We start from the raw sequence: 55354 nt of genomic DNA on the forward strand, positions 1-55354 counted from the left end.
CAGCAAAGGTGACACCCTGTCCACGCTGTTCGAAAAGGTCGACCTTCCGGCCGCCACAGTTCATGAAGTACTGGCCAGTGATAAGCAGGCAAAGCAATTCAGCAAGCTGCAGAATGGTCAGACCTTCCAGTTCGAGATGACACCGGACGGCCAGCTCAAGCAACTGCACACCAAACTCAGCGAAGTCGAAACCATCAGCCTGTCCAAGACGGCAAACGGCTATGTATTCAATCGCGAAATCAGCAAGCCCAACGTGCGTAACGCTTATGTACACGGGGTGATCAACAGCTCTCTGTCGCAGTCAGCCCAGCGCGCAGGGCTGAGCCATAGCATGACGATGGACATGGCCAATATCTTCGGCTACGACGTCGATTTCGCTCAGGACATCCGTAAGGGTGACGAGTTTGACGTGGTGTACGAGCAGAAAGTGGTCAACGGCAAGAACGTCGGCACTGGCAATATTCTGGCCGCGCGCTTCACGAACCGCGGCAAGACTTACACGGCCGTCCGCTATACCAGTAAACAAGGCACGACCAATTATTACACCGCCGATGGCAACAGCATGCGCAAGGCCTTCATCCGCACACCGGTTGACTTCGCGCGCATCAGCTCGATGTTCTCGATGGGTCGCAAACACCCGATCCTGAACAAGATCCGCGCGCACAAAGGTGTCGACTACGCGGCGCCACGCGGCACACCCATCAAGGCAACCGGCGACGGCAAGGTCCTGCTGGCAGGACGTCGTGGCGGTTACGGCAACACGGTGATCATCCAGCACGGCGACACCTACCGCACGTTGTATGGTCACATGCAAGGCTTCGCCAAAGGCGTGCAAACCGGCAGTTCTGTGAAGCAAGGCCAGGTGATCGGCTATATTGGAACCACCGGCTTGTCGACTGGCCCGCATTTGCACTATGAATTTCAGGTCAATGGCGTGCACGTAGACCCGCTGGGTCAGAAGCTTCCGATGGCGGATCCTATCGCCAAATCCGAAAAACAGCGCTTCATGCAGCAAAGCCAACCGTTGATGGCGCGCATGGATCAGGAAAAGGCCACCACGCTGGCCTCCAATAAAAGGTAATCCATGGCCTACTTCTATATAGGTGTGATGTCCGGCAGCAGCCTCGATGGGATCGATATCGCCCTATTGGAGCAGGATAACCGACCGATACTCCTCGCAACCCACTACATTCCCATGCCGGAGGACCTGCATGCGGAATTGTTGGCGCTTTGCTCCAGCGGCACGGATGAGCTGGCTCGTGCGGCCGTTACCGAGCAGAAGTGGTGTCGGCTGGTCGCTGAAGGTGTTCTGACCTTGCTGAAAGAGCAGAACATGGTAGCCGGCCAGATACGCGCCATTGGCAGCCACGGCCAGACCATTCGCCACGAGCCTGCTCGTGGTTACAGCATTCAGATCGGCAACCCGGCCTTGCTTGCCGAGCTGACTGAAATCACCGTGGTGAGTGACTTCCGTCGTCGCGATATCGCTGCTGGTGGCCAGGGCGCGCCCTTAGTACCTGCTTTCCATGAAGCGCTGTTCGATGACAACAAGAATCATCGCGCCGTTCTGAACATTGGCGGGTTCAGCAACCTGAGCCTGATCGAGTCGGATCGACCGGTTGAAGGCTTCGATTGCGGGCCTGGCAACGTACTGCTCGACGCCTGGATTCAATCCAAGCTGACACAAAGCTACGACAAAGACGGCAACTGGGCGGCGAGCGGTCAGGTCAACCAGGAGCTGCTGAACACGCTGCTCAGCGATCCGTTCTTCCAGACCAAAGGCCCGAAAAGTACCGGCCGGGAGGTCTTCAACCTTGGTTGGCTTCGCCATCACCTCTTCCAGTTTCAGACTCTGGCGCCGGAAGACGTGCAGGCCACGCTGCTGGAACTGACCGCACTGACCATTACCGAGTCACTGCAATCCGCGCAGTCGAGCACCACCGACCTGCTGGTTTGCGGCGGTGGCGCGCATAACACCGCGCTGATGAATCGTCTTGCCGATCTGCTGCCGGACACCAAAGTCAGCAGCACCGCAAAGTTCGGCGTAGACCCGGACTGGGTAGAGGCAATGGCCTTTGCATGGCTGGCGCATTGCAGCCTTGAAAGTGTCCCGGCGAACCGTCCGACGGTGACGGGCGCCAGAGGCCTAAGGATTCTGGGTGCAATCTACCCTGCCTGACCTGATGGCTGAACGCAAAACGCCGCTCAATGAGCGGCGTTTTTTGTTTTCAGAAGCGTATTAGCAGCGATTTATTCAGATCGAAAACGAGGAACCGCAACCACAGGTCGTGGAGGCATTCGGGTTCTTGATCACGAATCGCGAACCCTCCAGCCCTTCCTGATAGTCCACTTCAGCGCCCGCCAGATACTGGAAGCTCATCGGATCGACCACCAGGCTCACGCCCTCGCGCTCGACGATCGTATCGTCGTCTGCCACATCCTCATCGAACGTGAAGCCGTACTGAAAACCCGAGCAACCACCGCCTGTAACGAACACACGCAGTTTAAGGCGATCATTGCCCTCTTCATCGACCAGGGTTTTCACCTTGTGCGCTGCATTTGGGGTGAATTCCAAAGCCGTAGGCGTGAAGGATTCAACACTCATGTCAGATATCTCCCGGCGTTAGCCGTCGTAATGCGTAATGCGTAATGACGGCATTATCCGCTTCTCCCAGAAAAACGGTCAACTATTTGGTGGGGAGCAGCTACAAGCTACAAGAGCATGGGCCAGCTCGCGTTTATCTTGAAGCTTGCAGCTTGCCCCTTGAAGCAGCCCCTCTAAGGCATCATTCCCGCATGAGACAACCCGGCGCGCTCGTCCAGGCCGAACAGGATGTTCATGTTCTGCACAGCCTGTCCCGACGCACCCTTGACCAGGTTGTCGATGACCGAAAGCACCACCACCAGATCGCCATCCTGCGGACGATGCACGGCGATTCGGCAAACGTTGGCACCGCGTACACTGCGAGTCTCTGGATGGCTGCCAGCAGGCATCACGTCTACAAACAGCTCGTCGGCATAGCGCTTCTCGAACAGGGCTTGCAGGTCTACCGAGCGATCAGCGACCGTTGCGTAAAGCGTGGAGTGGATGCCGCGGATCATCGGCACCAGATGCGGAACGAAGGTCAGGCCAACATCACCACCCGCCGCGCGACGCAGCCCTTGGGTGATTTCAGGCAAGTGACGGTGACCTTTTACGGCATAGGCCTTGAAGCTTTCGTTGGCCTCCGAGTACAGCGAGCCAATGCTCAGCCCGCGCCCTGCACCGCTCACGCCAGACTTGCAGTCAGCGATCAGGCGAGTTGTGTCGGCAATACCCGCCTCAAGCAACGGCAGAAAGCCCAGCTGGGTAGCCGTTGGATAGCAACCCGGCACCGCAATCAAACGCGCGTTCCGAATCTGCTCGCGATTCACTTCCGGCAGCCCGTAGACCGCGTCTTGCAGCAGCTCCGGTGCGCCATGAGGCTGGCCGTACCATTTGGACCACTCGACCGGGTCCTGCAAACGGAAATCGGCAGACAGGTCGATGACCTTGGTGCCTGCCGCAAGCAGCTCACCCGCCAGGGCATGAGCAACACCATGGGGCGTGGCGAAGAACACTACATCACAGGCCCCCAGGGTTTTGACATCCGGCACGCTGAACGCCAGGCCGTCGTAATGGCCTCGCAGGTTCGGGTACATGTCGGCGACTGGCAGACCGGCCTCCGAGCGAGAGGTAATCACCACCACTTCTGCCTGCGGATGCTGTGCCAACAGACGCAGCAGCTCGACTCCGGTGTAACCCGTGCCGCCGACGATACCGACCTTGACCATAACCTGCCCTCAACGAAACAACTGGAAAGCGGTCGATAATAGGAGCCTATGACCTCTGCGACAACCGACAACGTGACGTAAGGGCGCACAAGACACTACTATTCGGCCACCGTGAACCTGGGAATAATCAAAAATGCTCTATTTATGGATCAAAGCACTGCACGTGATCTCGATGGTCTGCTGGTTTGCAGCCCTGTTCTATCTACCAAGACTGTTTGTCTACCACTCGATGAGCGAGGACACCGTCAGCCGTGACCGTTTCATCATCATGGAGCGCAAACTGTACCGCGGCATCATGACACCGGCGATGATCGCCACGCTGGTCTTCGGCGGCTGGCTGATCAGCTTCGACCCCAGCGGTTATTTTAGCCAGGGCTGGATGCACGTGAAGCTGACGCTGGTCTTCCTGTTGATAGGCTATCACCATGTTTGCGGTGCGCAGATGAAACGCTTTGCCCGTGGCGAAAATGGCCGCAGCCACGTGTTTTATCGCTGGTTCAACGAAATTCCGGTGCTGATTCTGATAGCGGTGGTCATTCTGGTTATCGTCAAACCGTTCTGACCGAACTGCACTCTGCCTTTATCAGACACGAAAGGACGCCTGCGCGAAGGCGTCCCGCCGTTCCCCACTCAAGACAAGGAAGCCCTGTATGACCGATACCCTCTTCAAGATCATGTTTGAAGGGCAGGTGCGTGACGGCGTAGAGCCTGATACCGCAAAAGCCAATGTGGCCGGATTGTTCAAAAGCGATGCGGCGGCGGTTGAGAAGCTGTTCAGCGGCACACCGGTGACCCTCAAGCGCGGGCTGGTGCATACGGAAGCCGAACGCTATATCGCCGCGTTGAAAAACGCAGGCGTCGAAGCGCGTATAGAACCCGACCTGGCCATCAGCCTCACGCTGGATGAGGTCACCACACCCGCCAACGCCTGGGCGGCCGACACGCCTGCGCCGCAAACTGCATCGCCCTACGCGCCGCCCAAGGCACAGGTCGGCAGCGAGGAATACGGGCATTCCACACTTAAAGTCTTCACCACCCACGGTCGCATCGACCGTCTGCGTTTTCTGGCGTGGAGCATGGTTCAGTGCGTCACGCTGATCGTCCTGCTCTCGGTGGCCCTGACGGTCATGAACGCGTCGCTGGTCGGCGGCGGCTTGTTGATCGCGGTATTAGTGATCGCGTTTATCACCATCGGCGTGATGATCGGCGTGCAGAGGCTGCACGACCTGGGTTGGTCAGGCTGGCTCCTGCTGCTGAACCTCGTGCCGTTCGTAGGCACCTTGTTTCCGTTCCTGATCATGGTGCTGCCCGGCACACAAGGCCCGAACCAGTACGGCCCACCGCCGCCGCCCAACACGCGTGGCGTGAAGTTTCTCGCGGTGGTGTGGATTGCCATGATTCCAGTGATCACGGTCGCCAGCATCTATTTCGGCATCGCAAACCTGGCCAAAGAAGAGCTCGCGCTCAAGACCGACGAGTACGAACAAACCCTGGCTTACGATGATCAGGAAGACACTGATAGTGCCTTGACCGCTCCTGATGATGTCAATGAAGAGTCCAACGACCAGAACGACAAGTAATACACTGCTGCCGCCCGGCGAACTGCCGGGCGCACAGGCTCAATGGAGAAATGCATGACCCGTTACGCCCTGATCACCGGCGCTTCCAGTGGCATAGGCCTGGCCATGGCCGAGGCGCTGGCACGTCGTGGTCGCAACCTGATTCTGGTTGCCCGCCAGCGTGACTTGCTGGAAACGATTGCACTGGAATTCACTCAGCGCTTTGGCGTCGAGGTGCTGATTCGCGCGTGCGATCTGGGCGAGCCGCTGCGACTCTCGGGTTTTCTGCTGGAGCTGGAAGACGGTGCCCACCAGATCGACCTGCTGGTCAACGCGGCCGGCATCGGTACCTGCGGGCCGTTTCTGGCTCAGGACTGGGGCGTCGAGCAGGATCTGATCGACCTCAATATCCTCGCGCTCACACGCTTGTGCCACACCGTCGGTAATCTGATGGCCATTCAGGGCGGCGGACAGATACTCAATGTCGCGTCGGTCGCCGCTTTCCAGCCGGGGCCATGGATGAGCACTTACTACGCGAGCAAAGCGTACGTGCTGCACTTTTCCGAGGGTCTGCGCGAGGAAGTGAAAAAGGCCGGCGTCAAGGTCTCGGTATTGTGCCCGGGGCCGACCAGAACGGCGTTCTTCCGTACCGCGCAATTGCAGGTGAACGGCGATAACCTGATGAGCCCTGAAGAGGTGGCGCTGTACACCGTCCGAGCGCTGGCAAAAAACCGGGCGATCATCATTCCAGGCCTCAGCAACAGGTTCTGGACCCTCAGCCCGCGCCTGGTTTCGCGCTGGCTGGCACGCCAGATCAGCGGTTACATCAACAAGAAATTCTGCCCGCGCTGACCAGGGTCGCTGGGCGGGCCATGTCTCGCGCAGTACACTCGGGATCACGGCAGTAAGCTGCGTCACCCATCAACCGACAAGGAGCAAACGGCTGTGGATACTTTGTTCACCAAAATCATCAATCGGGAAATTCCGGCGAAGATCATCTACGAAGATGATCAGGTACTGGCTTTTCACGATATTGCGCCACAGGCACCCGTGCATTTTCTGGTGATCCCGAAAAAGCCGATTCGCACCCTCAATGACCTGACCGAAGAGGACAAAGGCCTGGCGGGCCACATTCTGTTCACGGCGCAACGGCTGGCGCTCGAGCTGGGGTGTGAAGAAGGCTTCCGCGTGGTCATGAACTGCAATGAGCTGGGCGGCCAGACCGTTTATCACATTCACATGCACGTGCTGGGTCAGCGTCAGATGAACTGGCCACCGGGCTGATCGCGAAATCGCCCCGAGATTCACCCGGCTGGCTGATCCTGAAGATTGCTGGCCGACTGACACAGGCCCAGCCGCCCCACGCCAATTCGGGTAAACTGCCCGCATGGTTCTTCCGGAGGTGCCCATGGCTACCGAACGTCAATATTCCCCTATCGACCGTCTGTTACTGCAAGCCGACAGCGCAATGCGCACGCTGCTGCCGTCGAGTGCCCACGCACGGCGTCCGTCCCCGGCAGTCGTCCAGCCCGATCAAAAGATGAGCGAGGCAGACGCCCGGCATGTCGCGGGCCTGATGCGTATCAACCATACTGGCGAGGTCTGCGCCCAGGCGCTGTATCAAGGCCAGGCGCTGACCGCGAAGCTGCCCAAGGTCCGCAAGGCCATGGAGCATGCGGCCGAAGAAGAAATCGATCATCTGGTCTGGTGCGAACAGCGCATTCATCAGCTTGGCAGCCACACCAGCGTGCTGAACCCGCTGTTTTACGGTCTGTCCTTCGGGATGGGCGCAGTCGCCGGAATCATCAGCGACCGGGTCAGCCTCGGGTTCGTTGCTGCAACAGAAGATCAGGTCTGCAAACACCTGAGCGAACATCTGGAACAACTGCCGACCGAAGATGGCAAGTCCCGGGCCATTCTGGAGCAGATGCTCAGCGATGAAGAACACCACGCCGAATCCGCGCTCGAAGCAGGAGGCTTTCGCTTTCCGGCCCCGGTCAAATTCGGCATGAGTATCCTGGCCAAGGTCATGACCAAGTCCACCTATCGCATCTGAAGCAGCAAGAACGAAAAAGGCGCCTGCAAGAGGCGCCTTTTTTATATCCGAAATCCGGATTTAAACCGCTACGTTACGGCCGTAGAAGATTTCCAGCATTTCGTGTTTGACCTTCGCGGTCACTTGTTCACGCTGTTCGGCAGACAAGTTGCTGGTGGCATCGCCAAACAGGTAGTTATCCAGTTCGAATTGCTTGAGCAGCATTTTGGTGTGGAACAGGTTTTCCTGATACACGTTCACGTCGGTCATCTGGTAACCGTTGCGTGTGTCTTCGGAAAGGTAATTCTGGATCGAGTTGATTTCGTGATCGATGAAGTGCTTCTTGCCTTCCACGTCACGGGTAAAACCGCGCACGCGATAATCGACGGTGACGATGTCCGACTCGAACTTGTGAATCAGGTAGTTCAGCGCCTTGAGCGGTGAAATGACGCCACAGGTCGACACGTCGATGTCTACACGGAACGTGGCAATACCGTCGACCGGGTGAATTTCCGGATAGGTGTGGACCGTGATGTGGCTCTTGTCCAGATGGGCCAGGATGGTTTCCGGCAGTGGACCTGGCGACTCTTCGATCTGGCTTTCGGTAGGCGTCACCGGCTGCTCGGAGATCAGAATGGTCACACTGGCACCTTGTGGATCGTAATCCTGACGCGCAATGTTCAGGATGTTGGCACCAATGATATCGACAACATCAGTCAGAATCCGCGTCAGGCGTTCTGCGTCGTACACACTGTTGATGTACTCGACGTACGCCTGCTGGTCCTGCGGGGTTTCCGCATAGCAGATGTCGTAAATGTTGAAGCTCAAGGTCTTTGTCAGGTTATTGAACCCGTGGAGCTTGAGTTTGCTTTTCACCGTTAAAAACTCTCTATATGGGTGCGGCGCCAGCCGCGTGATCAAGCATGCCCGTCAGGTGAGCCCGGCTCATCTGCGTAGGACGGTTAACACCTCTTCGCGTTGGCGATTTTGGTTGTCTGTTCGGGCTGCCAGCAGAAAACCAATGCACGCTGCGCCCTGAAAAAGTGGCGCATTATGCAGACGTCCGAAGCCGTCTGCCAGAGTGTGCGCCGTTTTTATGATCGTTGGATGTCTGGCGCTCAGCCCAGTTCGACAATTTCATAATCGTGGGTGATCTTCACGCCGGCGTTTCCGAGCATGATCGACGCCGAGCAATACTTCTCCGCAGACAGTTCGATGGCCCGTTTGACCTGCGCTTCCTTGAGGCCCCGGCCTTTGACGACGAAGTGCAAATGTATCCTGGTGAACACTTTCGGATCTTCGTCCGCGCGCTCGGCCTCAAGAAAAGCTTCGCAACTTTCGATCGGCTGGCGCGACTTCTTGAGAATGCTGACCACGTCATAGTTGCTGCAGCCACCCAGGCCGATCAGCACCATTTCCATCGGACGCACGCCCAGATTGCGACCGCCACTTTCCGGTGGGCCGTCCATGACCACCACGTGACCGCTGCCGGATTCGCCGAGGAACATGGCTTCGCCAGCCCATTGGATGCGTGCCTTCATCGCCAAGACTCCAGTGTAAAAAAGGGGGCGCCAGCTTAGCACAGCGTCAGGGCATGGCCTGAGGCGTCCGCGAAAATGCTATTCGGGGAAAACGTGTAGGAATATTCGCAAATCATGCCTTCCCGGCGTTGAAAAGCTGCGGAGAACCCACGGGCAGCCGATACCTACAGGTATGCCATTTGGCCATAGTCTTATTTCGGAAGTCACGCATGGTCGCGATAACGTTTACACCCAAAACGAGCATTCTGGAGAAGCTGCTGCCGCATGCCGAACGTCGCCGTTGCGCCGCGAAAAGCAACATCATCAACGCGGGCGAACGCTCGGGCTCGTTGTTCATCATTCTCAAAGGGTCGGTCACGGTACTGATCGAAGATGACGAACGACGCGAGATGATCGTTGCCTACCTCAACAGCGGGGATTTCTTCGGCGAGCTGGGTCTGTTCGAATTGCCGGGGCATGAGTCCATGCGCAGCGCGTGGGTGCGCGCCAAGACCGAGTGCGAAGTGGCCGAGATCCCTTACGACACGTTTCGCGAGCTGGCCCGCCAGGAACCGGACATTCTCTACGCGCTGGGCAGCCAGATGGCTGAGCGTTTGCGCAACACCACGCGCAAGGTAGGCGATCTGGCGTTTCTGGATGTGACCGGGCGTGTGGCCCGCACGTTGCTGGACCTGTGCAAGCAGCCGGACGCAATGACGCACCCGGACGGCATGCAGATCAAGATTACCCGCCAGGAAATCGGCCGCATCGTGGGCTGTTCGAGGGAGATGGTCGGGCGTGTGCTCAAGGCTCTGGAAGAACAAAGCCTGGTCAACGTCAAAGGCAAGACCATGGTGGTCTTCGGCACGCGCTGAGCGCGGGTATTCAGAGGCCGGAAAGCAGTTGCCGATAGGCCTGTGCCAGATGCTGTACAACCTCTACACCGGGAAACGCTTCATGCAGGGCAATGTGGCTGTCGGCTCGCACACGTTGTTCAAGTTCGCAGAGTTCATTGAAGCGATTGACCGCCGCCGCCATCTGTACGCGCTCGTCTTCCAGCAACAACGCACCGTGAGCCAACACCACCGGGCGCGTTCCGCCCTGACTCTGACGCCAGCGCTGGGCAGTTCCGACCATCTTGCGGCCATCGAGATTGACGTTGAAGCGGCCGTCGCAGAATGCACCAGCCACCTCGCCCAATGACGCCCGGCCACCCAGTTCGGCCAGTAAATCCAGAAGCGGCTGACACAGGCGCAAATACGCGGTTTCGATCCGGTCCCGATCAGCATCCATCCGGGGCTGCGCGTAAACCAAGGCGATATTCACGGTAGCGCGAGATTGCGGCACCGGCTCGCCACCGGTTTCCCGTAACAGCACCGGCCAGCCGTTGTCAGTCAGGGTTTCGCTGGCTTCGACAAAGCCTGGCAGACGGCTCATGCGACGCGGCATGACCAGCGCCTGATCATTGGGTCGCCAAAGCAGTAACCCATGATCCGCCACACCGGCGCACACCGACGCCAATAAATCCTGCTCGGCCTGCAAGCCTTGTTCGACACAGGTATAGATGATCGGGTCTTGCATGCCGGACCTCAGCGTAATGCTCTTCAAGACCATCAGTCGATGGATGGACCGCTCGCCGCTGGCTTGCGCTCTGGGAAGAACAACCGCTGCAATTCTGCACCCGGCTTTTCTGCGCGCATGAATGCCTCGCCCACCAGAAACGCATACACATCACTGATTTCCATCAGCTCGACGTCGGCCCGGTTGAGAATCCCGCTTTCAGTGATCACGATGCGGTCACGCGGAATACGCGGCAGCAGATCCAGCGTGGTTTCCAGACTCACGTCGAAGGTGTGAAGGTTGCGGTTGTTGACGCCCACCAGTGGCGTATCGAGCGTTTTCAGCGCACGATCCAGCTCGTCGCCGTCATGCACCTCAACCAGCACATCCAGGCCGACGCTCTTGGCAACTGCGGCCAATTCAGCCATCCGCCCGTCATCCAGTGCCGAAACAATCAGCAAAATACAGTCGGCGCCCAAAGCACGTGCTTCAACCACTTGGTACGGGTCGATCATGAAATCCTTGCGGATCACCGGCAAATTGCACGCCGCACGCGCCTCTTGCAGATAGGCATCGGAACCCTGGAAGAAATCGACATCGGTCAGCACCGAGAGGCAGGTCGCGCCCCCCGCCTGATAACTTCTGGCGATATCAGCAGGGAGGAAGTTTTCCCGGATAACGCCTTTGCTCGGCGACGCTTTCTTGATTTCGGCAATGACCGCGGGCTGCTTCAGCTTGACCTGGTTGATCATCGCTTTGGCAAAACCACGAGGTGCATCAGCTTTGGCTGCCTGCTGTTCGAGCTCGGCAAGGCTCACAATCGCGCGACGGGCCGCGACTTCTTCGGCTTTTCGGGCCAGAATCTTTTCCAGTACGGTTGGCACGCTCATGCTTCGTTCTCCTGCTTGAATACCGCCGTGAAGGCACCCAACTCTTCCAGTTTTTCCCGCGCAAGGCCGGTATGCAATGCATCGTGTGCCAGCGCTACGCCCTCTTTCAAGCATGTAGCGTGATCGGCCGCATAAAGAGCGGCACCCGCATTGAGCACGATCATTTCCGCCGCCTTCTGGCCGTTTTCGGTCTTGCGACGACCCAGCGCGTCGCGGATCAGTTCCAGCGACTGCGCCGGGCTTTCCACCGCAAGGCCATACAGGCTCTGGCTCTTTATACCGAGTTCTTCCGGATGCACCCAGTATTCAGTCACTTCGCCATTCTTCAGCTCGGCAACGAAGGTCGGCGCAGCCAGGCTGAATTCGTCCAGCCCGTCCTGCGAATGCACCACCAGAACATGCTTGCTGCCCAGACGCAGCAACACTTCAGCCAGCGGACGGCACAGCGCCTGATTGAACACACCGACGACCTGGTGACGAACGCCAGCCGGGTTGGTCAGCGGACCAAGCATGTTGAACAATGTGCGCAGCCCCAGCTCGCGGCGAGGGCCGGCCGTGTGTTTCATGGCTGTGTGATGAGACTGGGCAAACATGAAGCCAATGCCGACGCTGTCAATGCAGCGTGCCACTTGAACAGGCGTCAGGTTCAGGTACACACCTGCCGCCTCCAGCAGGTCAGCACTGCCGCTTTTGCCAGACACCGCGCGGTTGCCATGCTTGGCCACCGTGCAGCCTGCGGCCGCAATGACAAACGCCGAAGCCGTGGACACATTGAAAATATTCGCGCCGTCCCCACCCGTGCCGACGATATCGACCACACCGTCGAGGGTTTTCAGTTCGACCTTGTCGGCCAGCTCGCGCATGACCAGAACAGCACCGACGATTTCGTCGATGGTTTCGCTCTTCATGCGCATGCCCATCAGAAACGAGCCAATCTGTGCTTCAGTGCATTGGCCGGTCATGATCTCGCGCATGACATCGCTCATCTCGGCAGTGCTCAGGTCCAACTGGTTGACCACGCGGTTCAGCGCGCTTTTGATATTCATCGGAGTATTCATAAAAAGTCCTTAGCCCTGACGCTGGCCGCCGCTCTGTTTGAGGAAGTTGGCGAACAGTTCGTGACCTTGCTCGGTCAGGATCGACTCGGGGTGAAACTGCACGCCCTCGACGTTCAATGTCTTGTGACGCAGGCCCATGATCTCGTCGACCGAACCGTCTTCCAGCGCCGTCCATGCTGTGACTTCCAGGCACTCAGGCAGGGTATCGCGCTTGACCACCAGCGAGTGGTAGCGGGTGACCACCAACGGATGATTAAGGCCTTCGAACACGCCGCCGTCCGTGTGAAGCACCGGGCTGGTCTTGCCATGCATCACCTGCCGCGCGCGCACCACTTCACCGCCGAACGCCTGACCGATGGACTGATGCCCCAGGCAAACACCCAGAATCGGCAGCTTGCCCGCGAAGTGATTGATCACTTCCAGCGAGACGCCCGCCTCATTGGGCGTGCACGGGCCGGGCGAGACCACGATGCGCTCCGGGTTCAGCGCCTCGATCTGGGCGATGGTCAGTTCGTCATTGCGGATAACTTTGACGTCTGCCCCCAGCTCACCGAGGTACTGCACGACGTTGTAGGTAAAGGAATCGTAGTTATCGATCATCAGCAGCATTTTGCTATCAACCTTTTGATTTACTGACTTGATTCAGGCCTTCCGGATACTCATGCCGTCCCTCTTCAGCCGCAAGGCATGAGGTGAACGGGGCGAAAAGCATCACAAATCGAAGGCATACAGGTACGGGTCCGGCCGGGCCGGCAAGGAAATAGTCAGGCGCGCCAACGCCAACGGGCGTGAGCCTTGATAACGCGCATCAAAAGCTTGCTGACTGTTGTCACGGGAGGGGGTCTCGTTGGTACGTTTCGGGACATTAGCGTACCGAATGGGCCGGTGCAATATGAATGTACCGGGCAAGACCGTTTGGCAAGCCTGCAAAGGCTCGAAAGAGGGCCGCGCCTCCTTGCGGAGGCGGGATTGAGGCGGGGGCACAATGGCCGAGGAGAGGCTCATCAGTGCGCAATCTCGCGTACATAGGCCTGGCAGGCCTTCAAGGCGATCAATCCCTGATCGCCGTCATCGGTGATGGCGACAATTCGCCCAGCAGCCGCCGGGTCAAGTTCGCCTCGCGCGCTTCCATGAACCAGGCCACCGGCGTCGGCGGTGGCTGGCATTCCATCATTCGCGAGGGGGCTGGCGAGAAGGACTGACAGCCGCAGATCAGCAGTGGCCAGACGGTCGCGCAAACGAGTTTGAGAGGTCTGTGCATCGCTCAATTCCTTGTGAAGGGTTGTGTCGCTGTCACGCAGGCGGATTTCCAGCGCGCGCCTTTTGGCCTGTTCGGCGTTCTGCCAGTCGACGACCGCCAGCGCCGCCTGCTCACGCTCGCGCTGGTAACCCTGCGCTTGCGCGGACAGTTGCAGGCCGTAACACGCCGCCTGCCACTTCCAGGCCGTCCATGTGCCCAGCCCAGAACCCAGCACGAATGCCAGGATCAGGAATCGCGCATCCAGCGCTTTCATGGCAGCACCTCCAGTGCCCGCTGATACAGCACTTGCCTGTCAGCGAGACCATTGGTGCCGCCGTTGATACGGCGGGTGATCATCAGAAAGTCGCCCTTGTCTGCCAGTACGTTGAGGTTGGCCCGATCCCAGAACCACGCCGCCGACATGGCCGCGTGGTCTGGCTGTTCGAGCAGTTGCGGCTGGCGCAACAGGTCCAGCCCCAGCGCCTCCCCGCACGCTTCATAGTTGGCCCGCCCCGTCACCTGAATCAGCCCGCGCCCCCGGTAAAGCTGACCGTCGCCATCTGCGTCTGGCGTATTGCCCAGACGCAGCGCCAACTGCCCCGTGTCGTATTTCGCCAGATAGCTGTTGCCACCCAGTTCACGCACATAGCGAAGCTGCCCGGATTCATGCCCGACCTGGGCAATGAATCCGGCGATGCGCAGCCGGGTGTTGATGGCGTAGCAGGTCATGGCAGCGTTGAGCGCAGGAACAAAAACGCCGGCTTGCGGGCCGGCGTTGGGGAGGATTTGTAGCAGTTGTTGCTGGTTGATAGGCATTGGTCCTCCTGTAGGGCTTGCTTACATACCCAGTCGACGAGGCTTTCCTGTTTTAAGCGCAATGCGCATTACGGATAAAACAACGCCCCGTCAGTGCGGGGCGTTATTACTTGGGCAGTTCGTCTGCACTCACACCTGTGAACGGTGTCAGCTGCTCAATCGGCTTTACGTATACGAATGGCGACGCAGGCGGCACAGGCCAGACGAACGACTCCGGAAAGCCTGGCTGCGCATCGAGTTGGGCGAGTTGTACCCGGTAGAGCCAATACGCGTTGAGCTCGGCTTGTAGTGCAGGCAAGGTTTTCAGCTGGGCTTCAATTGCACTTTGCACGGCACTCAGCCGGCTGATCAATGAATCGACTTTCGCAGTGGCCGTGGCCGAGTATTCACTGCGTTGATTGATTACGTCGCCTGCGCCTGCTTGCGCGACCGGTTCGAGAATCACGCCAAACTCGCCGTTGAAGGCACGATTGAAAAGCTCTCTGGCTTGCGGCTTCAGGGAGTTGGCAGCAACCGTCACGGCCTCCTCGCCCTTGGTATCTTTGGTCTTTTCAAAAACGACCAAAAGCACAATAGCGGTATGCGCTTGATCGACCCAGCGAGGGTTGCGAATGCTATTCATGACCCACGGCAGCTCGTCTTCACTCACGCCTGTAGGAGGTGTTGGCACAACCGCTGGCTCCACGTAAACAAATGGCGTCGCTGGCGGAACGGGCCATGCGAAGGACATCGGGTATCCCGGGAGCGTCGAGAGGTTGGAAAGCTGTGCCCGGTAGAGTGCATAGGCATCAAGCTCGGCTTGCAGAGCAGGCCGGGATTTGATTTGAGCGTCCGTGGCCGATCCCGACGCGACAGCGTTTTGCACAATAACCAGTTGAAAATCCAGCTCGTTGATTTTCTTGGTGGCGTTGTTGAGGTAGACGCTGCGCTCCGCGTTAACACTCATCAGAATCATCTGCTCGCTCGGCTCAAGAATCTCACCAAACTCACCGGCGATGGCCCGGTTGAAAAATGTTACGTATTGCGGATCCGGATGATTGGCAGAGACCGATATAGCGTCCTGACGATCCATATAGCCGGGTTCGCTAAGGAGGCGCTGATTTATTCGATTTTTCGTCCCTGCAACGCTCTGGAGGCCTTGATTTATCTGGGGGCAACAGCTGGGTTTTAGAATAAATCAGCGTCTCCCTAACGATCACCCAGAGTGTCATGGAGGTGTGGGCCTGATCGGCCCATTGGGGGTTACGAGAAGTAGGGACTATGTTCATGTGAATTCCTTTTATGCACTGTATTAAGGAGACGCTGATTTATTCTAAAACCCAGCTGTTGCCCCCAGATAAATCAAGGCCTCCAGAGCGTTGCAGGGACGAAAAATCGAATAAATCAGCGCCTCCTTAAGAGAGTATTTCTTACAACCGGATAGCGCTTCACGTACTCGCCAGATCACTTCAAGTGCAACTCTGAAGTTACCGGCATTACCTTAGGGAGACGCTGATTTATTCTAAAACCCAGCTGTTGCCCCCAGATAAATCAAGGCCTCCAGAGCGTTGCAGGGACGAAAAATCGAATAAATCAGCGCCTCCTTAGCCTTTCAGTAGAGCCATTCATCAGCTTTTATTGCATAATCACCACCTCCTTTAAACATCTAGGGAGACGCTGATTTATTCTAAAACCCAGCTGTTGCCCCCAGATAAATCAAGGCCTCCAGAGCGTTGCAGGGACGAAAAATCGAATAAATCAGCGCCTCCCTAGTGCTTATTTAATGACGCCTTCAATATAGTGGACATGACTTTATTACCGCGACAATCATTAGCTGACGGCGGTTATTGACCATGTCGGAAATACAGGCGGATATCGGAAATAAGGCAGCAAGACGCGCTTTCACGACGATGTCTACAGAGCAGTTGCATCCGAGGGAAGTGACGGCCACTCGATCTGGAGAGGATAGTCAGGGCTTTGCTCGATCCGGTTCAGCTTCACGCTGTAGCGTTTCCATTCAAGCAAACTTGTCTTTTCTGCTTCAGTGGCCTCCCCCAGATCCACGGCATACTGCAATGGGGCGATACGTGTTGCGGCCTCCTGCAAACGCTTATCGCGGACAAGCAGTGCGGCGCCCGCCAACGCAAACTTTTGCGTCTCATCATCAAAAGCCCAGTTACCATCACGCCATACGTGGTATTTGCCAGGCCATTTTTTTGTGGTGAGACCTTCAGGCGGCGTACCCAAGCTGGTCCACTCTTCTTCAGAGCCGTCGCTTGTTCGGTACATCAAGCCACGACGATCCACAACCTGCTGCGGCTCATTATCGACCATCGTCCATGCATAACCTGTGTTCGGCGCGTTCAGCAACTTAGGAACATTCACCGCATTACTGGGAGTTTGCTCGCCCAGCCCAGGAACAACCGGTAACTCAACGGGCCCTATAAGGGCTCCGGATTTATCTATCAAGTAAGTAGGCATAACGTCCTCAGATCAGTTTGATACGGCCGGGATAGGCAATGTTGCGACTACGGAAACGAATCCAGTTGTTCATCGGTTGCTGGTCTCTTACAACAGTCGCCATGACGCCATTGTCTGTCGTCTCCGGAAGGTATGCCGAACCCCCAGCCGGGACTAGCGCTCCAGGGGGCAAGGAACCGCCCGGACCTGTAGAATTCAGCCGCCCATCTGCTTGGGCATGACCGGTACCCAACAGGTAGCTGCCAGTCTCTACATCGGCCCCGCTCCACTCTTGAGCTGTTGTCCTCAGCCAAGTGCCATCCTGCCAGGAACCAGCAACACGCGACGTATCAACCCCACGCGACTCATCCAGCACTCGCAAAAACTCCCCTCGCCCCTCAGGTCCGCGAAAGGTCAAAGCACCATCACCACTGGTCCATCCGCCTTCTTTCCCGGAACGAGCTGCTTCGGTGTAAACCATCCCGGATTTCTGCGCATGGTCCCAGAGCCACGGCCACTCGGCACGGTTAAGCAGCCCACCGTTCAACGCTCCATATCCTCCAGGACTGAACAACGTTGTTGTTTCGAAGACAGGTCGTCCGAGCGGGGTACTGTCGTAGCGTCCTACCGGCCACCAACTCCCGGCACCGTCGCTGCGCAGACGCCACCAGTCTCCAGCCCCCATCAGAACCAGGAAGGAGTAGCCAGCAGCATTTAAATGGGTGTGAAACCTGATCTTTTCGCCGGCAGCAGCATTGACAGTCAATCGGTTACCGCTGTTGTCTATCCTGCGAACAATAACGTCCTTGACGCCTAGCACCGCATTTGAGGAGGGCAGTGTGAACGCACGATTGCCGCCAGCAGCATCCAGAAGCAGCAACTCCATCTGCTCCTTTGTAAAAGCTGTATCGGCGTTAAAGGAAAACACTCTTTGAGAGTCGACCCCCACTACCTCTGTTATTTTGCCGCGCTTGGTGATGTAGATAGCGTCAGTGTTAAAGACAAGCTCCACCCATTCGGCCGCATTTAGCTGTAACGTATTACTGCCAGAGCCGAACAGTGAAATAACCTCGGCACCGCTGGCCTTGATCGTTGCCGCTCCGGGCGATGCATTATGAAAGGTCACGGACTTACCGATCGTCACGCTTGATTTGGAAGGCAGTGTGAGCGTGATGCCTGCAACATTGATCCTGTGCCAATGCCCCGCCACTCCCGGAAGAAGCGTCTCGGATGCCGTATACCCGAAGCCAGCACCCCGATAGGCCTGCCTGACTTGCGAACCAAACTGAGTAATGGCCGACGCGAGCTGGTCTGTTCTGGTTTCGTCCGGCAGCTCGCCACCCGCAGCCATAGCATTCAAAATCTCTTGCGTCACCGAGTTCCCCCACTTTGCAGGGATCAGCGAGCCGGGCGTGCCGGTGGCCGGGTTTTCATCTACAAATTTGCCGCTGACCAAGCCTACGCTTGGCACACTCTTGGGATAATCCACATTGTGTTCCTCAGTTGAAGTTAACAAATTCGACGCTGTGCGCCGGTGCTGCTCGACGAATCAAACACTCGATAGCGACGCCGGGATTGACCCCGAACCTCTCGCCCCAGTAGCTGGCCCCGAAGCGCCGACCCAGCCGCTGGCGGCCGCCGGTGTTCAGGGTCCACATGAATTGCGCGTTCCAGGTGCCGAAGTGCGCCTGACCAAAACGCGAACGCCCCATACGGGGCGCTCGGTGTTCGGTCACAGTGGCGTCGGGGTAACCCTGGCTGATGGCAATGTCGATGTAGAACGCTGCGTTCTGCCCTCCCACTGCCACCAGCCGCTGGCGCACGGACAGGCGCCGGTCGGCGAACAAGGGTTTGAGCCCCAGACACGGGTCAGGCAGGTTCATGACCCGCTCCCAATCCGGCACCAGCTCACTGACGGTGGCAGGGTCCATCTCGTTGAGCAGGTCGAACGCGCGGCCATCAATGCGCGCAAACTCATGGGACAGCCCGGTCATGACCTGCCGCACTTCCGGCACGCGCTCCGGGTCCCAGGCGGGACCGTGTGGCAGCAGCGCCTGCAATTGCTCGGCGTAGTGTTCGGCAGTTCTTATGACGACCATAAAATGCCTCCGAACGTGAGCAACTGATTGGCCGCCGCCGTGACGTTGGCGACGGGCGAAACCAGCACATGATCGGTTTCGCCGGTGGCGCGACTGATGGCTTCGGCGATGTGCGTCAGCAGCAGGGTTTCGCCCAGTCCGCCCTCGCGGTTGTGCAGATCCAGCAACTGGGCCTCGACCGCCGCGCGCACGGCCGAGGTATCGGGCGTCAGTCTGATGGTGTAGACCACCGGCTTCTGCACCGGCGCCAGCACATACACGTCGGCAGTGACCGGGCGCAGCGGCTCTAGATAGGCAGACATTTCAGCCAGTTGCCCGGCGTCGGGGATCGGATTGGCATCATCGTCACGCATGAAGAACACCGCGACAGTGCCCGGCCCCAGGTAACGACGCACGCACCAGGCTCGCGTCACGCCCGGCAGTTCCAGCGCCCAGGTCACGTAATCGTCCTGATTGCCGCCATGCGGAATGACGCGATAAGAGCGCACCACGCGCGCGCGCAACGACTCGATACTTTCCTGCGCGATGCCGCCCACCAGACCGTCGCCGATCACGATGAACGTACTGTCGATGCCTTCGATCGGCTGCACCGCCGTCATCACCAGGCCAGCATCGGCGTTACCGAGAATGCCTGCATCCACTGCTTCGACCGTGGTCGTGTTGTTGCCCGCGACCGTGGTGACGCCTTTGGTCACCTGGAAGAAGCGCCCATCACTGAATTGCAGGACGGTGTCCGCATCCAGCACGGCCCCGGCCGCAGCGGTAAAGCGCACCGAACCGCTGGCGGCCTGTGCGACCTTGCGTGGTTGGCGCAAACGCAGAATGGCTTGCCGTTCGAGGGTGTCCTCGTCGGCGGTGTCCGGCAGAATCTGGTCGGCGATCCAGTCCTGATAGCCGTACAGCCCGTAGGCCGCACCGCTGTGCGCGCGCGACAGTACCCGGGCATCGGACTGACGCAATGCTTCGTCGGCGAGGTCGACCTGGGTTCGGTTGATCAGCGCCGGTAACGTAGGCGTTTCAAACGGCATAAATCACCTGCCACTGTTCTGAAGGGTTGAAGCGCACGACCTGACCGTCGGAGACGACCAGCTCGACGCCCAGGTTCAGACGATTGCTCTGAACCTGTTCGGTAAGGATGTTGATGTTCTTGACCTGGCCATCGTCGATCAGCCAGGCGAGCGCTTCGTGCGCATAGAACTCGGCGTCACGCTGGGTCTGCGCCGTGAGCCGGACCCGACGCAGCAGCCACAACCTGGAGCCGATGCGGTCGTTGGCCTGCGTGGGATAGGTGTCGCCCCACCAGCCAAAGCGTTCGGCATCGTCGATCGGATCGTCCGTTTCGGCGCGACGCCAGGTGAACAGGCTGATGACCACCGAGCGCAGCAAGGAAGCCTGCAGAGAGCCTTCAATGATCATCCGGCACCTCCAACGGGTGGCCCGCTCTGCCCGTTACCGCCCTGCACGTTGCCGTGCAAATGGCTGATCTGGCTGATGCCACCGGCGATCTGGTCGCCCTTGGAAACGATCTTTCCGGTCTGGGTGATCTGCGGCGTATCGAAATTCACCGCTACGGCCGCCTTGATGTTCAAGGTGCCGGTTTCAATGTCGATGACCTTGCCGCGCTTGAGGTGCACCTTGTCGCCCTCGTCGGTGTAGATCGCCACTTCGCCCGACTCCAGCCCCTTGAGGCGATAGCGTCGGTCGGCCACCACCAGCAGCAAGCCGTGAGAACGATCGCCGCCGATAAAGGCGGCAATGCCTTCGGCGCCTGCGAGTGGGTTGCTGGTAAAACCGTAGGGTTCAAAGTGTTCCATGTCGTCCTTGACCTCCCCTGCGGTCAGGCGCATTTGCAGCGCCTGCATTTTGCTGCTGGCCTTGGCGAGCACCACCGTGCCGCGCACCAGCATGCGATTGAGTAAGCTCATGCGGTTGTTTCCTCATCGATAGGCAGCAGCCAGGAGTAAGCGTCCTGATTGACCTGCACCTTGCTGCGCTTGTTGGGGTCACCGGGCTCGGCCTGGAAGCCCTCAGGCGGCCCGACCACCAGCGTGGTGATGGTGCCCTGATCACTCAGCGAGTAGGTCACGGCTGAAATCAGCATGTTCCTGCCCAGACCGATAACCGGATCTACCACCTGCACCATCGTGTTGTGCCGCCAGAGCGCACCGTTGGACTGCCGCCAGCCCTGCACTTTGTAGGTGGTGAGCAGCGCCTTGCCCGCCCGCTGACCGCGCTCCCAATTGGCGCGGCTCAGCGCGAGCCTGGGTGTGATCGGCGCATCCTCATGGATGATCAGCACGCGAAGGCGCTCTTTGTTCCTGTCATCGGTAACGACCGCTGAAACCTCCGCCGCTTCCTTGCCGAACGTCTTGTCATTACCGGTCTGCTGACCAATGACCCGGTATTCGGAAAAAAGCCCGGAAAAATCTCTTGTGATGCTGGCGCTCAACACGTTCTTGCCGAGTTCCAGCGCGTCTGCGCTCTGCCCTAGACTCCCCGGCCTTGCCAGCACCACGTTGCCGAACTCGTCATCGGTGGAAAAAATCCGGAACAGGGTCAGCAGCCGATCGATGGACTTGAACACGCTTTCAGCAGGCTCAATGGTGTGATCGGCCATCTTCGAGGTTTCCGGGATTTCGCTGATCACCGACAACGCATAGGGGGCAGCCAGCGCCTGAAAGATCTTCAGCACCCCGACCTCTTTCCACTGGCTCGGTTTGTTGATGGCCGCGCAGTCGATAAGGTCGGCGGTTTTCGAGCGACCGGAAATCTTCAGCGTGACCTGCTTGCCGTCATAGCTGATCGGCGCAGCGAACACCCAGCCGGTCAGAATCAATTCGCCGCCGATACGCACTTCGCAGGCGGCGCCAGGCATGATCGGATGCGCGACTTCAGTGCCCGGCCACTGCCAGGTAATGCTCACGTCAAAGCTGCGTGCCTGACGCTCGATCCCGGCAGAGATTTCCACCGACTTCCAACCGGCATAGTCGTGATCGCCAACCGTCAGGGTGACAACATTAGGGTCGATCATGGGTCACTCCTGAGCGATTTTCCGCGTGCCGGACGGCACGAAACCCGGGTGTGCAAGGCGGTTGCGCTGGACGATTTCCTGCCCCCGGCTGGCGTCACCGAACCGCCGATAAGCCAGCACCAGCGCAGGCAGCGGTTCGGACACTTTCATGTCCACCAGACGCACGCCAGACGCCGCCACCGCGTTGAGGTGCCGGATCAGGGCCTGGCGCAAAGTGTTCAGCGCCAAGTAATGTTCGGGGTCGGCTTTCAACGACGCTTCCCAGATGGCCGAGCTCAATGTGTCCCGCAGCTCGATCACATCATCGGCAACCGGCACATCCACACGTTGCAGCGCTTGCGTCACCTGCTGATCCAGCGACGGCACCACCGTCAGCGGCGTGACCTTCGCCGCCACCGGCATGCTCGCGACGATCCTCGCCACTTTGACCAACAGTGCATCCTGAACCAGATTGGCAGTGGCCTGAGCCGTCACGCCGGTGTCCAGCCCGCTGCCCTGGTTGACCAGATTGATACTGGACACTGCCTCCGCCTGTTGGGTGGCCTCGGAAATAACCGACCGGTAAGGAACCGTTTCAACAGAGGACGTCCCGCCGTTAATGGCCGTCCGGGATGCCTGACGGGTGGACGTGCTGCCCGATCCGGACGCCGAGCCGCTGGAAGAACCGCTGCCATTGCTGCCACTCGCGGAGCCACCTGAACCAGAGGCGCTACCACCACCGGTACTGCCGCCGATATTGCTGCTGCCATCAGCCCTTCCAGATCGACGAGTGTCGCCATCGAAGCTGGCGAAGAACGTGGAAAACAACGTGCTCACCGTCAGCGGCGCATTGACCAGCGAATGCACCAGCGCAGTGACATCCGAATAGATCGCCATGAACGGTGCAAACTGCCGCTGAATAGTGGCAAACACCCCGGACAGCGCGCTGCGCAGCGCCTGAATGTTGATACGCACGGCATCCACGACGGCCATCACCGAGCGATAGCGCCGAAGCGCCGAGTCCAGCAGGCTCTCGGACGCGCCCAGCAGTTGCCGCCGGGTGTTGAGCGTCGACACAGGAAACTTGAGCGGGTTGGCCGGATAAAACACCAGGTCCAGCCGGACCATCCCGCCTTCAGTCAGGGTGTGCGTCACACTGCACTGCCCGACCTGTACCTGCATGCGCCCCAGCCACGGATGCACCAGCTCACCCGCCCCGTCTTTCTCCAACGCCTGAAGCAAGTTGTCCCGTTGTTCGAAACAGTCGCGACCGACAATAAAAGCTGTCAGTGTGTGAACCTGCGCCTGCTTGCCCAGCGACTCGAAGTAGGGCTCGTCGCGTTGTGGATATTCATGCAACTGCCCCTTGCGACCTACCGGGACGACGGCTTTCTCAATGAAAAAACCGACGCCACGGAAAGACGCTGGCAGCAGGCTGTCACGCCATGTACTCATGATCCGGCTCCTGCGCCGAGGGTTCGATAACCGACGTTTGGCGAAATCGTCAAACCCGGCTGGTTGCTTTGTACTTGTCCCGGACGCATGCCCGGCGGTGCGTTTTCAAAGCGAATATTGAGTTCGCCTTCAAGCCGCGAGCCGGTCCCCGCAGCCCCCTGTTGCAACAACAGGCTGCCGGGGGCTGGCACGTTCGGCGCGCCCAGCAACTGGCTGGTCGGCGGTACACCGGTTGCCTGATTGAGCTGCAACTGATTCAAGCGACTGGCCTCGACCGCATTTGCAGCCAGAAACGCCCCGGTCCCGCCGCCTGGCCCTGCGTTGCGTACCCGTTGCTCTTCAGCGAAATGATTGACCTTTTCCGTCGTACGTTGCAGCACGGACTTATCCTCGCCGCTGCCGAACCAGCTCATGATCGGGTCGATGAACGGTTTGATGTCCGCCCACAAATCCGCGAACCAGGCTTTGATCGGCTGCCATTTCTCGATAACCATACCCAGCGGCGAAAAACTGAACATCGTTGCCAGCACGTCGGTAAACGGCTGAGCAGTGGTCTTGATGCTTTCCCACAACCCGGCGAAGTACTCGGAGATTGGTTGCCAATTGGCCACGACCATGCCCAGCGGCGTCCAGGCGAACAGCGTCTGCAAGAAGTCGAAAAACGGCGTCGCCAGCGCTTTGATCACATCCCACAGCGCCGCAAAAAACTCGGACAACGGCTGCCAGTTGGCCACGATCATGCCGATCGGCGTCCAGGCAAATACCGCCTTGAGTACGTCCCACAGCGCCATGGCCGGCCCGCGAATCGCCTCCCACACGGCCTCAAAATAAGGCGCGACGGTCGACCAGTTGGCGATCAGAAAACCAGCCGCCAGCGCCAGGCCGCGCACAATCAGGCCCAGCGGTGACAGGCCCATCACCGCGCTAAGTACGCTCATAGCGGTCGTCGCGCTCATCACCGCAACTTGCAAGACGCCGAACGCAATCGCAGCGGCCACCACACCCTTGATCACGCCAGGGTGTTCGGCGGCCAGTGCAGCGACCTGAGAAATCATCGGCCCTATCACGGCCATTGCTTCGTTCATCGCAGGCAGAAACATGCTGCCGATATTGATGCCCAGACGATCGACACGGTTGGTCATCTCTTTGATGGCCGTGGCCGTGGTCTGCGAGTTGTCGGCGAACTCCTTCTCGATAGTGCCGCTGTTCTGCACGCCCTCGCCGACCTTGGCCAGGTTGGACCTGAGCACATCGAGGTTGGCCAGCAATGGCGTAATCGCACCCAGCGATTCGGCGCCGAACAGTTGCGTGATGACATCCGACTGTTTGTCGGGGTCAACACTTGAGACCGCCGTCAGGACCTTTTCAATGGTCCCGGACGGGTCGCTCTGCATGCCCTGGGTCAGTTGATTGACGTCGAGTTGCAGCGCCTCGAACGCCCCGGCTTTCGCCGCGCCGCCTTCGGTCAACGACTGCATGAATCGCTTCATGCCGCTGGCCGCTACATCGGCCGGCACGTCGACGCTGGCCAGGGTGGCGCCCATCGCCGCCAGTTGCCCGGATGCCAGCCCCGCAACCGGCCCGAGCGGGCCCATTGCGGTGACCATGGTGGCGATTTTCTTTTCCAGATTGTTGCCGCCGAGCACGTTGATCTTCTCGGACAGCGCCGCGACTTGCGGTTGGGTCATCTGGAACGAAGATCGCCACGAGGCCATCATGTCGCCCGACTCGGCCGCCGTCTGATCGAAAGCGATGCCCATTTTCACGGCATCGCTGGCAAACCCGGTCAGTTCTTCACGCGGAACATTGGCCTTGGCACCGGCGGCGACAATCGCCGCGATGCCGTTGGCGCTTTCCGGCAGCCGTTCACTGAGGTCCAGAATATCGGAGCCCATCTGCTGGAACTGCTGCGGTGTCTCAAAGGTAACTGACCGTTTCACGCCGGCCATGCTGGTCTCGAAACCGATCGCTGCCTTTACCCCGGCAATCAAAGGCCCCGCCTAAGCGTTGTCCGTGACTGCCTTGCCAACCTCTATGGTCCCAAGACTGGTCTCGAGGCCTTTGACGTTGTTGCGGATAGTTGCCAGCGTTGGAGACAGCTGGTCGACGCCGGTAATCAGCGTTCTGATAGTGTCTGCCATCACTCCCCCTGCAGGATCTGGTTGATGCGTTGCGCCTGCAAGATCGACTCGGTGATGACGTCCAGCTCCCTGGACATCATCAGTTCGGGATCGGTCTTCCAGAAGTACGCGAGGTCGTAAACGACGGCGATCAGGCCTTCAAGGTTGCTGATGCCGCTGCCATGAAAAAACTCGCAACCTTCCAGCTCAACGTGTTGATGTCGCACAGGTCCATCTGATTGACCGACGAGGGCGGAATCCCGGCGCAAACGGCGATGTATTTCGCCGCCACGTCCAGGTCCAGCGACACGTCTTCGTTCTTGTCGATCTTGTACGGCAGGGCCTTGATGGCTCGCGCTTCCTGCGCCGTAGGACGTCGGAACGTCACCTGCGAAAGGGTTTCCCCGTGTGCTTCGATCGGGCTGGCCAAGTCGATGACTTCACTCATTGCCAGCTCCCCTGATTGCCGTCGAATTTCAGTTCGATGGTGCCGTCGTCGGCCTTGCTGCTGGGCTCGTCGACTAGGTAGGCGCCGGACAGGACGTAGGTTTTGCCGTTCTTGAATTCACAGGTGATGGTCATGTCCACACCCGTGGTGAGCAGCTTGAGCGGCAGATCCGCGGTATGCACCGCCGTGAATTTCAACCAGGCAGTCTTCTCGGTTTCCTTGTAATAACCGGGCACGACTGTCTCGCGTTTTACATTCATCAAAGGGGCTTCGCCGCCGCCGCTGATGGTCAATTGGGTGCCGTCCACTTTGATGTAGCAGGTACCCGCAACTTTCTGACCCATGTTGTTTATCTCCAGAATGAAAAAACCCGCAAGAGGCGGGCTTGAAAAGGGTGGGTGAGGCTTATGCCGCTTCGTCGTACTGCAAGCGGAACTGGTTGAGCAGCGCGAACACGCGCAGGCCGTTGATGTAATCAGGCGGGAACATCACGTTCACGCGGCTTGGATCGTTGCCGTCACGCTCGACGATCAGGTGCTGGGCGAACACTTCGGCGTTCTCCACATGGCCTTCTTCTTCAAGACGGGCGTACTGCGCAATCAGCTCGCCACGAATGGTGCTCGGCGTGATGATCGGCTGACCGGCACCGAAACGCGTGCCATCGCTGGCCAGCTTGTGGCGACCGTACTTGCTGGTGATGATGCCTTGCAGACGACGAATGATGAATGCCGACTGGTGCATGGTTTCGCTGTCCAGGTACGAGTTGTCAGCCTGGCCGTAAGCGTTCTTCTGATAGGTGGTGATCGAGCGCTGAATACGCACGTAGCCGCCTTCGTAGTACGCCGTCGCGATGCCATAACGCAGCAGCGATTCACGCTCGGTCAGGGTGAAACGCTGACTGGCGGGCGCCGGGTCCAGGCCGGGCATGGTGCCGCTCTGGGTCGGACGGCTGGCGTCGGCAGAAATGAACACTGCAGTGCGCGCAGCCAGAGCAGCGGCTTGCAGCCAGACCGGTTGCGGAACGCCGGTTTCCACACCTTGAATGGTGATGTGCTGATCGTTGCGCAGTTGGCCTGCAGCCACCAGCGTGCCGACCGTGCCGCGCTTGGCGCTGTACACATGACCATACAGTTGACGGGCCCAGCTCCAGCGACCGGTGCTGTCGTCCATCGCCGCTTTCCAGGCATCCAGGGTGCTGGTGTCGGTCCACGGCATGCACAGAAACTCGAACGGTTCGTCGCCCAGCGCAGCCAGTGCCTTGAGCTGATCAGGTGTACCCACGCCACCGGTCATTGCCATCACGGCGGCAGTCAGGCCAGCAGGAATGACTTCGCCGCTGGTTTTGCCCAGACGGTTGAATTCCAGCTGAATGTCGTTGCCACTGGCCCCGCTCCATTTGCAGGCAAGGGTCAGCACACCGGCCTCGACAGCTGCGGTGATCGGCAGGTCAGGCGTGGCATTGATCTTCACCGACAGCGCGCTTGCAGCTTGCGCAGCGGTCGCACCATTGACGACGGTTGCCTGAACGCGCACACCGCCGACATACAGGTTCAGCAGACCCGCTTCGGTCGCAGCGCCTGTCAGGGTGACGGTTGCAGCGGCCTTGACGCCTTCGGTGTTGAGCAGTGGCAGGCACCAGACTTCACCGGTCGGATCAGTCTTGCGCCAGATCTCGTACATCGAGGCCAGCATCGAGCCCTGTCCGCCGATGTTCTTTGCCAGCGCCACGCTGGGCACCAGCACCAGAGAGCCAAGCTCAGGGCCGGACACGTCGTCGTTGACCTGAGCAACGATCAGGCGACGCATGCTCGCCGACGCGCTGTTGGCAGCCGAGTTGTCCATCTCCGCATAAAACAGCGGCACGCGGACGTCGGATGGAATGTTGTTAAAACTGATAGCCATTAGTGGGCTTCCTCTTGGTTAGGCTGTGAAGGCCTGATAGGTGGTGGGGGTTTGCTCGGTCTGAAGGGTGACGTCGCCGTCGTTGTGACGACGCTGCCACCAGGCATTGAAGGTGACCTGCCGACCTTCGACGGGCAGCAAATCGCCCGCCTCCGGATCCGGCACAGTGCGGCCCTCGGCCGGTACTACGGTGATGCGTTGGGTCATGGTGTTACCTCTGCTGTGAACTTCGCTTCGATACGGCCATCAGGGCCGGGGGATTTCAGGTTCGGGTCTGCGGGATCGACGCAGTCCATCTCAAGGGTGGCGCCAGTGAAGCCGGGCAACCCGTCCAGATACGCTTCGTGCCAGGTCTCGGCGGGCTGATCCGAGGTGTTACGGCCCAACTGGAACTGCGCGGCAAAGCCGAAGCGATACGTCACACGTGCGCCGCTGATCTGCACCAGCGCACCGCCGGTGTACTGCATCGCGTCGTAATCGCGGTCAGCGTTCCAGCCCACCAGCGCGCGCCAGAGCTCGGCGCGAATGGCATGCAGCTGATCGCTGGCCTGCTGGCCGCGCTTGTCGTCACTTTCCAGTACAACCACGATGTCGATCTGGTCAGTGATGTTCTGGCGGATGACGTTTTGCAGATCATTTGCCGTGGCCACATCGCCGCTGGCAATGACATAGGCCGAGGGATGCGCAAGCTGGTCGCCAAGGGCAACCGCAGCCCAGTCGATGCCAGCACTGATGCGACCGGCAAAGGTCGGGCAGGTCGCCTGCAAATGGGCAACTATCGGGGTGATCTTCATAAGGGTTTCCGCGTGTGTTGAAGGTTGTTCGGGCGTGAGCAATGTCTACTGGTTCGCCTTGCCCAGCGCCTCATCTGCCTTGTCCGCAGCGCGACTGGCCGCATGTGCAGCCTGACTGGCGATTGACGCAGCGGTCTCGACCTTGTCTGCCGCCTGAGTCGTGGTTTCGGCCAGCCTGTCCAGACGGCGATCGCGTTTGCCAAGGGCTGCGTCATAGGCCGCGCGAATCTCGGCCAGTTGCCGGGTGTGCTCGGCGTTGGCCGACCATTGCCCGGCCTGAAAGCCCAGCATCAGACACCCGGCAAGCAGCAGCACGGCGATCAACCAGATCTCCAGCTGCCGCCACCAGTGACGAGCGATAAAATCAATTGCGCATCTGTGCATCATTGGCACCTCCGAGCTTGGAGCGGAGCCGGGCAATTTCCGCACTCTGCGTGGTGACCTTGTCGGTGAGCTGAACGATATGGCTGGTGAGGGCTTCAATCTTGCCCTCCATCCGGCCAACCGCTGCCGCGAGTTCATTGCGCTCCCTGGCGAACTGATCGGACCGCGCTTCCGCCTCCTTGCGTGCCTGCCGCTCGGAGTCGAGCAGATCATTGAGGCGACGCACCGTGCCGATATCGGCGCTGTCCATCGCCCGGTCTGTTGCATCCCTGGAAAGAAACTTGCGCAGCCACAAAAAGCCGCCAAGCAGAATGGTGCCCGTTCCGCCCAGCCAGGTGACTGTGCCTGGGCCTAGGTCGGTTGGGTCCATGGGTACTCCGGGAATAAAAAAGGCCGCACAGAGGCGGCCAGAGAAAATGCGTTTGGCAATTATTTGCCCGAAAGTCCCCCGCCGAAGCGGGGTTTGGAGTGGGTTGCGTTTGACCGGTTGGCGCTGTCGAACAGCCTCTGTTCGGCTGCAGCCCTGAGGCGCAAATCGCATATCGTGGGACCTTTTTACCCCCCTCCGGAAAGCCTGGGAAGGGGCAGTTTCGAGGTGGGTCGAGTTTGACCGGAGTTCAACACGAGTTCGACCACAGCTGTGCAATCGCCCCGGATAAACGGTATCGGATACCGTGTTCATCCACACTTACCCAGCCTTGCAAACGTCGTCCTTGTTGCTTCGCGAAGCGCTGCGCTCGGCAAGAATCGCCAGCACTTGCTGGTGAAGCCTGGTGATCCAGTTGCGATAGGTGCGGTCTGCGCCTTCATTGATGCCTACCAGACGCATCTGCTCGCGCACCGGCAGCGACTCGACATAACGCAACGTCGCCAACTGAGCCAATTCAGGCCCACGGCCTTTCGCAGGGCTGCGGGCCATTTGTGCAATGGCCGCTTCCACTTCGCTGCTTATATAGTCCATGCCGCTGCCATTGCCGATCAGCGCCCGCGAGCCGGGTGTGCGGCGCGGAATATAAGCGCCCCACTCCATGATCCCGGCCATCGGGCTGCTCAGCCCGCCGCCCAGCCCTACGCGCATGCGCTGCTCGCCCCAATGCTGCATGACCACTTCTACTTTCTCGATCATTGTCTGTTTCCTGTCCTGACCTGCGGAGACGCTTTGCGAGCGAGTTCGCCCCAAAGCCTGCGCGGCAGAAAATACAATTTGTATCTTTAAGAGACAACCCGCATTTACAATATGTATATTGCCGATCAACCTACAGCCTGTATGATTCGACGCATGAACAGAAAATGGTATGAAGTCGCAAGACAGGTCATGGAAACCCAGGAAATCAGCCAGGAAGAGATGGCTGAGCGCATGGGTGTAACACCGGGCGCGGTGGGGCATTGGCTGAACGGCAAGCGCGAGCCAAAAATCGAGGTGATCAATCGGTTTTTGACCGAGCTGGGCCTGCCGATCCTCGCGACCTCCATTCCGTGGCAGGAGTCCGCTATGGATAACGTGTCGCCTGCGGTGCAGCCTTCGCGTTTCTATCGTTATCCGGTCATCAGTTGGGTTGAAGCCGGAGGCTGGAGCGAAGCCGTCGAGCCCTACCCGGCCGGTTATTCCGACACCTTTGAAATCAGCGACTATAAAGCCAAGGGCCGCGCCTTCTGGCTGGTCGTGCGTGGCGACTCGATGACTGCGCCTGCCGGCCAGAGCATCCCTGAAGGCATGTTGATTCTGGTCGATACCGGGCTGGAGCCAACGGCTGGAAAACTGGTCATTGCCAAACTTCCCGAAAGCAACGAAGCCACATTCAAGAAGCTCGTCGAAGACGCCGGACGCTTCTTCCTCAAGCCGCTGAACCCGGCTTACCCGACCTTGCCGGTCACTGAAGACTGCAAACTGATCGGGGTCATCCGGCAAATGACGATGCGTCTGTAACGCGCTGCTGATTCAGCCAAGCCCCGAAACCGGGGCTTTTTTGTGGGCGCTGTTCAGAAGCCATCACACGCGTGTGTAGGAAACATTTGTAGCTTGCGTAGGAAATACCCCTCAATTACTGTATGCACATACAGTAGAAAGGAGTTCACGCATGCTAAACAAGCCCCTCGACATGGCTCATCACGACGCTTACCTGGCCTTGGCGCAACGTATTCAGGACGCAATCACCAGTGACAAAGCTCAAATCGAGCACCAGGTCTTACTGGTCAGAGAGCCGGGCGAGGTGCTTGAACATTGGGAGCGGATTCTGGAGGAGATCAGCGAGGCAGAGGGCATCACCGTGACCCGCCACCCTGAAAACGGCACCGCGCACGTGTGCTGGTACATCGATTCCTTGTAGGATAATTCATACAATTTGTATTTAAAAATACAAACTGTATTGTATGAGCCCGCTACATATCGTATCGTTTGCATGCACCCCACTTCGGGAGTCCTTACATGCAAACCACAGGGAGTCATGGAATGAACGAAATACTGGACCAACTTCGCAAAGAATTCGCCACGCCGTGCCCATCGCTGAGCGCCGTCAGAGAGCGTTATTTCTCGCACCTGTCGAGTGATCGCAACCTGTTACGCAAGATCAACGCGGGCCGCATTGACCTCAAAGTCAACCGCACAGGCGGCACGCGGCAGGGCCATCCGTTTGTCTACTTGCACGATCTGGCCAATTATCTGAGCGGCATCGTGACCGAAAAAGCCGCATGAGTTCAAAAAAGTACCGCCGCTCGGCAAAGGGTTTCAGCGACCTTTGCAGTCATGAAAAATCTTGCTACGTTTCCGGTACAAAATAACAACAACCGGGATACTTTCATGACCAAAACATCAAGGCGCTGGCCCTTCGTGGCCTGTCTGCTTTCGCTGGCGTGTGGCAGCGCCGCTGCGGCCCCCTATTCGACCATGGTGGTGTTCGGCGACAGCCTGGCCGATGCCGGGCAGTTCCCGGACACCGCTGGCCCTAGAGGCTCCACGTTGCGCTTCACCAATCGGGTCGGCCCGACCTATCAGGATGGCAGCGGCGAAGCATTCAATCTGAACTCATCGACGCTGATCGGCAGAATGCTGCGGGTTCCGGCTGGCGACCTGGCGGCTTCCACCTCGCCGGTCAATGCGGCCCTGGGTGCAGCGGATGGTAATAACTGGGCTGTCGGTGGCTATCGAACAGACCAGATTCTTGATTCGATCAATTCGCAATCCACTGTCGTCGACCCGAACAGCGGCACGCTGTTGCGCAGCCGGACCGGCTATTTGCCCACCAACAGCTTTCGCGCCGACCCTAATGCCCTTTACTACCTGACCGGCGGCGGTAACGACTTTCTGCAAGGTCGCGTGTTGAGCGCCAGCAGCGCCGGGCAAGCCGCCAATCAACTGGCCGACAGCGCACAGGCCCTGCAACAGGCCGGAGCACGCTACATCATGGTCTGGCTGCTGCCGGACATCGGCCGGACGCCGGCCTTGAGCGGTACGCCGCTGGCTTCCGCCACGTCGGCACTCAGCGCTGCCTTCAATCAACAGCTGGTCAGCCGTCTGGCGCAGATCAATGCGCAGATCATCCCGCTCAACGTGCCATTGCTGATCTCCGAGACGCTGGCCGAACCGGCACGCTTCGGCTTCGACCCCAATGAAAACCTGGTCAGCACTTGTTTCAGCGGCGACAACTGCCGTGAAAGCACCACCAACGGCCGGTCCAGCGCCACGCCGAACCCGAGTCGGCTGTTCTTCAATGACCGCGTACACCCGACCGAAGCCGGACAACGGCTACTCGCCGACTACGCCTATTCACTGCTGTCGGCACCGTGGGAAATCACCCTGCTACCAGAAATGGCCAACGGCACACTGCGCATGCATCAGGACGAAATCCGCGCGCAGTGGCTCAGCGACTGGGGTAACTGGCAAGGCATCGGCCAATGGCAGAGCATCCTCTCGGCTGGCGGTCAGAAAATGGACTTTGACGCGCAGGACAGTTCTGCTAATGCTGACGGACAAGGCTACAACCTGACCATCGGTGGCAGCTACCGCTTTGCCGAAAACTGGCGCACGGGTGTCGTGGCGGGTGCCTATCGACAGACGCTGGAAGCCGGGCCACGGGACTCGGACTACAAGCTCAACAGTTACATCGCCACGGCGTTTCTGCAGTATCAGGCCAATCACTGGTGGGGCGACCTGGCAGTGTCGGGCGGCAAACTGGACTACGAAAATGCCGAGCGCAAATTCGCGCTGGGCGTCAGCGAGGGCCAGGAAAAAGGCGACACCGACGGTGAAATATGGGCTGTCAGCGGGCGCGTCGGTTTTGATATCGCAGGGGCTGCCAGTCGCTGGCACCTGTCGCCTTTCGTCAGCGCCGACTATGCCCATATCGATGTCGACGGCTACTCGGAAAAAGGCGACCGTTCGACTGCGCTGACCTTCAGCGATCAGACCCGTAAATCCCGGCGTGCAGGCGTTGGTTTGCAGGGCAAATTCCAGGCGACGCCGACCACTCAGGTGTGGGGCGAAGTCGCGCGCGAACGGGAATTCGAGACCGATCAACAGAACGTGAGCATGGCCCTCAACAGCGTACAGTCCGTCGACTTCACACTCGAAGGCTACACCCCGCAACGCGACCTGAACCGGGCGACGCTGGGCGTTAGCCAGAAACTCACTCAGGACTTGACGCTGCGTGGCAACTACAACTGGCGCGAGAACGATGACGTGACCCAGCAAGGGGTGAATGTGGCGTTGAGTCTGAGTTTCTAGATAGAAGAGGCGCAGATTTGTGACTTGTGGGAGTGAGCTTGCTCACGAAAGCAATAGCCCAAACACCCCCTTTCGGGGTCTGTGCCGGCCTCTTCGCGAGCAAGCTCGCTCCCACAGGATTTATGTATAAAGTTATGCGTCCGCGTTGAAACGCAGAGCATCCAGCCCGCTCAGTCCTCGGCCGTCTGCGAGGCCGAGGCTACGGCGCGGAACATGGCGCGGCGTTTGTTGAGGGTTTCTTCCCACTCCAGCGCTGGCACTGAGTCGGCGACGATGCCGCCGCCTGCCTGCACGTGCAGCTCGCCGTTCTTGATCACCGCCGTACGAATTGCAATCGCGGTGTCCATGTTGCCGTTCCAGGCCATGTAGCCCACCGCTCCGCCGTAGACGCCACGCTTGACCGGCTCCAGCTCGTCGATGATTTCCATGGCGCGAATTTTCGGTGCGCCGGACAAGGTGCCCGCCGGCAGAATCGCCCGCAGTGCATCCATCGCCGTCAGCCCGTTTTTCAGTTGGCCAGTGACGTTGGAGACAATGTGCATCACGTTGGAATAACGCTCGATGACCATCTTCTCGGTCAGCTTGACCGTGCCGATCTCGGAAACCCGCCCCGTGTCGTTACGGCCCAGATCAATCAGCATCAAGTGCTCGGCGATTTCCTTGTCATCGGACAGCAGGTCCTCTTCCAGCGCGATATCCGCCTCTTCAGTGGCGCCGCGTGGGCGCGTGCCGGCGATGGGCCGCACGGTGATCAGGTTGTCTTCAACGCGCACCAGCACTTCCGGCGAACTGCCAACCACGTGGAAATCACCGAAATTGAAGAAATACATGTACGGCGTCGGGTTGAAGCAGCGCAGCGCCCGGTAAAGGTCGATAGGCGCAGCAGCGAAATCGATGGACATACGCTGCGACGGCACAACCTGCATCACATCGCCCGCAAGGATGTACTGCTTGATCGTGTCGACTGCGGCTTCGTAGTCGCTTTGCGTGAAACTGGAGCGAAACACCGGATCAGCCGCCGGAGGCCGGTCCAGATCCAGACCACGACGCGGTGTGATTGGCTGGCGCAGCTTGTGCATCAACTCATCGAGCAGTGCAACGCCACTTTCGTAAGCGTCCTGCTGCGCCGGGTCGACCAACACAATGGCGTGCATCTTGCCCGCCAGGTTGTCGAACACCACCACCGCATCGGACACCATCAACAGGATATCCGGCACGCCGAGCGGGTCAGGGTTCGGGCAGTTAGCCAGACGCTTCTCGACGTAGCGCACGCAGTCATAACCGAAATAACCGACCAGCCCGCCATTGAAACGCGGCAGACCGGCAATGGTCGGCACGTTGTAGCGCGCCTTGAAGGTCTCGACAAAATCCAGCGGGTCTTCGACGTCCAGGCTTTCGATCTCGACGCCATCATGGGTCACGCTGACGTGATGGCCATGTACGCGCATCACGGTGCGGCATGGCAGGCCGATGATCGAATAACGCCCCCATTTCTCGCCGCCCTGCACTGACTCCAGCATATAGGAGTTCGGCTGATCAGCCAGCTTGAGGTAGATCGACAGCGGCGTGTCGAAGTCAGCCAGGGTTTCGCGGGCAAGCGGGATGCGGTTGTAGCCGTCGGCGGCCAAACGCAGGAATTCTTCACGGTTCATGAGTAACCTCGTGGTTTTGAGGAGCAACAATCAGTCAGGCAAACGTGCCGGCAGGCCGGCCAGAATCAAGTCAGGCGCGCCAACGCCAGCGGGCCAGGGCCTTGATGACTTTCATCCAGAGTTTGCGAGTGACCACCACGATGGATTCTCTTGAGGAGGGACGTTTGATGTCGGGCAACAGTATCTCAGCGTCCCGATCCAGGCAACCGGGAATCAGCCTGCGCAGATCATCGATCACCAGCGCCGGATTTTCCTCGGCGATCGGCCTGCCGTGGTTGTAGCCGTAGCTCAACGCAACGCAGGCAACACCGGCAGCCTTGGCGGCCTGCACGTCACTGCGCGAGTCGCCGACAAACAGCGATTGCGAGGCAGGAATACCGGCCATTTTCATCACGAAAAACAGCGCAGCCGGGTCAGGTTTTTTCTGCGGCAGGGTGTCGCCACCAATGATCCAGCGGAAGAAACGGCCCAGCTTCATCTCATCCAGCAACGGCGCGACGAAACGCTCCGGCTTGTTGGTGATAAGGGCCATCTCGACGCCCATCTTCTGCAACCACTTCAGGGTTTCGCGCACGCCGGGGTAGACCGCCGTGAACTCGTGCTTTTCAGCATAAGCGCGCATGAAGACTTCCAGCGCCTGCGTGGCCAGCGCGTCGTCGACGCCACTGTGATCAATATCATTGGCCAGCGCACGACGCACCAGCACCGGCGCACCGTTGCCGATCCAGGCACGCACCGCATCCAGACCGGCGGGCGGGCGGCCGAGCTCGGCCAGGGTCTTGTCCACCGCCACGGCCAGATCGGGAACCGAGTCCACCAGCGTACCGTCCAGATCGAACATGATCAGCTTTGGCAGCTTGCCTGCAAACAGCGTTTCCAAGCCGCTCATGCGCGGGCTGACGCCAGCTCGGTGCGCATTTTCTCGATCACTTCGCGGTAGTCCGGTGCGTTGAAGATCGCCGAACCGGCCACGAAGGTATCGGCACCCGCCGCAGCGATTTCGCGGATGTTATTGACGTTGACGCCGCCGTCGATCTCCAGACGAATATCACGGCCCGACGCATCGATCAGCGCCCGCGCCTCGCGCAGCTTGTTAAGCGTGCCGGGAATGAACTTCTGCCCGCCGAAACCCGGGTTGACGCTCATGAGCAGGATCATGTCGACCTTGTCCATCACGTATTCCAGCAGGTTCAGCGGCGTGGCCGGGTTGAACACCAGACCGGCCTTGCAACCGCCTTCACGGATCAGTTGCAGCGAACGGTCAATGTGCTGGGTCGCTTCCGGGTGAAAGGTGATGTACGTGGCACCGGCCTCGATGAAATCGCCGATGATGCGATCCACCGGGCTGACCATCAGGTGCACATCGATGGGCGCAGTCACGCCGTACTTGCGCAGCGCACTGCACACCATCGGACCAATGGTCAGGTTGGGGACGTAATGGTTGTCCATGACATCGAAGTGGACAAAATCAGCGCCGCTGGACAGCACGTTGTCGACTTCCTCACCCAGACGGGCGAAGTCAGCGGAAAGAATCGATGGGGCAATAACGAAGGGCTGCATGACGCACCTGTTTGAGCAGAATCACGGTGGTGCGCATTGTACGCCAAGCTTCGCCTGGAGCGTTAAGCGGCAAGCCTCAAGCCTCAAGCGTTTGATCTGCTTCTGCTTGTAGCTTGCCGCTTGAAACTTGCAGCTCTCAGTTCACTGAGCCGTTCTCAGTTTCTCGCTCCGCCCCCGCAGCCATTCCAGCACCAGCAGCAACAGCACCGAGAAGCCGATCAGCAACGTAGCGGCGGCGGCGATGGTCGGGCTGAGGTTTTCGCGGATGCCGCTGAACATCTGCCGAGGCAAGGTCGTCTGTTCCGGGCCGGCGAGGAACAGCGTCACGACCACTTCGTCGAACGACGTCGCGAAGGCGAACAGCGCACCGGAAATCACCCCCGGAGCAATCAACGGCAAGGTCACGCGGCGGAACGCGGTCAGCGGCGATGCGCCCAGGCTTGCAGCGGCGCGTACCAGGTTGTGATTGAAGCCCTGCAAAGTTGCCGACACGGTGATGATCACGAACGGCACGCCCAGCACTGCGTGGACCAGAATCAGCGAGGTGTAGCTATTGCCCAACCCCAGTGGCGCGAAGAACAGGTAGCTGGCGACACCGACGATCACCACCGGAACCACCATCGGCGAAATCACCAGCGCCATGACCAGCGCCTTGCCGGGAAAGTTGCCACGGGTCAGGCCAATCGCCGCCAGCGTACCGAAGCCCATTGCCAGCAGGGTAGCGGCCGGGGCGACGATCATGCTGTTTTTCAAAGCGCGCATCCATTCGGCGGAATTGAAGAAGTCCTGATACCACTGCAACGAGAAGCCTTGCAGCGGGTAAACCAGAAAGCTGCCTGAGTTGAACGACAACGGCACGATAACCAGCACCGGCAGCACCAGAAAGAGCAGGATCAGCGCGCAAAGAATGCGCAGCGCGTAATACCAGATGCGCTCGATCGGCGATGTGTAGGGATTCAACATGGTAACGCTCCTCAGCTCAGTCGCAGGCGGCTGGCGCCGACCAGCCAGCTATAAATCAGGTACAGCACGATGGTCGCCAACAGCAGCAGCCCGCCGAGCGCCGCTGCCATGCCCCAGTTGATGCTGGTGTTGGTATAGAACGCGACGAAATAGCTGACCATCTGGTCGTTCGGGCTGCCCAGCAAGGCCGGGGTGATGTAGTAGCCGATCGACAGAATGAACACCAGCAGACAACCCGCCCCGATGCCTGCGTAGGTCTGCGGGAAGTAAACACGCCAGAAGCTGGCGAACGGGTGGCAGCCCAGGGAAATGGCGGCGCGCATGTAGGTGGGGGAGATATTCTTCATCACGCTGTAGATCGGCAGAATCATGAACGGCAGCATGATGTGCACCATCGAGATGTACACCCCGACCCGGTTGAAGACCAGTTCCAGCGGTTTGTCGATGATGCCCATCGCCAGCAGCGCGCTGTTGATCAGCCCGCTCGACTGCAACAGCACGATCCAGGCCGCGACGCGGACCAGAATTGACGTCCAGAACGGCAGCAGCACCAGAATCATCAGCAGGTTGCTCTGCCGTGCCGGCAAGTTGGCCAGCAGGTAGGCCAGCGGATACGCCAGCACCAGGCAGATCGCGGTGATCACCAGGCCCATCCAGAAGGTGCGGGCGAAGATATCCAGATAGATAGCCTGATCCGGCGTGGCCGGGGCCACTTCACCGAGATCATCGATGCGATGGTCAACGGCGGCCAGCAGGTAATACGGCGTCACACTGCTGGTATTACGACGTACCGCCTGCCAGTAGGCAGGATCGCCCCAACGTTCGTCCAGTGCCTCGAGCGCTTCTTTATAAGAGGCCGGCTCAGTCTTGAACGGCAGCGCGCGGGCGGTTTTGCTCAGCAGGCTGCGATAGCCGGCCAGCTCGATGTTAAGACGCTTGGACAGATCGCCCAGCGTGGAATTCTTGCGTGTTTCGGCCAGGTCCAGGCTCATCGCCTTGTAGACCGACTCGGGCGGCAGCCCTTTACCGTCCCATTTCTGCACTTCGACCACGGTGGTTGGCAGCGCAGTCACGACTTCGGGGTTGCCGACGCTTTTGTAGAGCAGCGCGGCGATAGGTACCAGAAACACCAACAACAGGAAAATCACCAACGGCGCGATCAGTGCCTGAGCCTTCCAGCGGTTGACCCGCTCGGCGCGAGCGAGGCGTTGCTTCAAGTTGGGGCTGGCGCCTTCAGTCAAGGGCACGGCGATGGCCATAGCGAACTCCGGAATCTTTCAACAAGGGGGCGCTCCCGGTATCAGGGAACGCCCGGATCTGACTCAACGCAGGCTGATTACTTGGCAGCCCAGGCAGTGAAACGCTGTTCCAGCGATTCGCCGTTGTCGGTCCAGAACGCAACGTTCATCTGCACCTGATCCTTGATGTTTTCAGGCGTGGTGGGCATGTTCTGCAGCGTTTCCTTGTCCAGCAGCTTGACCGCCTGGGTGTTGGCCGGGCCGTAGGCGATGTTCTGCGAGTAGGTTTTCTGCTGCTCGGGGCTCAGCATGAAGGCGATGAACTTCTTCGCGGCTTCGGCGTTTTTCGAACCCTTCGGGATGGCCCAGGCATCAAAGTCATACACGCCGCCGGTCCAGACCACTTTCAGGTTGCTTTCTTTCTGCACGGCAGCGATTCGGCCGTTGTAGGCCGAGCTCATCACTACGTCCCCGGACGCGAGGTACTGCGGCGGCTGTGCGCCAGCTTCCCACCACTGGATGTTCGGCTTGAGTTCATCGAGCTTCTTGAACGCGCGGTCTTGTCCGTCTTTGCTGGCCAGCACTTTGTAGACGTCTTTCGGCGCAACGCCGTCGGCCATCAGGGCGAATTCGAGGGTGTACTTCGCGCCTTTGCGCAGGCCACGCTTGCCCGGGAATTTTTTGGTGTCCCAGAAATCGGCCCAGCCGTTCGGTGCCGTGGCGACCTTGTCGGCGTTGTAGGCCAGCACGGTGGACCAGACGAAGAAGCCTGCGCCGCACGTGGTGATCGCGCCCGGAACGTAGTCTGCGGCATTGCCGAGCAGTTTCGGGTCCAGTTCTTCGAACATGTCTTCGTCGCAGCCTCGAGCCAGTTCCGGCGATTCGACTTCTACCAGATCCCAGGAGACGCTTTTGGTGTCGACCATGGTTTTGACCTTGGCCATTTCACCGTTGTACTCACCGGCGATGATCTTGCCGTTGCCGGCTTTTTCCCACGGCGCGTAGAACGCTTTTTCCTGAGCTGCCTTGTTGGCGCCGCCGAACGAAATGACGGTCAGGTCGGTGGCTGCCATGGCTTGCGCGGCGCACATCAGGCCCAACGTGATAGCGGTGAACTTCAAAGATTTCAACATGTGTTCTTTTCTCCACGAGCAGTGTTGGTAAGCGATTGGGATGGGCGATCAGTTCGCCTCTGTTATTGCTTTTATCGGTAGATCAATGCACTTGCTGCAAGGGGTCGAGCGCGCGAACGTGCTCGACTTGCCAGCCGATCGGCACCACGTCGCCCACGTTCAGCGTCGGATCCAGTTCGGCGATTGGCTGCTTGACGAAGAAATCGGTCTTGCCGGCGACTTCCAGACGCACCCGCACGTGGTCACCCAGGTAGATGAATTCGGCCACACGGCCGGAGAAACGATTGGTACAACTTTCGCTGCGGCCATTGAGGTTGATGCGCTCGGGGCGGATCGACAGGGTGACCGGGGCGCCGGGCTGGCCGACATTGATCGCCAGTGCGTGCACCTTCTCGCCACGCTCCAGCTCGACCACACAGCGGTCGCCGTCTTGACTGAGCAGACGCCCGTTGAGCCGGTTGTTCTCACCGATGAAGTTGGCCACGAAGGTGTTTTTCGGCTCTTCGTACAGGCTGCGCGGCGGCGCGATCTGCTGGATTTCGCCCTGATGAAACACCGCGACCCGGTCGGACATGGTCAGCGCTTCACCCTGGTCGTGGGTCACATAGACCACCGTTACGCCGAGGCGCTGGTGCAGGTGTTTGATCTCCATCTGCATGTGTTCGCGCAATTGCTTGTCGAGTGCGCCAAGCGGCTCATCCATCAACACCAATTGCGGCTCGAACACCAGCGCGCGGGCCAGGGCCACACGCTGCTGCTGACCGCCGGACAACTGCGCCGGGTAGCGATGCGCGAAACTGTCGAGCTGGACCATGCCCAACGCTTTTTTGACCTTTTCGCCGACGTCGGTCTTGCTCATGCCGCGTACCGTCAGCGGAAAGGCGAGGTTCTCGGCGACGGTCATGTGCGGAAACAAGGCGTAGTTCTGAAACACCATGCCGATGTCGCGCTTGTGCGGCGGCACGTTGTTGATGGCGCGGCCACCGAGCAGGATTTCGCCCGCGGTCGGCGTTTCGAAACCGGCCAGCATCATCAGGCTGGTGGTCTTTCCGGAGCCAGAAGGACCAAGCAGGGTCAGGAACTCGCCTTTGCGAATGTCCAGGTTGAGGTCTTTGACGATCAGTGCTTCGCCGTCGTAGCTCTTTTGCACACCACGAAAGCTGACCAGAACATCACTCGCTCCAGCGCTTGTATCGACGTCGCTCATTGCCCACACCTTTGTTTTGTCTGCGTGGACTCAAGACTAGAGCAGCCGGAATACCCTGCAAATCGGGGGTCAGGAGAGAATTGCCTAGGCCGGCTGGAAGGTTGGGGGTAGGGATTGCCCTACAGAGATGGCGCGATTGAGCATGTCGGCGAGTCTGATCGTTCGGCACGCCCAGCATGGGAATGCAGTGCGCGTCGCCTGCGTCACAAAAGAGGACGCGGAGCGTCCAGAACGGCATACCGACGCGGAGCGTCGCACGATAGTGGTGAGCAGAAGCGGAGTTTCAGGCTTCTGCCCGCAGGGCGTGGTGGTGAGCAGAGTGTCGTTTTCAGGCTCACAGCAGCTTGTGTTCCATCGCATATTTGACCAGGTCGGCCAGCGAGTTGAGTTTCATTTTCTGCATCAGCCGGGCTTTGTGGGTACTGATAGTCTTGCTGCTCAGCGCCAGTTGCTGGGCGATGTCGTTGACGTTGGCGCCTTGGGCGAGCCGTTCAAATACCGAGAACTCACGCTCCGAGAGCAGCGAATGCAAAGGCCGGTTATCCGTCAGGCCGACCTCGAACACCATGCGGTCGGCCAAATCCGGATCGATGTAGCGCCCGCCCGCTGCCACCCGACGAATCGCGGTCAGCAGCAATGCCGGATCGCTGTCTTTGGTCGCATACCCCGCAGCGCCGACTTTAAGGGCACGCGCCGCCATCTGCGCTTCGTCATGCATCGACAACACCAGAATCGCAGGCGGGTTGGTCAGTGCGCGAATCCGCGGAATCGCTTCGAGGCCATTCACGCCGGGCATGGAGATATCCAGCAATACCACTTCACAGGCCACGTGGCGCAACGTCTCAAGCAACTGCTCACCATTGCTGGCTTCACCGACGACTTGCAGATCCCTGGCCAGACCAATCAATTGCTTGATCCCCTCACGCACGATGGCGTGGTCTTCGGCTACCAAAACACGAATCACGGGTGTCGCTCCTGTACGGTCGGGTCCATCGGGATGTAGGCGCGCAAGGTTGTGCCCTCACCGACCTCGCTGTCCAGCTCCAGTCTGCCGCCGAGCATCAGCACTCGCTCGCGCATACCCACCAGGCCAAACGAAACCGCCCTGCCCGACTCGACGGCAAAGCCCTGCCCGTCATCAGCGATGGTCATGCACAAAATGCCGTCTTCCAGCGTCAGGCTGATTTCCACGGTATGGGCCTGAGCATGGCGCATGACGTTGGTCAGTGCCTCCTGCAGAATCCGGAACATACCGGTGGCCTTGGCATCGCTGAGCGTCGGCAGGTTGTCTGGCACTTGCACCAGGCAGGGGATCTGCGTGCGCGCCTCGAAACGGCGCGCCTGCCATTCGATGGCCGACGCAATCCCGGCATCGAGAATCGGCGGCCGCAAGGCAGTGGCCACATCGCGTACCAACTGGAACAGCTGGGCGATGAGGCGTTTCATGCTGCCCAGCCGCTCGCTCAAGCCTGGGTCCAGCTCGGCATAGGCCAGCTCGCACATCGACGTTTCCAGCTTCAAGACGGTCAGCATCTGACCCAGTTCGTCATGGACTTCCCGGGCAATACGCGCCTTTTCTTCTTCACGCACGCTTTCCAGGTGCGCCGACAATTCACGCAGTTGATCATGGGCGCGTCGTCGTTCGCTGATATCACTGAGGAACACCACCAGGTATTCCGCCTCGTGAAAACGCAGGAAGCTCAAGGACACATCGGCAGGCAGAAAGCTGCCGTCTGCGCGCAGGCAGTTGGTCTCGAACACCTGCGGGCTGTCTTCGCTGGAACGGGCGTTTTTCCACAGGTTGAGCCAGCGGTCCATGTGCAGGCCTGGTTCAAAATCGATCAGCGGGCGCTCGACGACGTGCCCCGGCGCATAGCCGAGCATTGCCTCCGCGGCCCGGTTGGCGTAACGCACGCGACTGTCCCAATTGACCCACAGAATGCCGACGGTGCTCTGATCGATGGAAAACTGCGCCAGCCGCAGCGCTTCTTCACTTTCTACCCGTCGGGCAAGGTCCTCGCGTGCGGTCAATAACTCCTGCTCCAGTGCCTGTTGCTGACGACGTTGCCAGACCACAATCGCAAAACAGGCCAGCAGCATCACCAGCAACAGAATGCACAGATTCTTCCACAGGCCGGTGGACTCGCTGAAATGGGAGGAATTCAACGGCATCCAGCGGGCGTGCAACTGCTCCAGCTCGCGGGCCGGAATGGCCTTCAAAGCCTCGCTGACAATCGCGGCCAGTTCCGGCTCATCACGGCGTGACGCAACCCGTAGCAATTGCGGCAAACCGATATCACCGACCACGGCCAGTCCGGAAAACTCCGGTTCGCGCAGCAGGCGACTCAGTTGCGCTTCATCCACCACGGCATAGCGCGCCTGCTGGCTGAGCAACAATTGCAGCGCCTGACGCTCCAGCGGCACACCTTGCAGGTTCAGGTGCGCAAAATTGCTGCGCAGGTAATCGGCGGTCGGACTTGGCATACGCACCGCCACTCTGGAAAGGCTGTCGAGCTTTTCCAGATCCACCGCAGCGCTGCCATCACGTTCGCCGATCAACAGTTGCGACACCCGCAGGTACGGATCGGAAAACAGCCACACACGCAATCCGGCCGGGGTCTGCATCAAGCCCGGCGCAACATCGATTTCGCCGTTGAGCAGCGCCTTTTCCAGCGCCGCCTGATCAGCGAAGTTACGCCACAACAGCTCGACAGGCAGCGTCCGCGCCAAAGCGTTCATCAGGTCGACGTTGGCGCCGGACAATTGTTGCAGGCGTTGATCGAACTGGGCATACGGCGCGCGCAATACCAGGCCAACCCGCAATGGGCCATGCGCCTTGAGCCAGTCAAGCTGCGCGGTAGTCAGTTGCGCAGTGGCAGGCGTTCCAGACTCGTCAGCCTGCGTATTCGCCACCTGAACCATCAAGAGCAAAGCCAGGCAGCCGATAAAAACGGTGCGCAGAAGACGAATGATCAACGTGTCGTTCTCATGTGTGCGCAGGACGGCCATGTGCCGCCCACGCTCAGGCCTGACAAAAGCCGATCAACCCATTAGGCTGCCGGGATAGTTTCTGGCTTGGAATATCCGATGTCCTACACCTTTCGCGCAATGTTTCCTGCATTGTTTTTGTCATTGATGCTCCCTTGCGCGCTGCCTGCGATGGCCGCCGACCCGGCCCCTGACAAGGACGCTGCCGCCGAAGCGCCTGTGGAACGCGCACCGCTGCTCAGCCGTTCGCAAGAGGACTCGGTTGCTCTGGAGCGCCAGTTGCCGACTCGGGACCAGCAGCAACTGCAAGCCGGAGACGAAAGTTTTCTGGCGCTCTGGAAGCCTGCCAACAGTGAAGAGCCACAAGGCGCTGTGATCATTTTGCCGGGCGACGCCGAGTCTCCCGACTGGCCAGACGCGGTCGGCCCGTTACGCCGCAAGTTCCCGGACGTGGGCTGGTCGAGCCTGAGCATTACCCTGCCAGACGCCGAGGACGACACACTCACCGCACGCGAGCCCGACGCAGCAACGGAAACCAGTGCCGATAAGGATAAAGCCGCCGATAAACCTGCCAGTGCCGCAAAAGACGCGCCGAAAGACGCCGCAGCCAAGACGCCGGACCCGGCGACGGATGCTGAAGCACTGGCCAGCGCTGCAACGGCAAAAGCGGCCGCCGACGAGGAGCGCAACAAGGCCCGCGCCGAGCGTATTTTTGCCCGGATCGAAAGCGCGATCAGCTTCGCCCAGCAGAACAAAGCGCGCAGCATCATATTGCTCGGACACAGCAGTGGCGCCTACTGGGCCACCCGGTTCCTCAGCGAGCGCCCGTCGCCCACGGTGCAGAGGTTGGTCATGGTCGCGGCACGCGAACCGGTCAATGCCGTCCCGTCGTTGCTGGACATGGTGCCGACGCTGAAAATCAAGACCGCCGATTTCATCTACAAGAACCCGCCAGACCTGGCTGCAAAAGCACGACTGCAGGCCAGCAAACGCACCAAAGGCCCTGGCTTTACCCAGATCGCCCTGATTAATATCGTGGGCAACGAAGACACGGAACAAGAACAGATGTTTCGGCGGATTCGCGGCTGGATAGACCCCAAAGAAGACAAGTAGCCACCAACATCAAGACCGGTGCAGGATCATGTAAACCCGCGCCGGGCCTTGATCACCCGGTAGGCGTTGTGCAGCTCGCTGGTTTTCTCGGTGGCCATGCGCACCTGCTGTGCGTTGGCACCCGAACCGGCGACTTTGTCCGGGTGATGGCGACTGAGCAGCCGCCGATAAGCGCGCTTGACACTCAAAGGGTCGGTGTCCGGCTTGACGCCCAGCAGAATCATCGCGCCTTGGTAATCGTCACCGACGTTGATCGGCGAACGCTTCATCGGATCGTGCTCGGCAGCCAGCGCCTCGATTTGCTGCGCCGACCAGCCAAGCCACATGCCCCAGACGCCAATCAGCTCGCGCTCGACCCGCGAAGCCTTGCCATCAGCCCAGGCCATTCGCCAGCAAGCGCACAGCAGGTCTTCGGCAATATCCGGCTGACGCTGCAAACCGCGCAGGTAACTGCGCAACCCGTCAGCGCCATCCCTGCCGCGCTTGAACGCATTGATGGCGCGTAGCTGCTCGGCCTCGTTGAGGCCCAAGCGGCGCATCTCGGTTCGTGCCTGATGAATGTGGCTGGCCAGCACCCGCCCTTCACTCTTGGCCAGTCGCCCCAGCAGCACAAACAGCAGGCTGTCCTGAGCAATGGCTGCGCGTCCGCCGAGGCGCTCGCGCAGCTGCGCCCAGTTTTGCAGTTTCAATCGCCGGTCCAGCGCCTGTCCCAGCAATGCACCGAGCATCGTTCCCGGAATGCTGGCGATGGCGTAGCCGATGCCTGCGCCGATCACTGTGCCGGGCCAGAGCATTCAGCGCGTCTCCGCGAGCAACTGCTCGACTTCGGCCAGACGCTCGTGGGTGCCGACATCGACCCAGCGCCCCTGATAATGCTCGCCCGTTACCAGCCCTTGCTGCATCGCCTCACGCAGCAACGGCGCAAGCTTGAACGCCCCCGGCTCGCAGCCTGCAAAAAGCCGCGGGTGCAGGATCGCGATGCCACTGTAGGTCAGGCGCGGGCCCACGGAATCGTCATCACGAACCTGACCGTCGACGAGTGAAAAATCGCCGGTCGGGTGATGCGCCGGGTTATCGACCAGCACCAGATGCGCCAGCCCGGACAGCGGCACGCGCAAGGCGTTGAAGTCGTAGTCCGTCCAGACGTCGCCATTGACCACCAGAAAAGGCTCGAGCCCCAGCAACGGCAAGGCCCGCTGAATGCCGCCGCCGGTCTCCAGCGGCTGACCTTCGGGGGAGTAACGGATGCTCAGATCGAAACGCTGACCGTCGCCCAGATAATCTTCGATCTGCTGCCCCAGCCAGGCGTGGTTGATCACCAACTGGTGAAACCCGGCGGCACGCAATGCGTTCAGGTGGTACTCGATCAACGGCACGTCGCCAACACGCACCAGCGGTTTGGGCGTGTGCAGGGTCAACGGGCGCATTCGTTCGCCTTTTCCGGCGGCGAGAATCATCGCTTTCATGCAATCCTCTTCAACACAGTCAATGGTTTTCCCGAGCGCTCATCTGCACACTCAGGCAGAGGCCTCTGCGGGATGCTGCAGGCTGGTGAGCAGTTGCCCCAGCTGAGCCAGCTCGGGACGGCGTGACAAAACCGCCTCTATATAAGCGAAGAAACGCGGCACGTCATCCAGGTAACGTGGCTTGCCATCGCGGTGGCAGATACGCGCGAAAATCCCGATCACTTTCAGATGCCGTTGCACGCCCATCAACTCACTGGCCCGCTCGAACGCTGCAAAGTCGTCCTGAACCGGAATGCCGACGGCCCGCGCCCGATCCCAGTAAGTCTTGAGCCAGCCGCTGACCCGCTCTTGCGGCCAGCTCAGAAAAGCATCCTTGAACAGACAGGTTACGTCGTAGGTGACCGGGCCGTACACCGCATCCTGGAAATCCAGCACGCCCGGATTGGGTTCGCTGATCATCAGATTGCGCGGCATGTAGTCGCGATGCACCAGCACCTTGGGCTGCGCGAGGGCGCTGTTAATCAGCAACTCGCTGACCTGCTGCCAGTCGGCCTGTTGCGCCTCATCCATGTCGATGCCCAGATGGCGCTTCACGTACCACTCGGGAAACAGCTCCAGCTCACGACGCAGCAACGCCGTGTCATAGCTGGGCAGCGGCGCGTCCATCGGCAATTGCTGGTAGGCCAGTAGTGCCTGGATCGCGTCGTCGAACAATGCATCGGCGTTTTCGGCATCGATCACGTCCAGATAGGTCTTACGGCCCAGATCGTTGAGCAGCAAAAAGCCTTGCGTCAGGTCTTCGGCGTAAATTTTCGGAACATTAATGCCCGACGTTTCCAATAAATGAGCGATATCCACGAACGGTTTACAGTTTTCCTGCGGTGGAGGGGCGTCCATGACAATAAAAGTTCGACCGGCACCCTCCCAGCGAAAATAACGACGAAAACTTGCATCACTACTGGCCGCAGTCAACGTGGCCGGGGGCACGGCGCCCCAATTCTGCGCGGCAAACAACGCAGGCAGCTGCTCATCGAGCCAAACTTTCAAGGATTGAAGGCGTATATCTTGATCTGACATTACAAGGGTCTCCGACGGCGCTAGCCGTCAAGCGGGTCATGCTTTATTATCCGGAATCTTTTTCAGCCCATCGAGAGGCGTGCGGCCCCCCCGCGGGCAGATGGCGCGCAGGAAGCCCGGACTAATAAGATGGCATTGAAATCCCCCGCGTTTCGTAAAAAATTTCCGTTGCTCGTAACCGGCAGTCTGCTGGCGATGCAACCTCTGGCCACTCAGTTCGTGGTCGCCGCGGAACAGTATGACTGCTCAGTCTCTGCTTCGGGTGCCTGGAACTGTGCGCCGAAATCCAATACCGCTGCTGTAGACCTGCCTCCGCGTCCCGTGCATGACACGACGTCGGTCAGTTCCAACGGCACGGTTTCATCGGAGAGCACCTCTTCGAGTGGGCAGCCTGCGGGTACGCAACTGGTCACCGAAGCCAAGGGCAAAGGCCTGAAGTCGCGTAGTGCTGACTACAGCCACCTCGATTGGGTTCCTCGCGACAAGCTTACCCCAGCGCAACTGGCCGAAACCGGCCCGTATTGCTCGGGCGCCTACGTCGAGCCTCTTCGCCCGGGCATGGACGACAAGACCAAGATGAGCGAAGCGCCGATGTTCGTGGGAGCCAAGGCTTCCCGATACGAACAGGAAGCGCAGGTTGCGACGCTCGCCGGTGATGTCGTGATGCGTCAGGGCAGCATGCAGGTCGAGGCCCAGGAGGCCGCACTGCATCAGGCCGAGAACCGTGGCGAGCTGAACGGCAATGTCCGTCTGCGCGACAACGGTGCGCTGATCGTCGGTGACAAGGCCGAGTTGCAGCTCGATACCGGCGAAGCCCGGGTCGACAACGCCGAATACGTCCTGCACAAGTCGAATATTCGCGGTAACGCCCTGTACGCCAAGCGTGCCGAGAACGCGATCATCCGCCTCAAGGACGGCACGTACACCACGTGCGAACCGAACAGCAATGCCTGGACGCTCAAGGGCAACAACATCACGCTGAACCCGGCCACCGGCTTTGGTACAGCGACCAACGTTACCCTGCGAGTCAAGGACATACCGGTACTCTACACGCCGTATATCTACTTCCCGATCGACGACCGCCGTCAGTCCGGCTTCCTGCCGCCGACCATTGCGGCGGGCGGCGATAACGGCTTCACGCTGGTCACGCCTTACTATTTCAACCTGGCGCCAAACTACGACGCCACGTTGTACCCGCGTTACATGGCAGACCGCGGTCTGTTGATGGAAGGCGAGTTCCGCTACCTGACCAAGAGCAGCGAAGGTCAGTTCGGTGGCGCATATCTGAACGACGAGAACGACGAGCGCAGGCTGCAGTCGGACTACGACAAGACGCGCTGGATGATCAACTGGCAGCATGTGGGCGGGCTTGATACGCGCTGGCTGACCAAAGTCGACTACACCGACATCAGCGATCCGTACTACTTCCAGGATCTCGAAACCGACCAGATCGGCGTAAAGAGAACCGACTACATCAACCAGCAGGGCTCGCTGTCCTACCGGGGTGACACCTACTCGGCAGTGCTCAATGCTCAGGCCTACAAGCTGGCGACCGTTGCCAACGTGACGCCTTACAACCGCCTGCCTCAGCTGACTGTCAACGGCACGCTGCCCTATAACCCGGGTGGCCTGAAGTTCGATTATCAGACCGAAGCTGTTCGTTTTGAACGTGATCTGCGCAGTGGCTCATTCATCGACGAAAACGGCAACCCCGAAACCCGCCTGGACAACAACATCTCAGGTCTGGCCCGAGCCAACGGCGACCGTCTGAATCTGGCGCCGTCAGTCAGCCTGCCGATGAACTGGAGCTACGGTTTCCTGACGCCGAAGCTCAAGTATGTCTACACCCAATACGAACTGGATCTCGACGGCACGGGTAAAAGCCAGGTGGCCGCAGCGGGCGGCACGTTCGACAGCAACCAGAACCGCGCCGTGCCAATCTTCAGTGTCGACAGCGGCCTGTACTTCGACCGCAACACCAACTGGTTCGGCAAGGATTATCGCCAGACTCTGGAACCACGCCTGTTCTACCTCTATGTACCGGAGAAAGACCAGGACGACATTCCGGTCTTCGACACCAGCGAAAGCACGTTCAACTACGCCTCGCTGTTCCGGGACAACCGTTTCACCGGTAACGACCGCATCGGCGACGAGAACAAACTGTCGCTGGGCATCAACAACCGCTGGATCGAAGACAACGGTTTCGAGCGTCAACGCTTTGCAATCGGTCAGGCATTCTATTTCGAAGACCGCAAGGTGCAGTTGCCGGGTATCGCATTCGCTACTCGCAAAGATGCTCAGTCCACGGTTTCGCCTTACGCGCTGGAATACGAATACCGCTTCAACCGCGACTGGCGCTTCAGCTCCGATTTCAACTGGGATCCGGACAGCAAGAGCACCCGTTCGGGCAGCGCGATGTTCCACTATCAGCCTGAAGCCAACCCCAACAAGATTGTCAACCTCGGCTATCGCTATCGCAACGACCAGATTCGTTACGACGAAAGCACCGGTACGTGGATCGTTGGTGGTGGTGACTACGGGACTCCGGGCTCGCCGAACTACGTGAAGGACTACTACAAGATCCAGCAGCACGACTTCTCGGTGATCTGGCCGATCGTGCCGCAGTGGAGCGTGATCAGCCGCTGGCAGTATGACTACAACCGTCAACGCACCCTCGAAGCTTTCGGCGGGTTCGAATACGACAACTGCTGCTGGAAAATGCGTCTGGTCAACCGCTACTGGATCGACTACGACGAGTTCAGCCAGGCAGCGCCTCAGAACGAGAGAGGCGACCGCGGCATATTCCTACAAATCGTGTTGAAGGGGCTCGGCGGTGTGACTGGCGCCAAGGTAGACAGCTTCCTCGACAAAGGCATCCAAGGTTATCGTGAACGTGAAGACCAAGCTTTCTGATTGTCTGCGCCCGCTGATGCTGGGCGCGTTACTGCTGAGCGGTGCTGTGCATGCGGCGGTTCAACCTCTGGACAGCGTTGTGGCCATCGTCGATAACGACGTGATCATGAAAAGCCAGATGGACCAGCGTGTGCGCGAAGTTCAGCAAACCATCGCCAAGCGCGGCTCTGGCGTACCGCCAGCCGAAGCGCTGCAAAAGCAGGTTCTGGATCGTCTGATTCTGGAAAACCTGCAATTGCAGATGGGTGAGCGGGCCGGGATTCGGGTCAGCGATGAAGAACTGAACCAGGCGATCGGCACCATTGCCCAGCGTAACAACATGAGCGTGGACCAGTTCCGCGCCGCGTTGGCGCATGACGGCCTGTCTTATGACGATGCGCGCGAGCAGGTTCGCCGGGAAATGATCATCAGCCGCGTGCGTCAGCGCCGTGTTGCAGAGCGTATCCAGGTGTCCGAACAGGAAGTGAAAAACTTCCTGGCATCCGATCAGGGCAAGGCTCAGCTGTCTGAAGAGTTTCACCTGGCCAACATTCTGATCGCGACACCGGATAGCGCTTCCTCGGAAGCTATCCAGGCCGCGGCCATTAAAGCCAAGAGCATTTATGATCAACTGAAGAAAGGTGCGGACTTCGGCAAGCTTGCCACCACCAACTCTTCCAGCGAAAACGCACTGGAAGGTGGCGACATGGGCTGGCGCAAAGCCGCTCAGCTGCCACCGCCGTTCGGTGACATGCTCAGCTCAATGCCGATTGGTGATGTGACGCCTCCGGCACGTACGCCGGGTGGCTTCATTATCCTCAAGCTGCTGGAAAAACGTGGCGGTCAGGGCCAGGCACAGATGCGCGATGAAGTGCATGTGCGCCATATCCTGATCAAGCCAAGCGAAATCCGCAGCGAGGTGGCGACCAAGCTTCTGGCGCAAAAAATCTACGACCGTATCGAGAATGGCGAAGACTTCGCGACGCTGGCCAAGAGCTTCTCGGAAGATCCGGGCTCGGCGCTTAACGGCGGCGATCTGAACTGGGTTGATCCTAACTCGCTGGTTCCGGAATTCCGTGAAGTCATGAGCAATACGCCGCAGGGTGTACTGTCCAAACCGTTCAAGACGGCTTATGGCTGGCACGTGCTGGAAGTGCTGGGTCGTCGTGCCACAGATGCAACCGGTCAGGCGCGTGAGCAGCAGGCGCTGAGCGTACTGCGCAACCGCAAGTACGACGAAGAGCTGCAAACCTGGTTGCGTCAGATCCGTGACGAAGCCTACGTCGAGATCAAACTCCCTGGCGCGACCCAGGCTGAACAGTGAAACCCAAGCGTTTCGCACTGACACCCGGCGAGCCGGCCGGCATAGGTCCTGACCTCTGCTTGCTGCTCGCCACGCAGCCTCAGCCCTACCCCCTGATTGCAATCACCAGTCGTAGCCTGCTTCTTGAGCGGGCCGCGCAACTGGGTGTGGCCGTCAACCTGCTTGATGTCACTGCCGACGCCCTTCCCGACCTGCCGGCCCCTGCTGGCAGTCTTTACGTCTGGGACACTCCACTGGCTGCCCCGGTCGTGACCGGCGTACTGAACAAGGCCAATGCCGCGTTCGTCTTGCAAACCCTGACCCGCGCCGGGCAAGGCTGTCTCGACGGGCTGTTCAGCGGCATGATCACCGCCCCGGTGCACAAGGGCGTGATCAACGACGGTGGCATCGCTTTTTCCGGACACACCGAATTCCTTGCCGAACTGACCCACACCGAACAGGTGGTGATGATGCTGGCGACCGGCGACCTGCGCGTGGCGCTGGTGACCACTCATCTGCCCCTGCGCGACGTCGCTGACGCTATTACGCCGGATCGACTGGAGCGCGTGACACGCATCCTGCATGCTGATCTGGTCAACAAGTTCGGCATCGCCCACCCGCGCATTCTGGTCTGCGGCCTCAACCCTCATGCTGGCGAAAGCGGGCATCTGGGTCGCGAGGAAATCGACATCATCGAACCGACTCTGGAGCGTCTGCGCAGCGAGGGCCTGGATTTGCGCGGCCCGCTGCCTGCCGACACTCTGTTTACCCCCAAATATCTGGAGCACTGCGATGCGGTGCTGGCGATGTACCACGATCAGGGCCTGCCCGTGCTGAAATACAAAGGTTTCGGCGCAGCAGTCAATGTGACGCTCGGCTTGCCGATTATCCGCACCTCTGTCGATCACGGCACGGCGCTGGATCTGGCTGGCACCGCGAACATCGACACCGGCAGCCTGCACGTGGCGCTGCAAACCGCTTACCAGATGGCCGAGACCTATTCATGACCGAGCAATACCAACACCGGGCGCGCAAGCGCTTTGGGCAGAACTTCCTGCATGACGCAGGCGTTATCGACAAGATCCTGCGCGCCATTCGGGCCAAATCCGAAGAGCGCCTGCTGGAAATCGGCCCGGGCCAGGGCGCGCTGACAGAAGGCTTGCTCAACAGCGGCGCCCAGCTGGATGTGGTCGAGCTGGACAAGGATCTGATCCCGATCCTCAACAGCCAGTTCGCCGGCAAGCCGAATTTCAGCCTGCATCAAGGCGATGCGCTGAAGTTCGACTTCAACAGCCTGGGCGCCGAGCCGCACAGCCTGCGCGTGGTCGGCAACCTGCCGTACAACATTTCCACGCCGCTGATCTTTCACCTGCTGCAAAACGCCAGCCTGATTCGTGACATGCACTTCATGTTGCAAAAAGAGGTGGTCGAGCGCATGGCTGCCGGGCCGGGCGGTGGTGACTGGGGCCGTCTGTCGATCATGGTTCAGTACCATTGCCGCGTGGAACATCTGTTCAATGTCGGACCGGGCGCGTTCAACCCGCCGCCAAAAGTGGACTCGGCCATCGTTCGTCTGGTCCCGCATGAAACGCTGCCACACCCGGCCAAGGATCACCGTGTTCTGGAGCGGGTCGTGCGCGAAGCGTTCAACCAGCGCCGCAAGACCTTGCGCAACACACTGAAACTGCTGCTCAGCAGCGACGAAATCACCGCGTCAGGCGTGGACGGCAGTCTGCGTCCGGAGCAACTGGATCTGGCCGCGTTCGTTCGTCTGGCCGACACGCTCAGCGAAAAGGTCGTCACGGAGTAAGCGCCCGGAAAGGTAACGGTCATTCAGTCGCACCTTTCCGCCTACTTGTCCTAGACTGTTCTATCTGCCGCACACGCGCGTTTTTTCGCAATGGATTTCAAGGCCTACTGCATGTCCGATTCTCGTTATCAGGTCGACGTCAGCGTCGTCACGCGCTTTCTCGCAGAACAATCGCAGCCCGAGCAGAACCGCTTTGCGTTCGCCTACACCATCACCGTGCACAACCACGGCCAGTTGCCTGCCAAGCTGCTCTCGCGGCACTGGGTCATCACCGACGGAGACGGCCATGTCGAGGAAGTCCGGGGTGAAGGTGTCGTGGGTCAGCAGCCGTTGATCAAGGTCGGGCAGAGCCATACCTACAGCAGCGGCACCGTCATGACGACAAGGGTGGGGACCATGCAGGGCACGTATCAGATGCTGGCCGAAGACGGTAAACGCTTCGATGCCGTGATCGCCCCCTTCCGCCTGGCCGTTCCGGGCTCGCTGCACTGATGGCGGTTTACGCGGTCGGCGACCTGCAAGGTTGTCTTGATCCCCTGAAGTGCCTGCTCGACCACGTCAACTTCGACCCTGCACAGGATCGGCTGTGGCTGGTGGGCGATCTGGTCAACCGCGGCCCACAGTCGCTGGAAACCCTGCGTTATCTGTACAACATCCGCGAATCGCTGGTCTGCGTACTGGGTAACCATGACCTGCACCTGCTCGCGGCCGCCCGCAACATGGAACGCCTGAAAAAAGGTGACACGCTGCGCGAAATCATCGAAGCGCCGGATCGCGACGCGTTGCTTGACTGGCTGCGCCACCAGAAGCTCATGCACTACGATGAAGACCGCAATGTTGCCATGGTGCACGCCGGCATCGCCCCGCAATGGTCACTGAAAAAAGCGCTGAAGTGCGCGGCTGAAGTTGAACAGGCACTGCTGGACGACCACGTGTATGGCGCGTTCCTCGATGGCATGTACGGCAATGAACCTGCCAAATGGGACAGCAGCCTGACCGGCGTGACACGCCTGCGGGTCATCACCAACTATTTCACGCGCATGCGCTTCTGCACCAGCGACGGCAAACTCGACCTGAAAAGCAAGGAAGG

At 59.5% G+C, this 55354-nt stretch carries 59 protein-coding genes and 1 pseudogene (2 of these 60 cut by a window edge); 19 read left to right on the plus strand and 41 right to left on the minus strand.

Annotated elements, in window-relative coordinates; all coding sequences use genetic code 11:
* Together BLT55_RS18205 and BLT55_RS18210 are read left to right on the plus strand one after the other, a co-directional pair.
* On the plus strand, positions 1–1081 hold the 3' portion of the coding sequence (locus BLT55_RS18205) for a peptidoglycan DD-metalloendopeptidase family protein (protein ID WP_054999811.1). It extends 344 nt beyond the left edge of the window; the window shows 1081 of its 1425 coding nt (coding positions 345–1425); its start codon lies beyond the left edge, outside the window; the stop codon is at positions 1079–1081.
* 3 nt (positions 1082–1084) lie between these two features.
* Complete coding sequence (locus BLT55_RS18210) at positions 1085–2179, plus strand: anhydro-N-acetylmuramic acid kinase (RefSeq protein ID WP_054999810.1); 1095 nt, start codon at positions 1085–1087, stop codon at positions 2177–2179.
* Between the two features lie 75 nt (positions 2180–2254).
* On the opposite strand, the gene erpA is transcribed toward BLT55_RS18210, so the two are convergent.
* Together erpA and argC are read right to left on the minus strand one after the other, a co-directional pair.
* Positions 2255–2605, minus strand: coding sequence for an iron-sulfur cluster insertion protein ErpA (erpA, locus tag BLT55_RS18215; RefSeq protein ID WP_002551953.1), 351 nt, complete (start codon positions 2603–2605; stop codon positions 2255–2257).
* Between the two features lie 173 nt (positions 2606–2778).
* A complete protein-coding gene (gene argC, locus BLT55_RS18220; protein ID WP_054999809.1) occupies positions 2779–3813 on the minus strand; it encodes an N-acetyl-gamma-glutamyl-phosphate reductase in 1035 nt (344 codons plus the stop codon).
* 133 nt (positions 3814–3946) lie between these two features.
* Between argC and hemJ the strand changes: the two genes are divergently transcribed.
* The 5 genes from hemJ to coq7 all read left to right on the plus strand — a co-directional run bounded on the left by hemJ (position 3947) and on the right by coq7 (position 7428).
* Positions 3947–4375 carry a protoporphyrinogen oxidase HemJ gene (gene hemJ / locus BLT55_RS18225; protein WP_054999808.1) on the plus strand — a complete coding sequence of 143 codons (429 nt, stop codon included), beginning with the start codon at positions 3947–3949 and terminating at the stop codon, positions 4373–4375.
* An 88-nt stretch (positions 4376–4463) separates the two neighbouring features.
* A complete protein-coding gene (locus BLT55_RS18230) occupies positions 4464–5393 on the plus strand; it encodes a DUF805 domain-containing protein (RefSeq protein ID WP_054999807.1) in 930 nt (309 codons plus the stop codon).
* A 54-nt stretch (positions 5394–5447) separates the two neighbouring features.
* Complete coding sequence (locus tag BLT55_RS18235) at positions 5448–6224, plus strand: SDR family NAD(P)-dependent oxidoreductase (protein WP_007251895.1); 777 nt, start codon at positions 5448–5450, stop codon at positions 6222–6224.
* Positions 6225–6317: 93 nt separating this feature from the next.
* A complete protein-coding gene (locus tag BLT55_RS18240) occupies positions 6318–6656 on the plus strand; it encodes a histidine triad nucleotide-binding protein (RefSeq protein WP_003316306.1) in 339 nt (112 codons plus the stop codon).
* Between the two features lie 124 nt (positions 6657–6780).
* A complete protein-coding gene (coq7, locus tag BLT55_RS18245) occupies positions 6781–7428 on the plus strand; it encodes a 2-polyprenyl-3-methyl-6-methoxy-1,4-benzoquinone monooxygenase (protein ID WP_007251897.1) in 648 nt (215 codons plus the stop codon).
* Between the two features lie 60 nt (positions 7429–7488).
* On the opposite strand, the gene speD is transcribed toward coq7, so the two are convergent.
* Together speD and BLT55_RS18255 are read right to left on the minus strand one after the other, a co-directional pair.
* A complete protein-coding gene (gene speD, locus BLT55_RS18250) occupies positions 7489–8283 on the minus strand; it encodes an adenosylmethionine decarboxylase (RefSeq protein WP_002551946.1) in 795 nt (264 codons plus the stop codon).
* A gap of 242 nt (positions 8284–8525) precedes the next feature.
* A complete protein-coding gene (locus tag BLT55_RS18255) occupies positions 8526–8948 on the minus strand; it encodes an OsmC family protein (protein WP_007251898.1) in 423 nt (140 codons plus the stop codon).
* A gap of 209 nt (positions 8949–9157) precedes the next feature.
* Here BLT55_RS18255 and crp point away from each other — a divergent pair, with 209 nt between their 5' ends.
* Entirely contained in the window at positions 9158–9802 is a 645-nt protein-coding gene (crp, locus tag BLT55_RS18260; RefSeq protein WP_007251899.1) for a cAMP-activated global transcriptional regulator CRP, read from the plus strand.
* Between the two features lie 10 nt (positions 9803–9812).
* Here the strand turns inward: crp and BLT55_RS18265 are convergent, their stop codons facing one another.
* From BLT55_RS18265 to BLT55_RS18385, 25 genes and pseudogenes are all read right to left on the minus strand, one after another.
* A complete protein-coding gene (locus tag BLT55_RS18265) occupies positions 9813–10508 on the minus strand; it encodes a lipoate--protein ligase family protein (RefSeq protein WP_054999806.1) in 696 nt (231 codons plus the stop codon).
* Between the two features lie 32 nt (positions 10509–10540).
* On the minus strand, positions 10541–11377 hold the full coding sequence (gene trpC, locus BLT55_RS18270) for an indole-3-glycerol phosphate synthase TrpC (RefSeq protein ID WP_007251901.1): 837 nt from the start codon (positions 11375–11377) through the stop codon (positions 10541–10543).
* A complete protein-coding gene (gene trpD / locus BLT55_RS18275) occupies positions 11374–12423 on the minus strand; it encodes an anthranilate phosphoribosyltransferase (RefSeq protein ID WP_054999805.1) in 1050 nt (349 codons plus the stop codon). Before trpD ends, trpC begins: the two co-directional genes overlap by 4 nt.
* Positions 12424–12444: 21 nt before the next feature.
* The gene (locus BLT55_RS18280) at positions 12445–13044 is read right to left on the minus strand and encodes an aminodeoxychorismate/anthranilate synthase component II (protein WP_007251903.1); all 600 of its coding nucleotides are present in this window, start codon (positions 13042–13044) and stop codon (positions 12445–12447) included.
* A gap of 395 nt (positions 13045–13439) precedes the next feature.
* Positions 13440–13949 carry a lysis system spanin subunit gene (locus BLT55_RS18285; protein ID WP_054999804.1) on the minus strand — a complete coding sequence of 170 codons (510 nt, stop codon included), beginning with the start codon at positions 13947–13949 and terminating at the stop codon, positions 13440–13442.
* The gene (locus BLT55_RS18290; RefSeq protein ID WP_054999803.1) at positions 13946–14491 is read right to left on the minus strand and encodes a glycoside hydrolase family 19 protein; all 546 of its coding nucleotides are present in this window, start codon (positions 14489–14491) and stop codon (positions 13946–13948) included. The genes BLT55_RS18285 and BLT55_RS18290 overlap by 4 nt, the downstream gene beginning before the upstream one ends.
* A gap of 106 nt (positions 14492–14597) precedes the next feature.
* Positions 14598–15563 carry a tail fiber assembly protein gene (locus BLT55_RS31045; RefSeq protein WP_082438133.1) on the minus strand — a complete coding sequence of 322 codons (966 nt, stop codon included), beginning with the start codon at positions 15561–15563 and terminating at the stop codon, positions 14598–14600.
* An 821-nt stretch (positions 15564–16384) separates the two neighbouring features.
* Complete coding sequence (locus BLT55_RS18305) at positions 16385–16951, minus strand: tail fiber assembly protein (protein WP_054998902.1); 567 nt, start codon at positions 16949–16951, stop codon at positions 16385–16387.
* A 7-nt stretch (positions 16952–16958) separates the two neighbouring features.
* Complete coding sequence (locus tag BLT55_RS18310) at positions 16959–18419, minus strand: hypothetical protein (RefSeq protein ID WP_054998901.1); 1461 nt, start codon at positions 18417–18419, stop codon at positions 16959–16961.
* A gap of 10 nt (positions 18420–18429) precedes the next feature.
* The gene (locus BLT55_RS18315; RefSeq protein ID WP_054998900.1) at positions 18430–19029 is read right to left on the minus strand and encodes a YmfQ family protein; all 600 of its coding nucleotides are present in this window, start codon (positions 19027–19029) and stop codon (positions 18430–18432) included.
* Positions 19017–20057 (minus strand): baseplate J/gp47 family protein, encoded by a 1041-nt coding sequence (locus tag BLT55_RS18320; RefSeq protein ID WP_054998899.1) that lies wholly within the window; start codon positions 20055–20057, stop codon positions 19017–19019. Before BLT55_RS18320 ends, BLT55_RS18315 begins: the two co-directional genes overlap by 13 nt.
* The gene (locus BLT55_RS18325; protein ID WP_054998898.1) at positions 20047–20445 is read right to left on the minus strand and encodes a phage GP46 family protein; all 399 of its coding nucleotides are present in this window, start codon (positions 20443–20445) and stop codon (positions 20047–20049) included. Before BLT55_RS18325 ends, BLT55_RS18320 begins: the two co-directional genes overlap by 11 nt.
* Positions 20442–20954: a phage baseplate assembly protein V gene (locus tag BLT55_RS18330; protein ID WP_017683442.1), complete on the minus strand. Its 513-nt coding sequence runs from the start codon at positions 20952–20954 to the stop codon at positions 20442–20444. The genes BLT55_RS18325 and BLT55_RS18330 overlap by 4 nt, the downstream gene beginning before the upstream one ends.
* The gene (locus BLT55_RS18335; protein WP_054998897.1) at positions 20951–22060 is read right to left on the minus strand and encodes a phage baseplate assembly protein; all 1110 of its coding nucleotides are present in this window, start codon (positions 22058–22060) and stop codon (positions 20951–20953) included. Before BLT55_RS18335 ends, BLT55_RS18330 begins: the two co-directional genes overlap by 4 nt.
* A gap of 3 nt (positions 22061–22063) precedes the next feature.
* Positions 22064–23494: a DNA circularization protein gene (locus BLT55_RS18340; RefSeq protein WP_054998896.1), complete on the minus strand. Its 1431-nt coding sequence runs from the start codon at positions 23492–23494 to the stop codon at positions 22064–22066.
* Positions 23491–25635 (minus strand): annotated as a pseudogene (locus BLT55_RS18345) (phage tail tape measure protein). The gene BLT55_RS18340 and the pseudogene BLT55_RS18345 overlap by 4 nt, the downstream one beginning before the upstream one ends.
* Positions 25635–25841, minus strand: coding sequence for a hypothetical protein (locus BLT55_RS32360; RefSeq protein WP_102818422.1), 207 nt, complete (start codon positions 25839–25841; stop codon positions 25635–25637). The pseudogene BLT55_RS18345 and the gene BLT55_RS32360 overlap by 1 nt, the downstream one beginning before the upstream one ends.
* Positions 25766–26062 (minus strand): phage tail assembly protein, encoded by a 297-nt coding sequence (locus tag BLT55_RS18350; RefSeq protein WP_024645957.1) that lies wholly within the window; start codon positions 26060–26062, stop codon positions 25766–25768. Before BLT55_RS18350 ends, BLT55_RS32360 begins: the two co-directional genes overlap by 76 nt.
* A complete protein-coding gene (locus BLT55_RS18355; RefSeq protein WP_007251918.1) occupies positions 26059–26406 on the minus strand; it encodes a phage tail tube protein in 348 nt (115 codons plus the stop codon). The genes BLT55_RS18350 and BLT55_RS18355 overlap by 4 nt, the downstream gene beginning before the upstream one ends.
* Positions 26407–26467: 61 nt before the next feature.
* Complete coding sequence (locus BLT55_RS18360) at positions 26468–27964, minus strand: phage tail sheath subtilisin-like domain-containing protein (RefSeq protein WP_054998895.1); 1497 nt, start codon at positions 27962–27964, stop codon at positions 26468–26470.
* Positions 27965–27982: 18 nt separating this feature from the next.
* Complete coding sequence (locus BLT55_RS18365; protein ID WP_007251920.1) at positions 27983–28171, minus strand: DUF2635 domain-containing protein; 189 nt, start codon at positions 28169–28171, stop codon at positions 27983–27985.
* Complete coding sequence (locus BLT55_RS18370; protein WP_054998894.1) at positions 28168–28758, minus strand: phage tail terminator protein; 591 nt, start codon at positions 28756–28758, stop codon at positions 28168–28170. Before BLT55_RS18370 ends, BLT55_RS18365 begins: the two co-directional genes overlap by 4 nt.
* A gap of 45 nt (positions 28759–28803) precedes the next feature.
* The gene (locus tag BLT55_RS18375) at positions 28804–29142 is read right to left on the minus strand and encodes a hypothetical protein (RefSeq protein WP_007251922.1); all 339 of its coding nucleotides are present in this window, start codon (positions 29140–29142) and stop codon (positions 28804–28806) included.
* On the minus strand, positions 29123–29512 hold the full coding sequence (locus tag BLT55_RS18380; protein WP_054998893.1) for a hypothetical protein: 390 nt from the start codon (positions 29510–29512) through the stop codon (positions 29123–29125). The genes BLT55_RS18375 and BLT55_RS18380 overlap by 20 nt, the downstream gene beginning before the upstream one ends.
* A 318-nt stretch (positions 29513–29830) precedes the next feature.
* Positions 29831–30268 carry a hypothetical protein gene (locus BLT55_RS18385; protein ID WP_054998892.1) on the minus strand — a complete coding sequence of 146 codons (438 nt, stop codon included), beginning with the start codon at positions 30266–30268 and terminating at the stop codon, positions 29831–29833.
* A gap of 189 nt (positions 30269–30457) precedes the next feature.
* On the opposite strand from BLT55_RS18385, the gene BLT55_RS18390 reads away from it, so the two are divergent.
* From BLT55_RS18390 to estP, 4 genes are all read left to right on the plus strand, one after another.
* Positions 30458–31069 (plus strand): LexA family protein, encoded by a 612-nt coding sequence (locus BLT55_RS18390; RefSeq protein WP_054998891.1) that lies wholly within the window; start codon positions 30458–30460, stop codon positions 31067–31069.
* A 151-nt stretch (positions 31070–31220) separates the two neighbouring features.
* Complete coding sequence (locus BLT55_RS18395) at positions 31221–31469, plus strand: DUF1654 domain-containing protein (protein WP_054998890.1); 249 nt, start codon at positions 31221–31223, stop codon at positions 31467–31469.
* Positions 31470–31591: 122 nt separating this feature from the next.
* Positions 31592–31834 (plus strand): pyocin activator PrtN family protein, encoded by a 243-nt coding sequence (locus BLT55_RS18400; protein WP_007251927.1) that lies wholly within the window; start codon positions 31592–31594, stop codon positions 31832–31834.
* Between the two features lie 105 nt (positions 31835–31939).
* Entirely contained in the window at positions 31940–33862 is a 1923-nt protein-coding gene (estP, locus tag BLT55_RS18405) for an esterase EstP (RefSeq protein ID WP_054998889.1), read from the plus strand.
* A gap of 170 nt (positions 33863–34032) precedes the next feature.
* Here the strand turns inward: estP and trpE are convergent, their stop codons facing one another.
* The 9 genes from trpE to BLT55_RS18450 all read right to left on the minus strand — a co-directional run bounded on the left by trpE (position 34033) and on the right by BLT55_RS18450 (position 44624).
* The gene (trpE, locus tag BLT55_RS18410) at positions 34033–35514 is read right to left on the minus strand and encodes an anthranilate synthase component I (RefSeq protein WP_054998888.1); all 1482 of its coding nucleotides are present in this window, start codon (positions 35512–35514) and stop codon (positions 34033–34035) included.
* Between the two features lie 70 nt (positions 35515–35584).
* Positions 35585–36403, minus strand: a complete 819-nt coding sequence (locus BLT55_RS18415) for a phosphoglycolate phosphatase (RefSeq protein ID WP_054998887.1) — start codon at positions 36401–36403, stop codon at positions 35585–35587.
* Complete coding sequence (gene rpe / locus BLT55_RS18420) at positions 36400–37074, minus strand: ribulose-phosphate 3-epimerase (RefSeq protein ID WP_054998886.1); 675 nt, start codon at positions 37072–37074, stop codon at positions 36400–36402. Before rpe ends, BLT55_RS18415 begins: the two co-directional genes overlap by 4 nt.
* A gap of 141 nt (positions 37075–37215) precedes the next feature.
* Positions 37216–38037, minus strand: coding sequence for an ABC transporter permease (locus BLT55_RS18425; RefSeq protein WP_054998885.1), 822 nt, complete (start codon positions 38035–38037; stop codon positions 37216–37218).
* A gap of 11 nt (positions 38038–38048) precedes the next feature.
* Complete coding sequence (locus BLT55_RS18430) at positions 38049–39296, minus strand: ABC transporter permease (RefSeq protein ID WP_054998884.1); 1248 nt, start codon at positions 39294–39296, stop codon at positions 38049–38051.
* Positions 39297–39373: 77 nt separating this feature from the next.
* The gene (locus BLT55_RS18435) at positions 39374–40408 is read right to left on the minus strand and encodes a polyamine ABC transporter substrate-binding protein (protein WP_054998883.1); all 1035 of its coding nucleotides are present in this window, start codon (positions 40406–40408) and stop codon (positions 39374–39376) included.
* 82 nt (positions 40409–40490) lie between these two features.
* Positions 40491–41615 carry an ABC transporter ATP-binding protein gene (locus BLT55_RS18440; RefSeq protein ID WP_054998882.1) on the minus strand — a complete coding sequence of 375 codons (1125 nt, stop codon included), beginning with the start codon at positions 41613–41615 and terminating at the stop codon, positions 40491–40493.
* Positions 41616–41949: 334 nt separating this feature from the next.
* Positions 41950–42579 carry a response regulator gene (locus BLT55_RS18445; protein ID WP_054998881.1) on the minus strand — a complete coding sequence of 210 codons (630 nt, stop codon included), beginning with the start codon at positions 42577–42579 and terminating at the stop codon, positions 41950–41952.
* Entirely contained in the window at positions 42576–44624 is a 2049-nt protein-coding gene (locus tag BLT55_RS18450) for a sensor histidine kinase (protein WP_054998880.1), read from the minus strand. The genes BLT55_RS18445 and BLT55_RS18450 overlap by 4 nt, the downstream gene beginning before the upstream one ends.
* 78 nt (positions 44625–44702) lie before the next feature.
* Between BLT55_RS18450 and BLT55_RS18455 the strand changes: the two genes are divergently transcribed.
* Positions 44703–45716, plus strand: a complete 1014-nt coding sequence (locus tag BLT55_RS18455; RefSeq protein ID WP_054998879.1) for an alpha/beta hydrolase family protein — start codon at positions 44703–44705, stop codon at positions 45714–45716.
* 26 nt (positions 45717–45742) lie between these two features.
* On the opposite strand, the gene BLT55_RS18460 is transcribed toward BLT55_RS18455, so the two are convergent.
* The 3 genes from BLT55_RS18460 to BLT55_RS18470 are packed head-to-tail and all read right to left on the minus strand — an operon-like array spanning position 45743 to position 48259.
* Complete coding sequence (locus BLT55_RS18460; RefSeq protein ID WP_054998878.1) at positions 45743–46510, minus strand: TerB family tellurite resistance protein; 768 nt, start codon at positions 46508–46510, stop codon at positions 45743–45745.
* On the minus strand, positions 46511–47182 hold the full coding sequence (gene murU / locus BLT55_RS18465; protein ID WP_054998877.1) for an N-acetylmuramate alpha-1-phosphate uridylyltransferase MurU: 672 nt from the start codon (positions 47180–47182) through the stop codon (positions 46511–46513). It abuts the gene before it with no gap.
* Between the two features lie 51 nt (positions 47183–47233).
* The gene (locus BLT55_RS18470; protein WP_007251941.1) at positions 47234–48259 is read right to left on the minus strand and encodes an aminoglycoside phosphotransferase family protein; all 1026 of its coding nucleotides are present in this window, start codon (positions 48257–48259) and stop codon (positions 47234–47236) included.
* Between the two features lie 129 nt (positions 48260–48388).
* Here BLT55_RS18470 and BLT55_RS18475 point away from each other — a divergent pair, with 129 nt between their 5' ends.
* From BLT55_RS18475 to BLT55_RS18500, 6 genes are all read left to right on the plus strand, one after another.
* Positions 48389–51172 (plus strand): LPS-assembly protein LptD, encoded by a 2784-nt coding sequence (locus BLT55_RS18475; RefSeq protein WP_007251942.1) that lies wholly within the window; start codon positions 48389–48391, stop codon positions 51170–51172.
* Entirely contained in the window at positions 51153–52475 is a 1323-nt protein-coding gene (locus BLT55_RS18480; RefSeq protein WP_054998905.1) for a peptidylprolyl isomerase, read from the plus strand. The genes BLT55_RS18475 and BLT55_RS18480 overlap by 20 nt, the downstream gene beginning before the upstream one ends.
* Positions 52472–53461, plus strand: a complete 990-nt coding sequence (gene pdxA, locus BLT55_RS18485; RefSeq protein WP_054998876.1) for a 4-hydroxythreonine-4-phosphate dehydrogenase PdxA — start codon at positions 52472–52474, stop codon at positions 53459–53461. Before BLT55_RS18480 ends, pdxA begins: the two co-directional genes overlap by 4 nt.
* Positions 53458–54264 carry a 16S rRNA (adenine(1518)-N(6)/adenine(1519)-N(6))-dimethyltransferase RsmA gene (rsmA, locus tag BLT55_RS18490; protein ID WP_054084234.1) on the plus strand — a complete coding sequence of 269 codons (807 nt, stop codon included), beginning with the start codon at positions 53458–53460 and terminating at the stop codon, positions 54262–54264. Before pdxA ends, rsmA begins: the two co-directional genes overlap by 4 nt.
* 111 nt (positions 54265–54375) lie before the next feature.
* Positions 54376–54756: a Co2+/Mg2+ efflux protein ApaG gene (gene apaG / locus BLT55_RS18495; RefSeq protein WP_007251946.1), complete on the plus strand. Its 381-nt coding sequence runs from the start codon at positions 54376–54378 to the stop codon at positions 54754–54756.
* Positions 54756–55354, plus strand: the 5' portion of a protein-coding gene (locus BLT55_RS18500) for a symmetrical bis(5'-nucleosyl)-tetraphosphatase (protein WP_054998875.1). It continues 307 nt past the right edge of the window; the window shows 599 of its 906 coding nt (coding positions 1–599); it begins with the start codon at positions 54756–54758; the stop codon falls past the right edge of the window. Before apaG ends, BLT55_RS18500 begins: the two co-directional genes overlap by 1 nt.

Origin of the sequence: Pseudomonas cannabina, assembly GCF_900100365.1 — a bacterium.
Taxonomy (GTDB): Bacteria; Pseudomonadota; Gammaproteobacteria; order Pseudomonadales; family Pseudomonadaceae; genus Aquipseudomonas; species Aquipseudomonas cannabina.

Excerpts from the sequence above, each read along its gene's own strand:
- BLT55_RS18470 (WP_007251941.1), bottom strand. The coding sequence starts at position 48,259 with ATGTCAGATCAAGATATACGCCTTCAATCCTTGAAAGTTTGGCTCGAT.
- BLT55_RS18370 (WP_054998894.1), bottom strand. The coding sequence starts at position 28,758 with ATGAAGATCACCCCGATAGTTGCCCATTTGCAGGCGACCTGCCCGACC.
- BLT55_RS18280 (WP_007251903.1), bottom strand. The coding sequence starts at position 13,044 with ATGCTGCTGATGATCGATAACTACGATTCCTTTACCTACAACGTCGTG.
- BLT55_RS18375 (WP_007251922.1), bottom strand. The coding sequence starts at position 29,142 with ATGCACAGATGCGCAATTGATTTTATCGCTCGTCACTGGTGGCGGCAG.
- trpC (WP_007251901.1), bottom strand. The coding sequence starts at position 11,377 with ATGAGCGTGCCAACCGTACTGGAAAAGATTCTGGCCCGAAAAGCCGAA.
- BLT55_RS18230 (WP_054999807.1), top strand. The coding sequence starts at position 4,464 with ATGACCGATACCCTCTTCAAGATCATGTTTGAAGGGCAGGTGCGTGAC.
- BLT55_RS18335 (WP_054998897.1), bottom strand. The coding sequence starts at position 22,060 with ATGATCGACCCTAATGTTGTCACCCTGACGGTTGGCGATCACGACTAT.
- BLT55_RS18325 (WP_054998898.1), bottom strand. The coding sequence starts at position 20,445 with ATGATCATTGAAGGCTCTCTGCAGGCTTCCTTGCTGCGCTCGGTGGTC.
- BLT55_RS18415 (WP_054998887.1), bottom strand. The coding sequence starts at position 36,403 with ATGAGCGGCTTGGAAACGCTGTTTGCAGGCAAGCTGCCAAAGCTGATC.
- estP (WP_054998889.1), top strand. The coding sequence starts at position 31,940 with ATGACCAAAACATCAAGGCGCTGGCCCTTCGTGGCCTGTCTGCTTTCG.
- rsmA (WP_054084234.1), top strand. The coding sequence starts at position 53,458 with ATGACCGAGCAATACCAACACCGGGCGCGCAAGCGCTTTGGGCAGAAC.
- BLT55_RS31045 (WP_082438133.1), bottom strand. The coding sequence starts at position 15,563 with ATGGATCGTCAGGACGCTATATCGGTCTCTGCCAATCATCCGGATCCG.
- BLT55_RS18290 (WP_054999803.1), bottom strand. The coding sequence starts at position 14,491 with ATGCCTATCAACCAGCAACAACTGCTACAAATCCTCCCCAACGCCGGC.
- hemJ (WP_054999808.1), top strand. The coding sequence starts at position 3,947 with ATGCTCTATTTATGGATCAAAGCACTGCACGTGATCTCGATGGTCTGC.
- BLT55_RS18265 (WP_054999806.1), bottom strand. The coding sequence starts at position 10,508 with ATGCAAGACCCGATCATCTATACCTGTGTCGAACAAGGCTTGCAGGCC.
- BLT55_RS18360 (WP_054998895.1), bottom strand. The coding sequence starts at position 27,964 with ATGGCTATCAGTTTTAACAACATTCCATCCGACGTCCGCGTGCCGCTG.
- BLT55_RS18455 (WP_054998879.1), top strand. The coding sequence starts at position 44,703 with ATGTCCTACACCTTTCGCGCAATGTTTCCTGCATTGTTTTTGTCATTG.
- BLT55_RS18235 (WP_007251895.1), top strand. The coding sequence starts at position 5,448 with ATGACCCGTTACGCCCTGATCACCGGCGCTTCCAGTGGCATAGGCCTG.
- BLT55_RS18255 (WP_007251898.1), bottom strand. The coding sequence starts at position 8,948 with ATGAAGGCACGCATCCAATGGGCTGGCGAAGCCATGTTCCTCGGCGAA.
- BLT55_RS18210 (WP_054999810.1), top strand. The coding sequence starts at position 1,085 with ATGGCCTACTTCTATATAGGTGTGATGTCCGGCAGCAGCCTCGATGGG.
- trpD (WP_054999805.1), bottom strand. The coding sequence starts at position 12,423 with ATGAATATCAAAAGCGCGCTGAACCGCGTGGTCAACCAGTTGGACCTG.
- coq7 (WP_007251897.1), top strand. The coding sequence starts at position 6,781 with ATGGCTACCGAACGTCAATATTCCCCTATCGACCGTCTGTTACTGCAA.
- BLT55_RS18380 (WP_054998893.1), bottom strand. The coding sequence starts at position 29,512 with ATGGACCCAACCGACCTAGGCCCAGGCACAGTCACCTGGCTGGGCGGA.
- BLT55_RS18395 (WP_054998890.1), top strand. The coding sequence starts at position 31,221 with ATGCTAAACAAGCCCCTCGACATGGCTCATCACGACGCTTACCTGGCC.
- BLT55_RS18475 (WP_007251942.1), top strand. The coding sequence starts at position 48,389 with ATGGCATTGAAATCCCCCGCGTTTCGTAAAAAATTTCCGTTGCTCGTA.
- rpe (WP_054998886.1), bottom strand. The coding sequence starts at position 37,074 with ATGCAGCCCTTCGTTATTGCCCCATCGATTCTTTCCGCTGACTTCGCC.
- apaG (WP_007251946.1), top strand. The coding sequence starts at position 54,376 with ATGTCCGATTCTCGTTATCAGGTCGACGTCAGCGTCGTCACGCGCTTT.
- BLT55_RS18435 (WP_054998883.1), bottom strand. The coding sequence starts at position 40,408 with ATGTTGAAATCTTTGAAGTTCACCGCTATCACGTTGGGCCTGATGTGC.
- BLT55_RS18430 (WP_054998884.1), bottom strand. The coding sequence starts at position 39,296 with ATGGCCATCGCCGTGCCCTTGACTGAAGGCGCCAGCCCCAACTTGAAG.
- crp (WP_007251899.1), top strand. The coding sequence starts at position 9,158 with ATGGTCGCGATAACGTTTACACCCAAAACGAGCATTCTGGAGAAGCTG.
- BLT55_RS18385 (WP_054998892.1), bottom strand. The coding sequence starts at position 30,268 with ATGATCGAGAAAGTAGAAGTGGTCATGCAGCATTGGGGCGAGCAGCGC.
- BLT55_RS18365 (WP_007251920.1), bottom strand. The coding sequence starts at position 28,171 with ATGACCCAACGCATCACCGTAGTACCGGCCGAGGGCCGCACTGTGCCG.
- BLT55_RS18440 (WP_054998882.1), bottom strand. The coding sequence starts at position 41,615 with ATGAGCGACGTCGATACAAGCGCTGGAGCGAGTGATGTTCTGGTCAGC.
- BLT55_RS18460 (WP_054998878.1), bottom strand. The coding sequence starts at position 46,510 with ATGCTCTGGCCCGGCACAGTGATCGGCGCAGGCATCGGCTACGCCATC.
- erpA (WP_002551953.1), bottom strand. The coding sequence starts at position 2,605 with ATGAGTGTTGAATCCTTCACGCCTACGGCTTTGGAATTCACCCCAAAT.
- BLT55_RS18355 (WP_007251918.1), bottom strand. The coding sequence starts at position 26,406 with ATGGGTCAGAAAGTTGCGGGTACCTGCTACATCAAAGTGGACGGCACC.
- BLT55_RS18305 (WP_054998902.1), bottom strand. The coding sequence starts at position 16,951 with ATGCCTACTTACTTGATAGATAAATCCGGAGCCCTTATAGGGCCCGTT.
- murU (WP_054998877.1), bottom strand. The coding sequence starts at position 47,182 with ATGAAAGCGATGATTCTCGCCGCCGGAAAAGGCGAACGAATGCGCCCG.
- BLT55_RS18400 (WP_007251927.1), top strand. The coding sequence starts at position 31,592 with ATGAACGAAATACTGGACCAACTTCGCAAAGAATTCGCCACGCCGTGC.
- BLT55_RS18315 (WP_054998900.1), bottom strand. The coding sequence starts at position 19,029 with ATGGTCGTCATAAGAACTGCCGAACACTACGCCGAGCAATTGCAGGCG.
- argC (WP_054999809.1), bottom strand. The coding sequence starts at position 3,813 with ATGGTCAAGGTCGGTATCGTCGGCGGCACGGGTTACACCGGAGTCGAG.
- BLT55_RS18285 (WP_054999804.1), bottom strand. The coding sequence starts at position 13,949 with ATGAAAGCGCTGGATGCGCGATTCCTGATCCTGGCATTCGTGCTGGGT.
- BLT55_RS18340 (WP_054998896.1), bottom strand. The coding sequence starts at position 23,494 with ATGAGTACATGGCGTGACAGCCTGCTGCCAGCGTCTTTCCGTGGCGTC.
- BLT55_RS18425 (WP_054998885.1), bottom strand. The coding sequence starts at position 38,037 with ATGTTGAATCCCTACACATCGCCGATCGAGCGCATCTGGTATTACGCG.
- BLT55_RS18450 (WP_054998880.1), bottom strand. The coding sequence starts at position 44,624 with ATGGCCGTCCTGCGCACACATGAGAACGACACGTTGATCATTCGTCTT.
- trpE (WP_054998888.1), bottom strand. The coding sequence starts at position 35,514 with ATGAACCGTGAAGAATTCCTGCGTTTGGCCGCCGACGGCTACAACCGC.
- BLT55_RS18320 (WP_054998899.1), bottom strand. The coding sequence starts at position 20,057 with ATGCCGTTTGAAACGCCTACGTTACCGGCGCTGATCAACCGAACCCAG.
- BLT55_RS18330 (WP_017683442.1), bottom strand. The coding sequence starts at position 20,954 with ATGAGCTTACTCAATCGCATGCTGGTGCGCGGCACGGTGGTGCTCGCC.
- BLT55_RS18390 (WP_054998891.1), top strand. The coding sequence starts at position 30,458 with ATGGAAACCCAGGAAATCAGCCAGGAAGAGATGGCTGAGCGCATGGGT.
- BLT55_RS18350 (WP_024645957.1), bottom strand. The coding sequence starts at position 26,062 with ATGAGTGAAGTCATCGACTTGGCCAGCCCGATCGAAGCACACGGGGAA.